This window comes from Zarconia sp. (genome assembly GCF_057467645.1).
Genome location: NZ_JBRJXU010000048.1, coordinates 1 through 57,671 on the forward strand (window position 1 = coordinate 1; position 57,671 = coordinate 57,671).

Here is a 57,671-nt window from a genome sequence, read left to right on the forward strand (position 1 = left end):
CACCCCACACCCCATTCCCCATTCCCCGTTCCCCGTTCCCCATTCCCCATGACTGAAAATCTGTAATGAAAAAGGGGGAAACTGCTATAAAACTGACGTTCATGAACGAATCTCAACCAGAAAATAACTGGCAGCGGTGGTACGAGGAACTGACGCAAACTCGACCCTCGGAATGCCGGAAAAATTGGTATGGCGATGTTGCCAGTGCTTACAACCGCACCCGTCCGCGCTATCCTCGAGAAATGGTCGATCGCGCCCTGGAAATTGCGCAATTACCTTCAGATGGGACAATTCTCGAACTCGGTTGCGGTCCGGGTACGGCGACGGTAGACTTTGCCAAATCCGGATTAGGGATGGTTGGCCTCGAACCGAGTGCCGATGCGTGCGAGTTGGCGCGGCAAAACTGCGATCGCTACCCCAATGTGGAAATTCTCAATACTACCTTTGAAGATTGGCCCCTGGAAGCCGGGAAATTTTCGGCGGTTCTGGCAGCGACCTCATTTCACTGGATGCCTCGGGAGATTGCCTGTCGCAAGGCTGCTGCGGCGTTGGGCGATCGCGGTTCTCTGATTTTGCTGTGGAATACGCCTCCTCAGGTCGATCGCGAACTGTTCCAAACTCTGCGCTGCGCCTACCAAACCCATGCTCCAAACCTCGATCGATATGAGGATAAAGCGACCTACGAGGAAAACTTTCGCAGCTTCGGACGCATGGTTCTCGACTCGGGGTATTTCCAAGATTTAGTCACCGAACAACTCACCCGCCACGTCACCTATCCCCTTGACGATTATTTCGGACTGTTGAGTACCTTATCTCCTTATATTGCTTTGGAAGCCGCGCAACGGGAAGCGCTATTTACTCAGTTAAGAGGGATTCTCGAACGACATTGCGGTTCTACCCTCGAACTATTTCATTTTTGTGCGTTGCAGGTGGTTCGGAAAAAATCTTAAGCGCGATCGTTTTTCGTCAATGGTGGAGATGGCTGTTGCAACGCCCAAACCTCCAACCAGAAAGGTCGAAGGCTGAGCGTATCGAGAAAACGAATTGAAGCTTTAGACCGAGATAAAGTCGATCTCGGTGATGGACAAGCTCCGGTTTTCCAAAATTGCCAGGGTTTCATCACCCACAGCAATCTCGGTGTTACCATTCACGACACTCACGGATAGGTTGGCAACGGTTAAGCCGTCCTTCAAACCAATGAAGTCATCCCCGACAGTAAAGTCAGCGATCGTATCTGTCCCGTGGTTGCGATCGAAAACAAACGTATCGCGTCCGGAACCCCCAGAAATTGAGTCGTTGCCTTGTCCGCCTAGGAGCCAGTCGTTGCCTTGTCCGCCTAGGAGCGTATCGTCTTCCCGCTGACCGGCTAAGCGATCGTCTCCAGCGTCCCCAATCAGCAAGTCATTTTGACGACCGCCTCTGAGAAAATCATCGTCATCGCCCCCTTCGAGGGTATCTTCTCCAAAACCGCCTTCAAGAGTGTCGCGTCCGGTTTCTCCAAGAAGCATGTCATTGTCACGACCGCCTCTGAGAAAATCGTCGTCATCACCGCCGTTTAGAGTGTCGTCTCCAAAATTCCCATTTAGAGTATCGCGTCCGGTTTCGCCTATTAGTTCGTCGTTACCGGCATTACCACGGATAAAATCGTTACCGGCATTGCCATTAAGAACATCATTACTATCAGAGCTATTGAAAAAACCAAGTTCGTTATTAGCATTGCCATAAAGAAAATCATCGTCATCACCGCCGTTTAGAATATCTTCTCCGCTATTCCCATATAGAGTATCACTTCCGCTTGAGCCTATTAGTTCATCGTTATCAGCATTACCACGGAGAAAGTCGTCACCGGCATTGCCATTAAGAATATCGTTGTCGCGATTGCCTTTAAGTAAATCGTTTCCATCGCCCCCTTCGAGAGTGTCTTCTCCGAAACCGCCGTTTAGAGTATCATTGTCTGCACCTCCCAAAAGTCGATCTTCTCCAAATTGGCCGTTTAGAGTATCTTCTCCGAAACCGCCATCAACGGTGTCATTTCCTGCCAGAGCGTCGATCGAATCGTTTCCAGAAGTTCCCGTAAGATTGTCGTCACCAGAAGTTGGAGAATCCACCATATCATTTGGAATCAGGACTTCATTAGCATTTTCGAGAAGCCATGCTCCACGTCCGAGAGTACCTGCAACCAAAACATTATCGGTGATGTCGTAGTCAAGATCCCAAACCGGGACATTCGGTAGGTCAGTTCCCACCTGAAACCAATCTGTGAAATCCGTGCTGCTCAGAGATGCAAAAATACCGCGATTGGTTCCGACTGCAATTGCATCATCAAAACTGGGAAGATCGATGAATTCAAGTGACCGAAAGTCTAAATCAAAGCCATCGCGAAAATCTGCGACTAGGTTACCTGTAATTTCGCGCCAGTCAATTTCATTGGCTTCATCAATCTCACCATCTCCGTCATTATCTGCGTTGTCGTTACTCACATCAATTGTGCGGAAGATTTGGTCATCGTCGATCGCAAAAGCACTCATCCAATCATCTCGATCGAGCGCTAGATCTCGGACGAATCCACCCGAATAGTTAGTATTTTCTAATGCCCCATCGGATGTGGTGCGGGCAAATATATCATATCCAGATCCGACGTAAAGTACGTCTGGATTATCTTCCCCATTCCGACGACCACCATAGACGATTGGATCGCCATCGGAGCTATTAACGCCGACACTAAAACCTGTGCCTGTGTTAATAACGGTTACGTTATCACCTTGGTCAAACGATTCGTAGACGTTACTCGCGCCGCCAATCGCGATCCGGTTGGGGTCAACTTCATTGACGACGACTGGTGTGACAAACTGCACATCATCCATGAAACCATTTAAGCCCACAATCGTAGAGCTAACTAGGTTGTTCGAGGCATCATAAACTCGACGAGTGAAAGACCCCAGATTTTGAAAGCTTGAGTAACGCACTGACTGCGAAGAGTTATTCGGATCGACCGATACGGCAACATCGCCTCCATCGGCAGTGGAAACACTATTCCAAGTGGTTGAGCCTTCACTGGTTTGTTGCGTGGTTCCAGTATCTTGATTGCCGCTGATAATAATGTTAGAAATCGTGTCATAGGCAATATCGTGCTGCTCTGTCACCTGTAAATTGCCGATAATCGAGAACCAATCACCATTCGCATTCTGTGGATTCGTACGCCGATAAATCCCACCATCATCAACTTCAATAATGTCACCATTGGCATCGAAAGTCATCTCGCGGGAATCGGCGTGCGGTGCGCTGTTACTAATCGTTCCGCCCCCATTAAATCCACCTTGGCTGTGAGTTAAAGGTTGCCACTGAGGAGAGTTAATATTTGTCGTACTGCCTGGGTTAGTAGCCGTTTGAGTTGTATCTCCCCGAAACAAACGCCCAGAGAAATCATTAGCTCCTATAGCATTTGGAAACGGGAAGTCTTGGCGATCGCCGCCAACATAAACTGTATTTGGATTATTCGGGTCGGCAATAATTGAAAAATGGATACCGCCTTGACCACCGGGTTTTTCCCTGGGATTGAGTCCTTCAAAACCACCATCACTTTCTTGGGTCACTGGCAAATCCATTTCAGTCCAAGTGGGATTGGCGACTGTTGGATTGTCTGTAAATCCGATATAAGAGGGTTGCCCATTTGTCAGAATGGCAGCGTACAACCGACCGTTACTGGCAACTGCCATCTCTGCATTGTTATTACCAAATCTGGTAATCGAGTCATTGAGGCTAGTGTCATTGTCAGATAAGTTGCTCCAACTCACTCCACCATCATCAGACCGAAAAATACCATCGCCTTGAACAGAGACGTAGAAGCGCTGGTTGTCAGTTGGATCGCTTACCAAATCAAAGGCGGCTCCAGAATCGAGTCCGTTGATGCCGGAAATGAAGTTCCAGGTAGCACCGCTGTCGGTACTGCGGTAGACACCGCTACCAATACCTCCACCAAAATTATTCGCGCTAACCAAGATTGTATTTCCGCGAGAAGCAACACCAGAAATGTTTCTTCCCGACAGCAGGGTTTCATCAGCTTCATCAACAAAACCGTCACTATCGTTGTCCGCATTGTCAGCAGTTCCGATCTGAGTCCAGGTCTGTCCTCCATCAGTGGTTTTTAACAGACCTGTTAAAGGACCGCCACGTCGGCCGAAAGAGCTGAAGTGACCAATACCCGCAACGATCGTTTGATGGGTAGGATCGGTCGGATCGAATTCCATTGCGCCAATGGAGTTCCCTGGCAAATCATCAGTAAGCGGTGTCCAGTTAGGGGTGCTGTTAGTTGCATTCGTTGTTTTCCAGATGCCGCCATTGACGGCTCCAGCATACAGGATATCGGCATTGTCCGGGTGAGCTAGTACCGTATGAATGGCTCCAATTACCTCGTCATTAGGCTGAACGTTTTCAACTTGCCCGTTCTGTGCCGGACTCGGTCCTTGGGCGATCCACTGTCCTTTGGGAGTTGCAAAAACTGAGCCATAAGCGGCTCGTACTTCTGCCTGAAATACCAATGGAACTTCAATATGACGGGTCATCATCTCCAGTGTCCAATCCCCACCTAGTGCAGCAGAACCCGTGCGGTTTGCAGAAGCAGCAATCTCAGCCCCTGTCAGGCGATGTAACTTCTCGATCAACTCAGCCCCGGCATCCCCAGCAGCAACGTTGCAACCGTAGAGAAGGAGGGAGGGAGACAACCAGGTTTGTAAGTCACTGGCGTAACCGTCGAGAGTATTCAAACTTAGTTGAGAGTTACCCAAGTACAAACAACCGGGGGAACCGTGGGAAACGATGTGAATGCTGGCAAAGTCCGGATAACTTCGCAAGCGTTCGGTTATTTGCGTCACCCCATCCCGCATTGAGTCCAGCAGTACCACTTCAACTCCCGAAACCACCCCAGCCATCAGACTGGAATAATCGTCTACAGAGGTGTCGACAAAAACGATCGCCCCATTTGCTCGAATGTCGTCAAGATCAGTTGAAACGCGGTCTGAGTTCAATTCCTGATGCTCTTGAATGTTCATGGTGATTCTCTCTTGAGATCATGTGTCTCGAAGCAGCGAAATCCGTCTATTTCCCCATCAAAAACCTACGAACCTATCTGGTGAGTTCGTTCAAACGTTTGCCATTCAAAGAGTTGAAATGTTCTGCCAACTCTCAGTGATTTAGACCAATACCTTAGACAAGTAATGTTGATGCCCTGAGAGCGCCTGTGCCTCTAAATCCGTGGATTTAGAATACCGCTAAGGGTTGGGATTGCAATCGTCTGGATATCTGTGCGCTAGAGATTTCAGTCCGACAATCCATCTATATATTTTCTCTGCAAAGCTATACGAAATTCTCCCTTTTCCGATCGAGAGTCGATCGCATAATTAGAATAAATTTTCCGAAGATCGGAACCCTCAAACTCTGGAAATTTTGTTCTCAATTATGGTACCCAATAGGCTACGTTTTTCGGGAATATTTTGGAGAGTAACAAACTAAACAATTTCAATTCAGGAGACTTACCCCGATCTGTTCATTGGTAGATAAAACGTGTAAGCTCCGATGCTAATAAAACTCGAAAGCCAGATATGCAATGCAGCTTAGAGGGGATTTTGCTGCCGGATATGAGAATGAATATTGACATAATCGATTACTAAGCACTAGAGAATTTAAGTTTTCTTGTCACAAATAATATACAAACAGAACCAGTATGAAGAAATAGAAAAATTTACGAAGATGGCTTCCACTTCGATTGGAGGTTAATCAGTATCTTTATCGACTCAGAAGCTAAAAATATCAAGAATAAATATAGTTCGATCGCTTTTTTCTGAATTCCCCTTAAACTTCCCAGTTTTTGTCCAAAGTTCTACAGGTCTTATTGATTCCATGCCCCGACACATTCCGTAAATTTACGCAAAACATGAGGGTTGACAAATTCACCACCAATCTATCTCAAGCTCGGGCTTCAACAAGGTGGGTCGAAACGCTGTAAGAGTAGGAGCAGATCGAAACGATCGGGGGGATTCTCAAACGACATTGCGCTTCCAGCCTCGAACTGTTTCATTTTTGTGCCTTGCAGGTGGTTCGCAAAATATAAGCTCGATCGAATCTCCCGCACAGAGGACCTGTCACTTGAGAATCATCTGGCAACATCGTACTGATGCCCTGAGGGCAAATATGAAAAATCGGGCAAGGAAAAATCTTCCTTTTGCCCGAAGTAGGGAACTCAATCTGACAGACTACTTCTAGTGTGCGGGTTTTGAAAACGTTTGACAGTGCCCGCAGGGGGTACTCTTTCTTCTAGGTCAAAATCGACCGATCTTCTCGTGCCATGACCCCAGCCATCGGAACTTGCGCCTGAGGTTAAAAAACAACAATAGGCGATCGCCAACTCCTGCCGCCATGTCACAATATTTGTTTGACGTAAGTCCCGTGCAAAATTATGACGATACATTCCCAGCTACAGCCCGCCTTCGATCGCGGAACTGCCCTCAAAGTCATTAGCGGTTTAACCAACTTCGATCGCGATCGGGTGGCGTTTACCGTCAAAGCTGCAGAAGCCGGAGGTGCGACCTTTGTCGATATTGCCGCCTCAGCCGACTTGGTCCGTCTGGCAAAGAGTTTGACCTCGCTTCCCATCTGCGTTTCAGCCGTGGAACCGGAAAAGTTTGTCAGTGCGGTGGAAGCCGGGGCCGATTTAATCGAAATTGGGAACTTTGATGCTTTCTACGCCCGAGGCATGCGTTTTGAAGCGCCCCAGGTGTTGCAACTGACCGAGCAGACCCGCGCCCTCTTGCCGGATATTACTCTCTCCGTCACCGTTCCCCATATCCTTGCCTTCGACGAGCAGGTACAGCTGGCAGAAGCTTTGGTGCGTGCTGGTGCGGACATCATCCAAACCGAAGGGGGAACCAGCAGCCAACCCACCCACGCTGGAACTCTGGGGCTGATTGAAAAAGCTGCCCCCACCCTCGCCGCCGCCCGCGAAATTTCCCAGACCGTGTCGGTTCCGGTGTTGTGTGCTTCGGGTATTTCCAGCGTCACCGCACCCATGGCGATCGCCGCTGGTGCTTCTGGGGTAGGCGTCGGTTCGGCTATCAATCGTCTCGATAGCGAAGTCGCTGCGATCGCCACCGTTCGCAGTCTGGTTGCCGCCCTCGATAGCGTTCGCCGCACGGCTGTCATTCGGTAAACGAAGAAGACTCAACCCATTTAGGGGCTAAGCATTTGGGCGATCCATTCCGGGTCGCACCTACGGTTTGATTTCCCAATGCTTCGTCCCGAACAACGAGGGAAAAAGAAATTTTCGAGCGAGGTTGACATGGGTGTATTTTTTTGTCAGTATAGAAAGGTACTCAAATTTCGCGGGTATAGCTCAGTGGTAGAGCGTCACCTTGCCAAGGTGAATGTCGCGCGTTCGAATCGCGTTACCCGCTTTAAAAGCTTAAAAATCTTTAAGTAAGTCTGTCGTTTTAAGATACAGGCGGGGGTAGGTAAATGTCGATCCCTGTTTTTGTCTTTGTAATGTATAGCCGTCGCCACTTTAGTGAGGATACTTCGATCGTCTTATAGCAGTCGCTATTCGAGTTCAGACAACACCAGTCAATTGTGTAATTCGCCCGAAGTCTTTCCCCTCGTACTCCCGAAGCCCACCTTCACAAGTGTCCTAATTGCTATGGCGACGGCTATACCAGCTCCCTGCGCTCCCCCCGCTCATCCTCACGATACCCTAACTGGTCTAGCAACTGGTATAACAGACTACTCCTCAACGAGATAAGAACACCAATCGCTCCAACTTCCGGCGTAGAGCTTCGTCTTCTCAATCCCAGCTAAATGTAGGGAAAGTAAGTTGACGCAAGCGGTAATTCCAGAACCGCAGTAGACAACAATCTCCTCAGCCGAAGCTGTTTCTTGCCAGCGATCGCGCTGTGCATCCATCGATTTTGCCAACCCGGTGTCATCGGTAACTCCTTGCCAGAAATAATTGACCGCACCGGGAATGCTACCCGCGATGGGATCGATGGGTTCTGTTTCTCCGCGATAGCGTTCGGGCGATCGCGAATCAACCAGCATCACCTCTGGCAAATCCTTCCTCGCTTTCACCGTATCGATATCCACCACCCACTCTGGGTGCAAATTCACCTCAAACTTCCCCGGTGTGGCGACCGATCGATCGCTACTGGTGGGATATCCTGCCTGCTGCCAACTTGAAAATCCCCCATCGAGGACGGCAACCTTCTCGTGTCCCAAATACCGCAGCAGCCACCACAAGCGGGAGGCAAAGGCAAAGCGGGAATCGTCGTAGGCGATGACTTGGGTTTGGGAGGAGGTAATGCCAATTTTTTCGAGTTTCTCGGCAAATTCCGAAGGATTTGGGAGGGGATGCCGTCCGCCATGCTTACCCACGGGACTGGAGAGATCGCGATTCAGGTGGAGGTAAAACGCACCGGGAATATGGCGGGTTTGATACTGCTCGTGTCCCAGTTCCGGTTCGGGGAGGGAAAATCGGCAATCGATAACGACAATATCGGGATCGTCGAGATGTTGGGAAAGCCATTGGGGAGATACGATTGAGTCGGTCATTTGAATTCGTGAGTCGATTGAGGGTCAGTGCGATCGACAGTCATGTTTCGTCCGCAACTCGACCATCGATTCTAAATTATTCTATGGCGATTGAGGGCGCGATCGCGCGATCGCAAATTGCTCGCAGTGCCTTCTACGCGAAAAAACAAGCAATAACTATAGCAATTGGATACTATTCCCAATCAACGATTGAAGGGATTGAGTGTGTGAGAGTCCGGGTGAAAATAGAACGAGACGATCGAACTGAGTTTGGTAGGTGCACGGATGCGAAAATATTCACACTATTGTTCTCTTCTAAAATTTTTTCTAAGATTTTTATCTTCTAGAGAATTAGTAGCCATGGGTTTAGACTTAAACCCATGGCTGCAGAAACTAAAACCCGTCCTTTGAATCCAGGGATAGAAAAGACAGAGGACGACTCATATTTTCCGCAAAACCGAGAATGCCCCGATCTCGATGTGAGTAGAGCAAATTTCCTTGACCATCAAACAAGAAAGTGCCACCTCGTTGGGTCATATACGCAGCATTGGGGACATACGTTTTCCAGTTTCCGAGCACTTCGGTCATGTTCCGCAGTCGCAAAGTGGCCAGTTCAAAGGGACGCTGAAACCCACTCCCTCCTGCCCTGTTGAACAATGAACCTTTAAAAGCCGGTAATGGTCCAGCCTTAATCGTTTCTCGATCGTCAATTAATTGGGGGGCTTGCCTGTCACCTCGATAACCGCGAAACACTTCGGCCAAAGTCCCCGGACTGCCTATTCCGGCACACATTAACATTAAGTTGAGCCAAGCATTTTGCCCCCTCGATAAACCGGGTAATTTTAACGATAACCCTCGATAAAGTTCTAATTGTTGGTGCAGTTGGGCCGTGGGATCTACAAATAGCCACTCTGGGGGAAATCCGGTGTAGTCGCAAAATTTTAATCCCGAATTGCGATCGCCAATTCCCACCGCCCGAATCGTAATGCCCTGGGATTGTAGTGTTTGCGCTTCTCGTTGCAGGCACCAAGCATATTCGAGACTATCGAAATCCCCCAATTGCGACCACACTAAGATCAGGAGGCGATCGGCCGATTCACAATTACTGAGGATAGGAACAGTGGCGCGATCGCTCGCTCTTTGGCGCTGGGTTTCTTTGAAAATCGTGTAAGGATTCATGGTAAAAGCGAAAATCGATCGTAAGAATTTTACCCTCATCACCGCTCTGGCGCGATGGATTAGTTCCCTAACCTGGATTATTATCGAACGAAACCGTGAAATTCCAGTGAGAAAAACTGTCCGCTCTACGTTTGACGACCTTGAAACTTCACGAGCGCCGCAAACTGACAAATAAATCGTTGGCGATCGCCGTTCCGAGCAATACGAACGCGCAACCGACGATGGTTGAGAGGGTGATGGCTTCCCCCAGAATAATTGCTCCCCAAAATATGGCAAACAGGGGAATCAGATACGCAACGGTCAGGGTTTTGGTCGAGCCAACGTTTTGCAGCAACCGCAAATAGAGAATATAGGCCAACACCGTTGAGAGAAGAGAGAGGGCAATGGTGGATGCAACAACCGTTACGGAGGGAATGACCTGAGGTACGGTAAACGGCAGCAGGGGTAGCAGAAGCAATGCTGCCCCCAGAAAACTGCCGCTGGTTACTACCAACGGTGGAATTTCGCCGAGTTTGTATTTGATAATAGGAGCGCCAATGGCATACATCAACGCTGCAAGTAATCCAGCGGCGACGGCCAGGAAAAAACTGGCTTCGGCAGAAACAGTCTTCCATCCGACCAAAACGACTACCCCTGTAAATCCCAAAACGAAGCCGAGGATACGGGCGATGGTTAACTTCTCCTTCAGCCATAGGGAAGCGACGACGATCCCAAATAGAGGCGTGGTGGCATTCAAAATTGAGGTAAATCCCGCCGGGAGAAAGCTCGCGGCAAATGCAAACAGGGAGTAAGGAACCGCAGCATTCAAACCGCCGATGAAGATGAGAGTGGGAAAATGTTGGCGAATTTGACCCAAAAGCTGCAATCGCGCCAAAATCGGCAGTAACACCAAACCGGCAAATAAGACTCGAAATTCAATTAACCAAACCGGTCCCAACACCGGGGCGGCAACACGCATAAATAGAAATGAAGCCCCCCAGAGTGCGGCTAGCAGTAATAATTGGATGAAATCTGAGACTCTCACGATGCACCTACTTCAATTTCCGATTCAATTTCTAAACCTGTAAATTCTGGTTTTGTCGGGCTTCCCAATCCAGAAGAACCGCCTTACGCTCGACTCCCCATCGATAGCCGCCCATTTCCCCAGATTCTCGAATCACTCGATGGCAGGGAATGATGTAACCCACGGGATTTTGACCCAAGGCGTTCCCCACAGCGCGCGCCGCAGTCGGTTTTCCTATGGATTGGGCCAAGCTACCATAGGTGGTGGTGTCGCCGAAGGAAACTCTCAAAAGTGCCCGCCACACTTGGATTTGAAAATTCGTACCTTTGACGTGAAGAACCAGAGTCGGGCAACGGTTTGCCACTCGATCGAAGATGCGATCGCAAATTTTTTGGGTGGCTTGGGGAGCGCGAAGGATTTCGGCTGCGGGCCATTCGAGTTGCAAGTCACCTGCGGCGGCTTCTTCGTCTCCGTCGAGGAAATGCAGGTTACAGATGCCGCGCGCTGTTGTCGCAATCAGGCAATTTCCAAATGGGGTTGGATGAACACCGTAGCGAATTTGTAACCCCACCCCTCCAGCTTTAAATTCACCGGGCGACATCGCTTCGAGGGAAACAAATAGATCGTGCAACCGTCCCGGACTCGATAATCCCACATCTTCTGTGAGATCTAAGAGGCTTTTCGCACTGGCTATTTTGGATTTTGCCCGTTCGACGGTGAGATTTTGCAAGAAACGCTTGGGACTGATACCTGCCCATTTGGTAAACAAGCGTTGAAAGTAAGATTCGCTCAAATGAACCTGTTCGGCAACCGTTTTTAGGTCGGGTCTATCTCGATAGTTTTGCCGCATAAACGCGATCGCTTTGGCAATTCGTTCGTGGGTTTCGCGATTTTCAGCGATCGTCTCGATCGAGGTTTTCATACCCTCAGCTCCCTCCTACCTCATCACATCGAGCGCCACGTCTGCAGATGAGAGCGAGCCGCGCAACCCCGATCGCAATTCTCAGATCGGATGCGATCGGTCTTGTCGTAACCGTTTCCCAATACCGGAGGCGAAGCGCCATCACCCTTCAATGTATCGGTCGCTGCGATCGGATGCCACCCATTTCTTGTCGTATCGGCATTCAGCCAAAAAAAGGGATTCGCACCGGCGAACCCCCTTGACGTCCTATTGAGTTTTCAATCTGGGGAAAGGGCGATCGCCAATCCCACTTCTATCAATCGAGCGATTACAGCTGAGGCACGTACTGTTCTTTATCGGGAACCTCAGTGTATTCGGCCACGATTTGGCGGAACTCTTCGCCATCGATGGTTTCTTTCTCGATGAGCAAGTCCACCAAGCGATCGACGGCCGAGCGGTTGTCCTGTACGATTTGCACGGTTTCTTTGTAGCAATGCTCGACAATTTCCCGAACTTGGGCGTCAATGCGAGAGGCAATTTTTTCCGAATACTCGGAGCGCGTCATCAAGTCGCGACCCAAGAATACCTCACCTTGCTGGCTTTCGAGAGACAGCGGTCCCAAATCTGACATTCCGAAGCGCGTCACCATCTGACGAGCCATTCCCGTCACCTGCTGCAAGTCGTTCCCCGCACCGGTGGTGACTTCCGAATCGCCGAAAATAGCTTCTTCCGCAGCGCGACCACCTAACGCACCCTTGATGCGGGCGAGAATTTGAGCGCGGGAAATCAGGGTTTGGTCTTCAGCCGGGGTAAACCAGGTTAGACCTTGGGCTTGTCCTCGGGGAATGAGGGTAACTTTCTGCACCGGATCGTGAGCTTTAAGCAGGGTCCCGACGATGGCGTGACCGACTTCGTGATAGGCAATCAAGCGCTTGCTCTTGCTATCGACGAGGGGCGTACCTTCCATCCCGGCAACGACTCGATCGACTGCATCGTCGATTTCGGCCATGGTGATGGCTTCTTTGCGACGGCGTGCGGTGAGAATGGCGGCTTCGTTGAGCAAGTTGGCCAAATCCGCACCGGTAAAGCCGGGGGTGCGACGGGCGATCGCTTCTAAAGCGATTTCATCGGACAGCTTCTTATTGCGAGCGTGAACTTCCAGAACCGAGAGACGACCCTTAATGTCGGGGGCATCTACTGTCACTTGGCGATCGAAACGTCCCGGACGCAGCAGCGCCGAATCGAGCACGTCGGGACGGTTGGTGGCGGCAATAATGATAATGCCGGTGTTGCCCTCGAAGCCGTCCATTTCCGTGAGGAGTTGGTTTAGGGTTTGTTCCCGTTCGTCGTTACCGCCACCGATACCGGCACCGCGCTGACGTCCAACGGCGTCGATTTCATCGATGAAGATGATGCAAGGTGCGTTTTCCTTGGCTTTCTTAAATAGGTCGCGAACGCGGGACGCACCTACCCCAACGAACATCTCCACAAATTCCGAACCGGAGATGCTGAAGAAAGGTACACCGGCTTCACCCGCAATGGCTTTAGCGAGGAGGGTTTTACCCGTTCCAGGAGGGCCAACCAGCAGCACGCCTTTAGGAATTCTGGCGCCAACGGCGGTGAAGCGTTCGGGCTTTTTGAGGAAGGTCACGACTTCTTGCAGTTCTTCCTTGGCTTCTTCGATTCCAGCGACGTCATCGAAGAGAACGCCGGTTTTGGCTTCCATCTGGAAACGCGCTTTCGATTTGCCGAAGTTCATCGCCTGGCCGGGACCGCCGGGAGCGTTACCCGAACGACGGAACAGGAAGAACAAACCGACGATTAAGAGGAAGGGAAACACCAAATTTCCCAACAATCCCCAAATCGCGCCATCGTTGCGGATGGGGTGGGTATCGAAGTTGATGTCGGATGCCCGAAGCTGAGCGATCAGTTCCGGGGAGTTGCTGGGAAGATCGACCCGCAGCCGTTGCAGGCGGTTGTCGAGTTGGGGATCGATCGCCTCGACGATCGCCGTGCGTCCCCCTTCATACAGGTCAACGCTGGTAATGCGTCCGGCATTCAGGTAGTCTAGGAACCGTCCGTAGCTCATGCGAGTGGCGGCGGCATTGTTACCAGCGGCAACTGTCGTCGAACCGAACGCACCCTGCCATAGGAAGAACCCGATAACCAGAACCGGTAGGGCCCACAATAATATAACTCTCCAAGAAGATTTCATCGGCGATCGCCTCTATATCACAATTAAAAACCGTTACTCGCTCTACGAGATGTAAAGCAAATTTTACTTAGCCTCTATTCTAATGAATGATGCTAAAGCCACAGCTTTGACTCTGGGAACCTTATAGGCTGTAAGCTCAATCGCAATTGAGTCAAGCGAATGTAGCAGCTTGCTAATATTCTTAACTAAATTTAACATAGTTTACCGATCGGGGGAACCGGGCGCTTGCAATGGACAATTGAGAATCAACAATTAACAATGGATTAAGGGCGACGCTTTCCCCCCTCACCCCATATCTCCATCCCCCCGAGAGACCCGAATTTTTTGAGACGGCGACAGAATTGTTCGGATAACGGGGTAAATTATTCATAGTCCAGCCCAATAGACGTCGCAAACCAGTCGTGTTGCTCGTCAGGTTGTCTCTTCCGAGAGCGAGCCAATGAGTGTTGCCGTGCCGAAGCTGTTTGCGCGAAACCCAAAATAATGAAGCATTTGCGGAATGTTCCTCATGGGACTGGATGCTAATAGTGGACTCGTCTTTTAGGTGGTCGTTGACTGCGAACTTGTGCGAAGATACCCCAAGCTCGAACGTTAAAACTCGATCGAGTCATCTCGTGCGGCTACCGCAGATTCACCCCAAGTCTGGTTAACAGATTGAGACATCTGTCACCCAACCCGATCTCGACATAGACCGATCTTTCTATGACATACCGAAACCGACCCCTCCGGCAGCGCCATCCTCTACGAAACCTTTTTCTCTTTACAGGTATCGCCAATCTCAGTGCTTTGCTATTGGCATTTCAACCCTTGCCTCAGAAGCTATTTGCTTTTAGCAAGCCGTCCGTACCGGATGAAGCTCCAACTTATCCCCTACCCTCAGACGTGCCGATGCTCAAAGGAGCAGTGGCAAGTCAACTCGAGACCATCGACGCTCAACTGGTTCTGTTGGAAGCTTCTTTGACTCCTGCCAATAGTTATGCGATTCCGGCTCAGTTCCAGGGACAAACCTTTGAAAAAGTTGAGTTGCTCAGCGGTGAGAAAGTCGTCGCGTTGACCTTTGACGACGGTCCGATGCCCGATACGCCCCGCGTGTTGGATATTTTGAAGAAGTACCAAATCCCCAGTACCTTTTTCGTCGTCGGCAGTCATATGGAAGCCTATCCCGACTTGATGAAGCGAATCGTGGAAGAAGGTCACGCCGTGGGCAATCATACCTGGCACCATGACTATCACGTCATCGATGATGCGACGGCTGCCGCAGAACTCGGACGCACGGCGGATCTTCTCAAGGAGTTAACAGGGGTACAAACTCGGCTGTTCCGTCCGCCGGGAGGCGTTCTGACTAATGGTTTAGTGGACTATGCAGCTCGAAATAATTACGCGGTGGCGATGTGGTCTTTGGATAGTCTCGACTATAGGTTAAATATCGGGGGAATTGCCGAGCGGGTGATTGGGGGCATCCATCCTGGGGCACTCGTCCTTTTACACGATGGAGGGGGTCCGCGAGAGGCGACGGTACAGGCGCTGCCGCAGATTATTGAGGCGCTGCAAAAACAAGGCTATCGGTTTGTTACCCTACCGCAATTGTTGCGGATGAAAGCAGAGGAAACCAAGAAAGCAGAAGCCGGAACCTTGTAGAATCCATTTGAGATCGGCGCTTGTATTCAACAGCCACTAGTCGTCAACCTGAGTTGGTGAGGGGATATCTGCCCCGGTGACCGTGGCAGCCAAAGTGGTATGGCTATAGCAGTTCGCGCCGGTTTCGTTACACATTTTCAATCATGGGGAATGGGGAATGGAAAAAACCTATTTCTTCGATTCGTATAGATGAACTGCGGGGAGAGAAAAGTGCATGTCAATGAGATGAGTCTCTGCCATCGCCGCTTAATTGTGGGTGTTTACCCCGACTTGATATCAGGCGGGGCTTTGGGTGGCGATCGTCAAATGTTATGAATCGTGTCGGTTAACTCGTTTTGTTCTTCACCAACCCAAGTACTCCAAAACCGAGAAAAGAGAATAACGCAGCAGTACTTCCCGGTTCGGGAACGGATGTATTGATTACTTCGCTATAGGTAACGATTCCCGAGCCATTGACTCGCATTGAATTTCCTAACCAAATCGTTTCACCATACATAAAGCGATCGTCAAATAAAGAGAAAGCATTATTTTCTCCGTTACCAATCGGACCGGGGGCATAAAATAGCGCTAAACTTTGCCGTGTTTCGTCCCAAACTGGAACGGCAAAAGTAAATACATTTTCAAAACCATTTTGAGGAAAACTATCAGGAAGAAACTCGGAGAATCCAGGAAAATTAAACGAAAAATCCGTTAATGCAAAACCTGTATTACCCCAAAATTGGTAAATTTGTTTGTCGTCGTAGCTAAAATATCCTTGAAATTCCTGTCCGGAATAGATTCCATCTCCCCATATTCCTCCCTGAATCTGAACGGAAAACGATCGAGTAAAGATTTCCGCTCGAACGGGGATTGGACTCAAGGCGATCGAACCAACAATAAAACTGGTGGCAACGGTTAGAAAATTAAAACGAATTTTCATAGGTCAAGGTGAACTTCTAAATCATTTTGGGATGAGTGTCGCACCAACCTAGCAACTTTTTTTTTAGTCCTCAAGAGCAAAATATAATCTTTAAATGAAGGCTAAAAATGAAAATAAAAACTTTTATGAGAAAATATTTTTTGATTTTAAAATTCAAAATTCATATGGTAATGAAATTGTAAAAATTTGCAATCATAAATATTTTCAAATTTTCTGAATCAAGATATTGTAAATCAGATTGACATATTGAAAGACTGAGATATATGCTTTTCAGACGCAAATCTAATACTCCGAGTTGTTTCTCTCGTCCTTGAAGTGTGCTATAAATCTTCGATCGAACTCAGAAAATATTCTTCTCTTCTTCGTCGAATCGAGAACGGAAAATAGAACGCTTTTAAACCGACCCCAAAATTCCCCATCGGGTAACAAAGAATCGGCAAATGTTTGCGCAACCATCGCCGGCTCGTTGCGAAATACACCACAACCCCAAGCTCCTAAAACTAAAGCATCGCAGCCATGATGAGCGGCAAGTGCGAGGACTTTTCTACCGCGATCGCGCAAAACTTCGGGAATATCGCAAACGAACTTCGGCTGATTCCGGGCAATCGCTCCGGCATTGGGTGCGGGACTGGTGATGAAATCGACAAAATAGGGCTGTTCTAATAAGGTTCCATTATCTGTTTTAAATACCGGGCAATGGGGAGAATAGATGATGCGATGGGAATATAAAAGCGATCGATTTGCCCGATGAAATTCGTAGTGGTGGGGGCATTGCATGAGACTGAAATAGAGAGCAGAACTGCGAGCGAGGCTTTCTTCTTGGGCTTGTGCGCCGCCGAGGAAACCACCGCCGGGATTCTTCGCTGATGCAAAATTGAGCACGGCAATTTTTTTGAATTCTCCCGATTCTGCCATCCATTTTGCCCCGGTTAACGTGGTTTCATTTTTGACGTCAAAGTTTGTCACGGAAAACTGCGGAGGATGGTAGAGAATTTCGCGTTCGATCGCGGATAATTTATCGGGATTGTAGGGTTGAGTTTGCTGCAAACAAGTGCGGATTTCGGACGATACATCGATGTGAGTTCCGCTGGGTGTTTGATAGCAACCCGATTCGAGAATTTTGAGGGTGTCTTTAGCGATCGCAACTCGTCTCATTTCGATCTGTCCATGATGATTTTACTGCCAATGAATTTTAGGGTGAGGTGAGCCGTTTTTTCGCGCGAGTTCTGAATTTTAGATTTGTGCCCCAACTGCAAACCCGAAAGCTACTCGCTAACCGACAACGACTAGAAAAGTGCCCACCCTGTATCTGACTCGTAGAGCTGTTTAAAGAGCCTGGCGGGTCGTCGATTGCAGATTTACGATCCTCTCGAATCAACTGCCGTTGTCACCTCGATTTATTTGTAGTTGCTTCAACTCGATCTCCTGCCCGATCGAAAACGATCGCTCTCTAAATTGTATAAGTAACTCAGTCGAATGAAAATATACACTTCGACGAACGGTAATTGCTCGGATAGCTCGTCATAATATACGGAGTTTATTCAATATTTTGGGAGGGAAAAGCGCCATCGAGAAAACCAATCGTTGTAACAACCTATTACAAAGCCTTTTTCACCCACTAATTTCATTGACACCTCGGTTTTATCTTGGTTATAATTACGGAAGAAGCAATAGGGTCGTACCTAAGCAAAACTTACCAGTATACGTTCGAGTTTGAGTTGTATATTTTGTCACGAACTCTCCTAGATTTAAATTTAGCCTCGGTGCAAAGAAAAACCCCCGACTGGCAAGAAGTCGGAGGTCAGAATCTAAGGATTATTGAAGTTCGCTCGACAGAGCAATCGAGTCAAAGTCGAATTGAAAAAAGTCCAACTGAAAAAATATAGAGAATTAGAGAATCAAGAAATCATCAGCACCGATCGAGGAGGCATTCACTCCAGACAAGACAATCGTCAAATCGCCGGCAGTAATTTGAGTATGCTCGTCAATTTGGATAATTTCCAATTGGTCGGGAGTCAAACCTCCCTTGAGTCCGATGCGATCGGTACCATCTTGGAAGTCGGTAATCAGGTTGATGCCGTGATTCGCTGCGAAGTCGAAGCGATCGACTCCCGCACCACCGGTCAACACATCATTTCCTTGCTCGCCGCTGAGGACGTCACTTCCGGAACCGCCGGTTAAGGTGTCATCTCCCTGACCGCCGAGTAGCACGTCATCTCCTGCATCGCCGGACATCAGATCGTTGCCTTCGTTCCCGAAGACGACATCGTTTCCAGCACCACCGCAGAGTTTGTCATCCCCGTCGTTGGTACTCATGGGGTTGCCGTTGCTGCCAATGAGGGTATCGTTTCCAACACCACCGCAAACCGTGTCATTTCCGAGGTCGCCGAATAGGAGGTCGTCTCCCGCTTCACCCCAGATGACATCATCCTGACGACCGCCACTGACGGTATCGTTTCCGGTTCCAGCGACCAGGCTGTCATTGCCCAGGTTACCGTCAATCAGGTCGTTTCCATCGCCGCCGAAGATGACATCGCCATCGGTCTCGCTTTCGATATTGTTAGAAACTCCCGTACCGCCGGAGATGGTGTCATCTCCCAGGTCGCCGGAAAGGGTGTCGCGGCCGCGGTCGCCGTAAATGACATCGTTATCCTTGCCGCCGTAAACGAGGTCGTCGTCTTTGCCAGCGTAGACCGTATCTTCGCCTTCACCACCTTTAATCAGATCGTTTCCGGTATTGCCCGAGAGCCAATCGCGATCGCCATTGCTGCCGATGCCGCTGCTGCTGCCCAGGCTACCGAGGATGGTGTCATTGCCCTGTTCCCCTTCGAGGGTGTCGTTTCCATCCTCCCCAGAAATCAGGTCGTCATCCTTGCCACCGAAAGCGATATCATCGCCGTAGCCACCGGAAATCGAGTCATTGCCCTGGTTTCCGTAAAGCTCGTCGTTCCCCAGACCGCCGTAAATCAGGTCGCGTCCGGTGTCGGGATTCTCCGCATCGCCGGTGCCGCCGAAGATGCGATCGTTGCCCCGTTCGCCAGCCAGGGTGTCATCGCCGATTTCCCCTTCGATTTCGTCGTTGTCCTTGCCGCCAAGGATGACATCATTATCCTTACCGCCGTACAGGAAATCTTCTCCTTCGCTACCGAGGATGACATCGTTTCCTTGGTTGCCGTAGAGGGTGTCGCGATCCATGTCCGAACCGACGGGTTCCGCACTGGAGAGACCGCCCACGAGAACGTCGTCACCCGCTTCTCCATCGGCGCGATCGTTTCCAGCTAGGCCGCGAATCGAGTCGTTGCCATCGCTACCGATAATTCCGTCGTTGCCTGCAGTACCGATGAGGATGTTCTCAATGTCCGGTGTCGTTTCCAGGGTGAATTCGGGAATGGGTGCAACGGTTGCGCCTTCGAGAGTGGGGGCATCTGGGCAATCATGTTCGTCGGGTTCTTGTCCCTTAAACCGATTGGTGAAGCTGGTTGCAGTAATTGAAGTGGCTGCGACTCCTTCGAGGGTGACGAGTATTTCAGCACCGAAACTGACTACTGTCCCCGCCGGACCTTGGGTAATGGTGAGTTGCTCGAAGGTCAGACCGTCTGCCAGACCCAACAAGTCGATACCCACCTCGAAGTCTGCAATGACATCGCTGCCATCGCCGACGCGGAGGACAAAGACATCGCTGCCGCTGCCGCCAATCAGCAGATCGTCGCCCCGATCGCCTTCTAGGAGGTCGTTTCCGTTGCCGCCTTTGAGGGTGTCATCTCCCTGGCCGCCGAACATGCAGTCGTCGCCATCTTCACCCACGAGGGTGTCGTTACCCTCATTTCCGAACAGGCTGTCGTTTCCGGCACCACCGCAGAGGCGATCGTCGCCATCTCCAGTGCTGTTGGGGTTGCCGTTGCTACCGACGAGGAAATCGTCGCCATCGCCACCGCAGAGGGTGTCGTTGCCGAGGTCGCCGAATAGGATGTCATTTCCGGCTTCACCCCAAATGATGTCATCTCCCCGACCCCCGAAAGCAATGTCGTTGCCGCTGCCAGAGACAATGGTGTCATCGCCCAGGTTGCCATCCATCAGATCCCGACCGTCGCCACCGAAAATCACGTCGTTGGCCGTGTCTTCCTCGGGATTGGACGAGTTACCGGTGCCGCCGATGATGGTGTCGTCTCCCAGGTCGCCGGATAGGGTGTCGCTACCTTGGTCGCCGAAAATCAGATCGCCATCCTTGCCGCCGTAAACAAGGTCTTCGTGCTTGCCCGCATAAACGGTGTCTTCACCCTGGCCGCCTTTAATCAGGTCGCTGCCCTGGTTGCCGTAAAGCAGGTCTCGCTCGTCGTCGGCACTAGCAGAGGCGGAACTTCCCAGGCTGCCGAGGATGGTGTCATCGCCATACTCCCCGTGGATGGTGTCGTTTCCACCGTCCCCGAACATCAAATCGTTGTTCTGACCGCCTCGCGCTAGGTCATTGCCATGTCCAGCGGTAATCGTGTCGTCCCCTTCATTTCCGTAAATCGCGTCATTTCCGGCACCACCGTAAATTAGGTCGCGGCCGTCGAGGTCCGGATTGGTGCTGTCTCCGGTGCCGCCTCGGATGGTGTCATCGCCCAGGTCGCCCGATAGGGTGTCGCTGCCGAGTTCCCCGAGAATCAGATCGTCATCCTTACCGCCGTAAACCAGGTCGTCTTGCTGTCCGGCGTAGAGTGAGTCGTCGCCCTGACCGCCTTTGAGCAGGTCGCGACCCTGGTTGCCGTAGAGCAAGTCTCGCTCTTCATCGCCACCGATGGGGGCGTTGCTGCCGAGGCTGCCGAGGAGGGTGTCATTTCCGTAGTCGCCGTAAAGGGAGTCGTTTCCGCCATCCCCGTAAACGAGATCGTCATCCTGACCGCCGCGAGCGAAATCGTCGCCATCGCCACCGGAGACGGTATCGTTTTTCTCGTTGCCGTTGAGGCGATCGTTTCCGGCACCGCCGTAGATTAGGTCTCGGCCGGAGAGTTCGCCGTCGTTCAGGTCTTGAGAGTCACCGGAGATGGTGTCATCGCCGAGTTCGCCTAGGAGGGTGTCGTCACCGCGATCGCCCCAGACGCGATCGTTATCCTTACCAGCGAGAACCACATCGGCATTTTCTCCGCCGTAAACGGTGTCGTTGCCTTCGCTGGCGGCAATGAAGTCCCGTCCTTGGTTACCGGCGAGGAAATCCCGATCGCGGGTGTCGCCGACGGGAGTGGGGCTGGAGATGCCGCCGACGATGAGGTCGTCGCCGTCACTGCCTTCAAGGCGATCGTCTCCTTCAAACCCTTGTAGTTCGTCGTTGGCGTTCGTTCCTTCGATCGAGTCGTTGCCATCCCCACCGTTGAAAATCGTTTCCGGTACGGGGATGAACGGCGTACTGTCGAATGCTGGAGGCGGAGGAACCGGTGCGCCGGGAAGCGCTTCGGGAGGAGCGACGTAGACCCCTTCGAGTTCCGGTGCATCGGGACAGCAGTCCGGGCAGTCGGGATCGACAGGATGGGCTTGGGGTTCCGGTTCCGTCGTGGTTTCGAGTTCTTCGGGTTCGGCGGGTTCCTCCCGATCTCCATTCGCAACGGTGGGTTCGTCAGATTGCGGTGTCGGTGCTGGTTCCGGAGTGGGTCCGCCAATGACGAACGGTGGTGGGCTGACTGGAATGACAGTCGAGCTGAGAGTGACCGTTGCCGGTGTCCCATCTTTGCCACCTTCGTTGTCGATGGCCGAGTAGGTGAAGCTCGAACCGCTAAACCCTCGCGGCGCCTGGAATACGAGCTGTTCGAGTTGGGTGGGGGTCAAGATTTGACCGGGGGTTACCGTTACGCCCAGAGAGGGGTTGCCGATATAGAGAGTTCCCTGACTCGGGAGGGTATTAATTTGGTACAGGGCAACGGTACCGTCGGAGTCGCTGCCGCCGAGGTCGGGAAGGTTGACGGAACCCCCAGGAGGTACGCTGGCACTGGAGTTGTCGGTATCCGGCGGGATGTTATCGGAGAGGGCCGCGATCGTGACGGTTCCCGGTGTGGGGTCAACTGCCCCGTCGTTATCGATCGCCGAGTAGGTAAAACTCGTATCTCCGGTGAAGTCCGTGGGGGCTTCGTAGAAGAGGTTTTCGATTTGTTCTGGCGTTAGAACATCGTCTACCTCGACTTCCGTCAGACCGTTTTCCGGGTCGTCCACATAGAGGATTCCTACAGTCGGCAGACTTTGGATTTCGTAGCCATGTACCGTACCGCCATCAACATCGTCACCGCCGAGTCCGGTGAGTTGGATGGTTTCTTCCGGTAAGGCTGTGGCAGAGGTATCCTCCGTATCCGGGGGTAAGTTGCCGCCAGGGGTGGGTAGGAAGACCGTTGCCGGAGTGGGATCTTCTTCGCCATCCTCGTCGGTGGCAATGTAGTTGAAGTTGCTATCGCCGGAGTATCCCGTCGGTGCGTCAAAGTAGAGGTTGGTAATTTCAAAGGGGGTCAGGGTTTGACCGACGCTGACGGGAGTACCGCCCGATGCTGGGTTACCCAGATAGAGGGTTCCTTCCGTGGGCAGGGTTTGAATCGTGTAGAAGTCGATCGTACCATCGGGATCGTCGCCGCCGAGTCCGGTCAGTAGAGTTGTCGTCTCTTCTTCCACCTCGTTGATGGCATCGTCGGTTTCTGGCGGCAAGTTACCCAGTCCCAGCGTCACCGTTCCCGGAGTGGGGTCGGATGCCCCATCGTCGTCCGCCGCCGCGTAGGTGAAGCTGGTGCCGGTGTAAGTCTCGGATGCTGTGAAATGAAGCTGTTCGATTTGCTCGGGGGTGAGCACATCGCCCACCTCGACAGGGACACCCTCGACATCCGGATCGCCGATATAGAGGATGCCATCTTCCCCAGGGGGTAGGGAGGTAATGGTGTAGTAGGCGATCGTCCCGTCGGTGTCATCGCCGCCAAGTCCGGTGAGATTAATCGTCTCTTCCGGGGCGACGTTGTCGGTGACATCATCGGTATCCGGCGGTTCGTTGGGGGGAACCAGGTCGAAGGTGGCCGGAGTGGGATCGACAATGCCGTCGTTATCGATCGCCGAGTAGGTGAAGCTAGCCCCATCGAAGTCGTTGGTGGCATCGAACACCAGTTGGCCGATTTGAGCGGGGGTCAACACCTGACCGGGGAAGATTTCGTTACCGGGGGCGATGCTGCCCAGGTAAAGCACCCCATCCACCAGCGGGGGCAAGCTATCGATGCGGTAGCCTTCTACCGTGCCATCGAGATCGTCGCCACCGAGTCCGACGAGGGTTGCTGCCGTTCCGGGGGTGACTTCCTGCGCCCCATCTTCGGTTTCTGGCGGGACGTTCAGAGTGACGGTGGCGGGTGTGGGGTCTTCATCCCCCTCATTATCCATCGCCGTATAGGTGAAGGTGGTTCCAGTGAAGTCGGGGTCAGCGATGAAGTGCAGGTCGTCGATATCGGCCACATCGACGAAGAAACCATCATCGATATCCTCTTGGGTAATCACCACTCCCGTCGTCGTCGGATCGCCCAGATACAGCGTTCCTCCAGTGGGTAAAAAGGTAATTTGGTATTCGTCTACCGTACCGTCGGGGTCGTCGCCACCCAGGTTGGGGATATTCAGGGTGTCGCCGGGGGCAACGGTCTCCTCAACATCGTCAGTGGTGGGGGGAACGTTTCCGCCATCGGGGATGAGGTTTACCGTTGCCGGGGTGGGGTCGTCCGCCCCGGTATCGTCCGTTGCCGAGTAGGAGAAACTGGTTCCGGTAAAGGTGCCGCTTGCCTCGAAGAATAGGTCGCCCAAATCCGCTGCTGGAATCACCTGCTCCGCTGTTACCGGGGTGCCACCCGCAGCTGGGTTGCCCAGGTACAAGATGCCATCAGCGGCTGGGGGCAAGGTATCGATGGTATAGCTGACCACCGAACCCGTTGAATCTGGGTCGCTGCCTCCTAGGCTGGTGAGGTTGAGGGTGTCGTTGGGATTGACATTTCCGGTGAAGTTGTCGGTTTGGGGCGGTGCGTTCAGGGTGAAAGTCGCCGGAGTCGGGTCGGTCAAACCATCGTTATCGATCGCCGAGTAAGTGAATTCTCCGCCATCAAAGCCCGGTTCGGCGACAAAGACCAACTGTTCGAGTTGTGTCGGGGTCAGGGTTTGACCGGCCGACACGGTGTTGCCCAAAGTGGGGTCGCCAATGTAGAGGATGCCATCTGCGGGGTCGGGCAGAGTATCGATTTGGTAGCCCGTCACTGTGCCATCATCATCAGTTCCGCCAGGGACATCTAAGAGGTTCGGCGAACCCGGTTGTACCGTTTGGATGCCATCTTCGGTTTCCGGCGGGGTATTGGTCGGATTGAGGGTGACGGTGGCAGGAGAGGGGTCGGTTTCGTCGAGGTTATCGATCGCCGAGTAGGTGAACGTCGTACCGTCGAACTCGGGCGTGGCTTCGAAGAACAGGTTGTCGATTTGGTCGGCTGGGATAATATCGCCTTCGTTGACTGGAGTTCCGCCCGCAGCGGGGTCGCCCAGATACAGGATGCCATCCTCGGGTTCGGGCAGGGTATCGATGCGGTACTCTTCCACCGTGCCATCGGGGTCGTCGCCGCCCAGATCGGGAATATTCAGGGTATCGCCGGGGTTAACCGTTTCTTCGACGTTCTCCGTTTGCGGGGCGAGGTTCACTCCATCGGGAGTCAACATCACCGTGGCGGGGGTGGCATCGGGAATGCCGTTATCGTCCGTGGCCGAGTAGGTGAAGTTAGTGCCGGTGAAGCTGCCGCTGGCGGTGAAGAACAGGTCGTCGATTTGGTCGGCCGGGATAACATCGCCCGCGTTAACCGGGGTTCCGCCAGCAGTCGGGTCGCCTAAGTACAATACGCCATCGGCTGCCGGGGGTAGGGTATCGATGGTGTAACTCGCGACTGTGCCATCGGGGTCGTTGCCGATTAAGGCGGTCAGCGGCAAGGTCTCATTGGGGTTGACCCGATCGTCCACATCCTCGGTGGTGGGCGGTGCGTTCAGGGTGTAGGTTGCCGGGGTGGGGTCGGCATCGCCGTCGTTGTCCACCGCCGAGTAGGTAAAGGCTCCACCATCGAAACCGGGGGTTGCCTCGAAGACGAGGTTGCCGATTTGGGCGATGGGGATAATTTGCCCGGCCGTGACGGGAGTGCCGTTGAGGGATAGTACGCCATCTGCGGGGTCGGGCAGGGTATCGATTTGGTAGCCCGTCACCGTACCGTCGAAGTCGGAACCGGGGGGTACGGGGAGAGGTACGGTGGTTCCCGGTTCGATGGTTTGCAGGTTATCGACGGTTTCCGGGGGAATGTTGCCATCGATCGAGGTAATGGTGACCGTTGCCGGAGTGGCATCGGGCAAACCGAGGTCGTCAGTGGCGTGGTAAGTAAAAGTGGTACCCCCAGTAAAGGTGGGCGATGCGGTGAAGAACAGTTGCTCCAGTTCCATCGGGGTGAGGTTGTCTCCCACCTGCACCTCGTTGCCGGGGGTGGCGCTGCCGAGGTATAAGGTGCCATCGGCGGCGGGAGGCAGGCTGTCGATGGTGTAGAACTGTACCATCGTATCCGGGTCGCTGCCGCCGAGGTTCTCGATTTGGATCGTACCGTTGGGGGGAACCGTTCCGCTCGAGTCGATCGTCTCGGGAGGTGCGTTCAGGGTCACCGTCGCCGGGGTCAAATCTTGGGCATCTTCATCATCGATCGCCGCGTACTCGAAGGTTGCGCCGTCGAAGGTTCCCGTGGACTGGAAGAATAAGTCGTTAATTTGACCGGCCGGAACCGTATCGTTCGCCGACAGTGGCGTACCGCCCGCATCGGGATCGCCCAGGTAGAGCACGCCATCCGCCGGATCGGGGACGGAAACGATGCGGTATTCGTCCACCGTACCGTTGGGGTCGCTGCCGCCCAAGGGATCGATTAGACCCGTGAGGGGAACGTTGGAACTCAGGGGAACGTTGTTGATGACATCGTTGGTTTCCGGACGGGGGTTGGAATCGATGGTTACCGTTGCCGGGGTCAGATCCGTTGCCCCTTCGTTATCCACAGAGAAATACTCGAAGGTGGTTCCCGTGAATCCTGGCGGTGCGGTGAAGTGCAGGTCATCGATGTCGCCTGCGGGAATGCGATCGCCCACTTGAACGGGAGTCCCGCCGGAAGCCGGGTTGCCCAAGAACAGGGTTCCGTCGCCCGGTAGAGAGGTGATTTCATACTCAACCACCGTCCCGTCGGGGTCGCTGCCACCCATGCCTTCAATGCTGATGGTGCCTTGGGGCGGAACGCGATCGACCGCATCATCAGTTTCCGGACGGATATTCGGCGTCAGGGTGACGGTATTCGGGGTGAGATCGATGCCCCCTTCGTTATCGATCGCCGAGTAGGTAAATTCTCCGCCATCGAAGCCGGGAGTTGCCTCGAAGTAGAGATTGCCAATTTGGGCGGCGGGGATGATGTCATTAACGTTAATCGGGGTTCCACCTGTCGCCGGATCGCCCAGATAGAGGATGCCATCGGCGGGATCGGGCAGCGTATCGATGCGGTATTCATTCACCGTACCGTCAACATCGTCTACATGGGTATCGTTGCCGCCCATATTCAGGACGTTGATGGTCTCGCTGGGGGCGACGAACTCTTGGGCATCTACCGTTTCCGGAGGTTGGTTGACAGTAATCGAAGCCGGATCGTCGTCGAAGTAGTCGTTGAGTCCGCCATCACCGGTGCGTTCGGTGGAAGCGGCATTATGGGTACTGATGACTCCAGGGTTGCCGGGGACGCTACTGTAGGTAATCTGGGCTGTATCGGTAATATCGCCAGCCGTCACCGTCCCGTCCAGGGTGACATCGAATTCGATAACCGATTCGCCGCCATCGGGGAACTCGTCGAAGACCGCACTCACCGTACCGCCGGCTTCCGCCAGCGTTCCTGGATTCGGTGCAACTCCCGACACGTAAGTGAGGTTGCCCGCAAAGGTGACGCCAGCCGGGAGTGCGTTCGAGAGTGCCACATCATAGGCATCAGAACTGAAGGCATCCGCATCGTCGCTAGAGAGAGTTAACCGCACCCGCACCGTATCGCCGATGTTGCGGCGGACGTTTTCTTCGGGTGTAGTGGGGTCTTCGAGGACTTGCGTTTGAATCGTCAGTTGCGGTTCGACAACAGAAATCTCGTCGGAAGGGGCGAGGGGATCGTCGATGGTACTCGCCCCACCATTCCAGCTAAAGGAGGGATCGTTGTTGAGGGCTGAAGGGGTTTCCCCTTGGTTGGCGGCATCGTTCAACACCACCGCCGTATACTGAATGGTGATGCTCTGGTTGCCATCTTGGTCTCCGGCATTCAGCAAGTCACCCAAGTTGATATTAAAGCCCGTGCCATCGGTTCCCACCGTGGTATTGGTATTCAGGCTTGCCAAGTTGCTGACGGTGGTGGAGGTAATGCCATTCAACTCGATATTGGTAAACTCCACAAACGCCAGACCCGAGTCGAGGGCATCGTTAAGAACGGAAGTTGCCGTCGTTCCTTCGGGAATGGTGAGAGTGAGTTCGTAGGTGACCAGTTCGCCAACAGCCGCTTCGGTATTGCCGTTGCCACCGCCATTGTTTATTTCCGTCTGAACCAACCGAGTCTCCAACATCGGCCCGTTGATAATCAGGGCTTCTGGATTGGAGTTGATATCCGGTTCGGCAATATCCCGTTCCACCCCAGATGTTGGAGTTTCATCAATGGTATTACCTTCGACGATGGTGGCAATGTTATTGAGGGTTTCCCCAGGACTGACCCCATCGTTCAATTCCACAGTGAACACGAACTGCTGGGTTTCCCCAACGGCCACGTCCACGCCGGTATAGCTGATGCCATTGCCATTCACGTTCCCAGTTCCGTCAGGGGTGCTGGTGAAGTTCACCGTACTCAGGTCGAACTTAGCCGGGTCGAGGAGGTCTTGAATTTCCACCTCAAACGCCCCACCGGTTCCCGTGTTGCTTACATCGAGGGTGATGGTGACCGCATCCCCAGCATCTCCGTTGGGAATCACATCATCGTTGTTGGTGGCGGTTTTCCCGTTGAGTTCGAGGGTTTGGGTAATAGTCAACTCGGGTGCGACCACCGTCACCGTCGGTTCCGTGGGGGCTTCGATGGGAGTGGTAATCGGAGTTCCCGTAGCATCGTTATGGACTAACTGGGCATCCCCAGTTAATTCTGTGGTATCGACGTTACCCGGTTCGTCCAAGACCACCGCTTGATATTCGATGATGAAGGTGTTGTTGCCGGTGTCGTTGTCTCCCGTGGCTGTAGCTGTATCGATGCTGAAAGTAATCGGGTCGCCGCTGTTGGTGCCGCCAGTGGTGGTTAAAGGTGTAACCGAACCTTCAAATCCCGTATCGATGATAGTGGGAGTTCCCGTCAGTTGCATTCCTGCGGGCAGGTCGTCGGTGACGACGATACCTGCTGTGGAACCTTCGGGAATGGTGACGGCAATTTTATAGGTGACCACTTCGCCAATGGCAACGTCAGTTCCGGAGGTGTCGCCATCGGGTTCGCTGGTGTCGGTAATGGTTTTGGCGATGCTGACTTCCCCAGTTACCGTCGCCGGGGCATCGTCGCTGTGGGCGTAGTTATTGAGACCCGCACCTTCCCCATCTGCACCGGTGCGTTCGGTATCGCCGGTGGTGGTACGATCGGAGAGGTCAGTGGCATCGCCGTCGATACTCGTCCAGGTAATTTCAGCAGGGCTGTTGATTTCCTCACCCGACTGAACGCTGTCGGCAAGGGTACCGCTGACTTGCAGAACCAGGACTTCACCTTGGGCAATGTCAATATTGCTGCCGGATGTCAGTTGCAGGGTGTTCCCCACGCCAATCTCGAAGTCCGTAGTATTGACGGTAGCGGTATTGCCTCCACCGATGCTGAAGGGGCTACTGTCGGGGATAAATCCCCCAGGCAAGACATCGGTAAGGTTGACGTCGAAGGCATCAGCTTCGCTATTACCAATGTGTTGAATGGTGATGGTATAGACGACGGGGTCGCCGGCATCACCCTCGGTTCCCAAACCGTTAACTACCACATCTTTGATAACTTCCAACTGCGGTTCCACCACCGAGACTTCCTCCGCTGAGGTCGCCGAAATCGGATTGGGGTCGGGATTGTTCGTCCAATCGAGGGTGGCGGTGTTGTTGAGGGTTGGACCGCTTTCGTTATCGGTGCTTTGGTTGAGCGCATCGTTGAGGACGACGGCGGTGTACTCGATGACGATCGTCTCGGCAGACCCATCGGAACTGGCGGAGTTGACCACATTCCCCAAGTTCAGGGTAAAGTCGCTGCCATTAGTTCCCACACTCGCCGCAGTATTCGCCGCTGCATCGTCGGTGAAGTCGAATCCACCGGTGACGTCGCCTTGTGGGGTATCGATGCTGGTGATTTCAACAAACGCCAGCCCTGCATCGAGGGTTTCTTGCAACACCACCCCGGAAGTGGTTCCTTCGGGAACGGTGATGGTGGTCCGGAAGGTGACCAGTTCGCCGGGAACTGCATCGGTGTTGCTGTTATCCACGCCGTTATCGAGTTGGCTACCGATGAGTTCTGTCGTAATTTCCGGTGCGCCGGTAATGGTAAATTCGGCATTGTCGCTGGCGGTGTAGTCGTTGTCTCCACCTGCACCGGTGCGTTCTTCGTCTCCCGTAGTGGTGTGGGTGGAGCGATCGCTCACTTCCCCATCTAAACTCGTCCAGGTGACCGTAGCGGTGCTCTCGGCAGTATCGCCGGTCTCGACGGTATCGGGAATGGTTCCGCGAATTTCGAGGACGAGAACTTCACCTAGACCCAAATCGACGTTGCCCGGAACGACTTGGAGGTTATTGCTACCGTCGATGCTGAAGTCTCCAGCGGTGGCACCGGAAGTGTTGCCCCCACCCATGGTGATGGGACTGCCATCGGGAACGAATTCCGGCGGCAGCGCATCGCTCAGGTTGAGGTCGAACGCATCGGCGGTGCTGTCGCCGGTGTGTTCGATGGTGATGGTGTACACCACGGAGTCGCCGCCATCCCCTGCGGTTCCAGAACCATCCACTTCGACGGTTTTCTCGATTTGTAAATCCGGTTCGATGACCGTCACGTTCGCTGAAGGCGCAGCTTCCTCGATGGTTTGAACCGTACCGTTGTCCCAGCTAAAGGAGGGGTCGTTGTTGAGAGTGGGACTGGTTTCGCTGCCGTCGCCTTGGTTGGCGGGAACGTTCTGCACCACCGCCTGGTACTGAATCGTAATGGTTTGGTCTCCGGCGTTGTCTCCGGTGTTGACCAGGTTCCCCAGGTCGATGGCAATATCCGAACCGTCGTTGGTGACGTTGGTATTGGTGTTCAGAGAGGCAACGTCGGTAACTGTAGAGGACGTTGCCCCATCCAGGTCGATGCTGGTGAACCCGACAAATGCCAAACCCGGATCGAGGGTATCGCTGAGAACGGAAGTGGCTGTCGTTCCTTCAGGAATCGTCAGGGTCAGTTCGTAGGTGACCAGTTCGCCAATGGCAGCTTCGGTATTGTCGTTGTTGGCATTGTTAATTTCCGTCTCCACTAACCGAGTTGCCAGAGTGGGACCGTTGATAATCAGGGCTTCTGGATTGGAGTCGATATCCGGGTCGGCAATATCCCGTTCCACCCCAGAGGTTGGGGTTTCATCGATGGTGTTGCCTTCAACGATGGTGGCAATGTTATTGAGAGTTTCCCCAGGACTGACCCCATCGGCGAGTTCCACGGTGAACACGAACTGCTGGGTTTCCCCGGCTGCAATATCCACGCCGGTGTAACTGATACCGTCGGCATTCTCATTCTCTGTTACACCGGCTGGGGTGGTGACGAAGTTCACCGTACTCAGGTCGAACTTAGCCGGGTCGAGGAGGTCTTGAATTTCCACCTCAAACGCCCCACCGGTGCCATTGTTGGTGACATCGAGGGTGATGGTGACGGTATCTCCGGCATCTCCATTGGGAACCACATCATCATTATTGGTCGCCGTTTCTGCGTTGAGTTCGAGAGTTTGAACGATTTCGAGGACAGGTTCGACCACCGTCACCGTCGGTTCGCTGGGGGGTTCGATGGGAGTGGCAATCCTATTGCCCTCGGCATCTTTGTGAACGAGTTGGGCATCGCCAGTCAAGGTAGTGGTATCAACATTGCCGGGTTCGTCCAACACCACCGCTTGGTATTCGATGATGAAGGTGTTGTTGCCGGTGTCGTTATCTCCCGTAGCTGTTGTGGTGTCGATGCTGAAGGTAATTGGGTTGCCGCTGTTGGTTCCTCCCGTGGTATTCAAAGCTGAGACCGAACCTTCCAATCCCGTATCGATAATGGTGGGGGTTCCCGTCAGGGCCAGACCCGGTGGCAGGTCGTCGGTGATGACGATACCTTCTGTGGAACCTTCGGGAATGGTGACGGCGATTTGGTAGGTGACGACTTCTCCGATGGCAACGTTGGTTCCGGAGGTGTCGCCATCGGGTTCGCTGGTGTCGGTGATGGTTTTGGCGATGCTGACTTCCCCAGTGACCGTTGCGGGGGCATCGTCGCTGTGGGCGTAATTGTTGAGATCCGCACCTTCCCCATCTGCACCGGTACGTTCTTCGTCTCCATTCCGGGTAGAAGTCGAGAGGTCGGTGGCATCGCCGTCGATACTCGTCCAGGTAATTTGGGCAGGACTGTTGATTTCCTCCCCCGACTGAACGCTGTCGGCGAGAGTACCGCTGACGGTGAGGGTAATCAGCGTGTTTTCGGGAATGTCGATGTTGCTGCCGTAACCGACTTGCAAGGTTCCGCCAGAAATCTCGAAATCACTGTCTTGAATGGTGTTACCGGTGGTGTTGTTGGTGACGCTGATGGCATCGGCATCGGGAACGAACCCGGCAGGTAGAACATCGGTGAGGTTGACGTCAAACGCATCGGCTTCGCTGTTGCCGGTGTGTTGGATGGTGATGGTGTAGACGACGATATCCCCCGCATCACCTTGGTTATCTGTATCCGAGGTATCACCTGGGGTCTGTACCACCACATCTTTGATAACTTCCAACTGCGGTTCCACCACCGAGACTTCCGTGGCAGACGTATCTGAAATTGGTGTACCGGGAGTGGGATTGTTCGTCCAGTCGAGGGTGGCGGTGTTGTTGAGGGTGGGACCGCTTTCGTTAGCGGTACTTTGATTCGTCCCATCGTTGAGAACAACTGCCGTGTACTCGATGACGATCGTCTCGGGGGAACCATCAGAACTGGCTGAGTTGACCACATTCCCCAAGTTCAGGGTGAAGTCGCTGCCGTTGGTTCCCACAGCCGCTGCTGTATTGGCTGCGGCTTCGTCGGTGAAGTCGAATCCACCGGTCACATCCCCTTGTGGAGTGAAAATGCGGGTGATTTCTACAAACGCCAGCCCCGGATCGAGGAGTTCTTGCAACACCACGCCGGAGGTGGTTCCTTCGGGAACGGTTATGGTGGTGCGGAAGGTGACCAGTTCGCCGGGAACCGCATCGGTGTTGCCGTTATCTACACCGTTATCGAGTTGGCTACTCAGCAACTCCGTGGTAATTTCCGGTGTGCCGGTAATGGTAAATTCGGCGTTGTCGCTGGCGGTGTAGTCGTTGTCGCCGGTTCCGTCTCCGGTGCGTTCTTCATCTCCCGTGGTGGTGTGGGTGGAGCGATCGCTCACTTCCCCATCTAAACTCGTCCAAGTGACCGTAGCGGTGCTCTCGGCAGTATCGCCGGTCTCGACGGTATCGGGAATCGTCCCGCTGATTTCGAGGACGAGCTTCTGACCCAGTGCGAGGTCGATATTGCCGGGGACGACTTGGAGGTTATTGCTCCCGTCGATGCTGAAGTCTCCAGCGGTGGCACCGGAAGTGTTACCCGCACCCATGGTAATGGGACTGCCATCAGGAACGAACTCGGCAGGCAACGCATCGGTCAGGTTGAGATCGAACGCATCGGCGGTGCTGTCCCCGGTGTGTTCGATGGCGATCGTATACACCACCGAGTCGCCGCCATCCCCTTCCGTTCCGGAGCTATCGACAACCACATCTTTAACGATTTGCAAATCCGGTTCGATGACGGTGATGTTATCCGAAGACGCATCTTCCTGAATAGTTTGAACCGCACCGTTATCCCAGCTAAAGGAGGGGTCGTTGTTGAGAGAGGGACTGGTTTCGTTGCCATCCCCTTGGTTCGCGGGGACGTTCTGTACCACCGCCTGGTATTGAATGGTGATGGTCTGAGTTCCGGCGTTGTCTCCGGTGTTGAGCAAGTTCCCAAGGTCGATGGCAATATCCGAACCGTCGTTAGTGATGTCGGTATTGGCGGTCAGAGACGCAACGTCGGTCACGGTGGTGGAAGTTGCTCCATCCAAATCGATACTGGTGAATCCGACAAATGCCAGACCCGGATCGAGAGTATCGCGGAGAACGGAAGCCGCTGTGGTTCCTTCGGGAATCGTCAGAGTCAGTTCGTAAGTAACCAGTTCGCCGATCGCCGCTTCGGTATTATCGTTGTTGGCATCATTAATTTCTGTCTCCACCAACCGAGTCGCCAGAGTCGGACTCTCGATGGTCAGAGACTGGTCGTTGGCTTCAATGTCCGGGTCGGCAATATCTCGTTCGATACCCGATGTCGGCGTATCTTCGATAGTCGTTGCTTCGGTAATGTTCGCTTCGCTGGTGAGAGTTTCTCCGGGTTCGACAGCATCGAGGAGAGGTACGGTGAACTCAAAAACCAATGGCGTACCGGTATTGACGGGAATATCGCCACCGGAAAATGTCACTTCGCCAGCGGTTCCAGTGCTGTTGTTGAAGCTAAACCCAGACGGGGTTTCTGTTGCAACTGCTGAATCCACATCGAACTTGGTGGAATCGAGTAAATCGTTGAGGGCAACCTCAAACGCGGTGGCATCTCCGGTATTTTCCACCTCTAACCGAATCGTAACAGTATCTCCCGCATCGCCAGACCCTGCTTGGGTTCCGTTAATCGTTAGGGTTTGGGTGATGTTCAAATCCGGAACCACCACATCCACTTCCGGTTCCCCGGTGACGGCTTGGTTGGTTACCGTAGACCCGTCGTTGGGATTGATGAATTGGAAGGTTGCCGGATCGCCGAGGGGAGCAGTATTGTTATCGTTACTTTCGACGTCCAGCACCACTGCTTGGTACTCAATGGTAAAGGTATTGCCCGCCGTTCCCGCAGTGGAGTCGGCAACGATTTGCCCCAGGGAAAAGGTGACATCTTCCCCGTTGCTGCTGCCACCACCGGGGGTGAGGGAACCGACAGTGCCGCTAAAGCCGGTTGTATCCAGAGTTGGCGTACCGACCAGTTGCAAGCCATCAGGGATTTGGTCGGTGATAACCAAACCATCGGTGGTTCCTTCGGGGACAGTGACGGTGAGTTGGTAGGTGACGATTTCTCCGATCGCCACATCTTCGTTCCCTGCAACATCAACCCCTGTTCCCGTGGCTGTCTCGCTGGTGGCGGTAATCGCTTTGGTAATGGTGGGGGTATCGAGGGGATCGGTGGAGACGCTGGCCGTATCGGCAAAATCATCTAACGCCCCTCCAGAACCTTCTGCACCGTCTCGTTCTGTGGCTGCCGATGTCGGATCGGAACCCGTTGCGTTACTCGCCGTACCATCCCCCGGCAAACTGGTGTAGGTGACATCAGCATCGTTGGTAATTACCTGACCGGGGCCGACATCCTCGGTGAGTTCCACCACCACATCGAAGGTGAGGGTTTGACCGACGGCCAGGGAGTCGATACCCAAGGTAATATCGGTATCTCCGGCAGTGTTCGTATCGGTAATCGCCGAACTCCCCGTACCTCCGACTGGGGTAATACTCACCAATTCCGTGAAGGTGTCGCTAACGGTATTCCCCAACGCATCCGTCAGCACCAAATCGAAGGCCTCGGCATCTCCGTTATTGGTGACGGTGAGGCGATAGGTGAATTGGTCTCCCGCATCGCTGGGTTGGTCTCCCTCGATCGCCGCACTCAGATCGACGACGGGTTCGACAACGCTGACGGTGACGGGATCGGAGGTCGAAATTGCTGTGGTGAAGGTGGAATCGTTGGCGAAGACGGAGAAAGTATTGTCGAGATCCGTCGCATCGGCCGTCCCGCCGCTGGTGTCGCTGTTATCGAGGGCTTGAACCCCGGCTTCGTTGACCACAAGGGCGTTAAATTCGAGAACGACAAACTCCGATCCGCTATTCTCTCCCGTGTTGGTGATATCCCCCAACTGGAAGATGACATCGGTGCCGGAGTTGTAGGTATCCTCGTTGGTGGTGTGGCTAGTGGAGATGCGATCGCCCGGCATATCGAACGTCGGCGTCACAGAAGTGGGATCGGATGCGCCCACGATCGCCCCCGTCAGACCGCTTTCAACGGTTAAGTTGGTGCCACTGACATCGAGGATGGCGATTTTGGTGGTGTTGTCGTTGATAAACTGCAACCCATCGGGCAGATTATCCCGCAGGTGGAAGTCGGTATCGGTTCCTTCGGAGAGTTGCACCACCAGGCGATAGCGGACGATTTCCCCAACGGCGACGTCATTTCCGGTCGTATGGTCTTCTGAGGTGGAAACGATCGACTTAATCGGTTCGGGTGCGAAAACCTCGATCGAGGTGGTACTGTCATCGGCGTAACTCGTCCGTTCTCCAGCCACATCCCCATCGAGACTCGTCCAGGTCACAAATGCTTGGGAATCGCTCGTTCCCCCAGAAGACACGGTATTTGCCAGGGTTCCGGTCACGGTTACCGTCACTGACTCCCCAACGGGGATATCGAAGGGATTCGTCGATTGCAGGAGTCCTGCAGCCGTAATCTCGAAATCCCCCGCATCGACACCGGCAATTCCCGTGGTCACGCTATCGATCGTCGCACTACCTAGATTGAGGGCATCGGGTAGCTGATTGCTTAAAGCCGCTTCAAAGGCATCGGAGCCGCCGGTGTGGGTGATGGTAACGGTGTAAGTGACATCGTCTCCAGCGTCACCTCGGTTATCGGTATCCGCCGGATTGCCGGGGGTTTGCACCACCACGGCGTTGGTAATTTCCAGGACGGGTTCGACGATCGTTACGTTCTGTGCCTCGTCGATAATGGGCGTTACCGGAGAACGATCCCAAATAATTTCTGCGGAGTTGTTGCGTTCGCGACCTGCACGGTTCCTGGTGATATCGGCGATCCGGACTGTATATTCCAGGGTAATGACTTCTGGAGTGGTATTGGTGGTATCCAGATTGGTCAGCGTCCCCAGGTCGATCGTCACCTGCTGACCGGCACGATTACTAAAATTACCCGAAGTCGAGGTGGAGAAGTTTGCCGTGTCAATGGCGTTGGTTCCCAAAGATGTCGTGACGCCACTGCCGGAGGTCAACGAGACGCTATCCAAGCTGATAAACTCGAGTCCTCGATCGAGGGTATCCACGATTTGGGCATTGTTCATCACCCCTTCGGGAACCGTCAGTTGAATCTGATAGGTAAGGGTTTCCCCGATGGTGGCTTCGTCGGCGAGGTTATTGTTGGTTCCGGTGACCTCGGTGCCGACAAGGGTTTTAGCGATCGCCGGCGTATCGATGGTAACGGTGGCCGGATCGACCCAATCATCGTTGGTAATATTGCTATTATCGTTGGGGTTTGTGGTGAAGTCGTGTCCGCCTTCGACTGCCGAATATTCCAGGACCTGCGCTTCGCTGGTTAACGGCTGGTTGGCCTCAACCGTACTCAGCACTTCCAAGTCGTAGGTAATAATTAGCAGGTTGCTGCCATCGCTGGTAACGGTGCTGCCATTCCGTCCTTTGTCAATAACGCCATCACCGTCATCGGGAATTTCAATACCGCCACTAAACAAATCCCCCGTTACACCAGAAATTGCCGTACCATCGCCGTTGAAAACTTGGAGGTTCAGTCCCGCACCCCCTGGGGGAATTTGGAATCCTGGCGGCAATGCATCTTCGATTTTCAGGTCGAACGCACCGGAACCGCCGGTATTTTCTACCACGATCGCAAATGTAACTAAATCCCCCGCATCTACGCCGGAGAGATTGCTATCGATGTTGGCCGAAGCGAGGTTGTTGCTGTTAATCCCACCAGTGTAAGAGGTGCCACTACCGGGTACGTTAAACGCTGTCGGTTCGCTGGGGTCAAAAGTACCATCATTGGGATTGTTCTCAGATACCACCCCTTTGGTCAGCTTCAGTTCCGGCTGGGTGAGTTCGATTTGAATGATTTCCGTGGCATCGGTAACCTTCACCTCTTCCGTATTACCGGTTTGAGATTGGGCTTGGTTGGTGAGGTACAACCCATCGGCAAATGGGGCATCCGTCGCCGTCACCGTTAACAGAAGGTCGATGGTGGCCGGTTGAGAGTTGGCATCGTCGAACGTCCCGAAATTAATGGCTAGGGTGTTCGCCGAATCCCCAGTACTATCAACCGTTGGCGCACTCAGAGAAGAATTGAGAGCGCTCAAATCGAGGGTGTGGTTGGGACCGAAAGAAATCGTCCCGGCAGCGGGAGGTGCGCCGGAGTAGGCGGCAACACCACCATCGGGAATTTCCAGGGCATCAAACACCGGCAACGGCAAGAAGTCGGTGATAATTAAGTTCTCCGCATCCGCAGCCGGTAGTTCCATCGTCAGCCGATAGGTAACGGTTTGACCGGGGGTTAATGTCGGATTCGCCGGTACGTTCGTGTCGCCGTCGATGGCATAGATTGTTTTTGATTTGGTGGGACTGGCAATGACGACTTGTGCGTTGCTACCATCGGCTTCATCTTGCAACGTAGCACCATCATCATCGACAATCGTGCCGCTGATGGTGACATCGTTTCTGAGGACGTCATCCAAGTCAACACTTTCGTCGCCGGGTAAACCGTTATGGCGATCGCTAAAATTCTCTTGGATGATGGTGCGATACACCAGCCGACCAGTGGTTCCCCCTTCTCCTAGAGTCCCGTTGCCAAATCCCGACTCATCTCCGACCAGAATGCCATCTGCATCGAGAACTCCGTCGCTATCGTTGGCTAAGAGTTCGGCGGAAACGTTGAAGTTGAGGGTTGTATCGCCAGTGGAGTTCCCATTTCCGGTATCTAGGGTTCCCGTCAGGTTTTCTGCGGAGAAGTTACCACTTGCAGAAGAATCGGCATTAACTAACCCAGAAAAATTCTCGAACTGGGTCGTCCCCACGACACCGTCGTTCCCGGAAATGGTTAGCGTCGGAGCAAAGCTGCTATCAAACCGCTGTCCGTCGGAGAAGATATCTTCGATCTTGATATCTTTAAACGAGAAGTAATCGGAAATCTGGAAGTCGAGGGTGTATTCGAGGACTTTACCCGGAACGGCATCGCCACCACCGACGATATTGACTCCTTTCTGAATGGCGATCGATTTTAGAGTCAGTTCGTAGTCTGCCGGGTCGTCTTCATCACCCACTGCATCCGTCGTTGCATCGCTGACAGGGGTGCCTCTGTAGTTTCCCGTCACCTGGGATTCGTTGAGTGCCGGTTCGTCGTCTCCGCTGTTGGCATCGATAACCTCGGCACTATTGGCATCGAATTCCGGTGCGTAGGCGCGATAGGTAATCACGATATCCTCTGCGGAAGTCGTCCCCGTTCTCGAACCGAGATCGATGGTAAAGCTATTGCCGTTCGCTGGCGCGCCGGTTGTCGGTGCTTGAGTCACCGTTCCCCCCGCCACATCGACGAACTCCAGGAACTCCATATTGTTGGGGAGGACATCGGAGATGGTCAGATTTTCCACCGTCTCCAAGTTGGCGATGTCTACCGTTAACGTATAAAGAACCGGGAAGTTTTCACCGGTCGATCTCTCTTTCTCCGGTGCATCGGACGTTTTGGTGAGTTCGATAACCTTGGGGGTAATTTCGCTGGTACGGGTGCTACCTTCCTGAATGGCATCGTCGGGAGTATCGAACTCATCATCCCCGTAACGGAATCCCCCCCGCGATTGAATTTCTAATGGGGTTCCAACTCTTGCGCCCTCATCATAGCTCAGGGTATTACCGGAGAAGGTAATCTCCGCTTCAGGCTGTTCGGGAACGAAGCTGCCGAAGGGGAGTTCGACTACATACCACTTATCTCCATCATTGGCTGCTGTGGGTAATGCCAAGTTGGTATCGTAGGGATGCGCGGTAACTGGGTTGCCATCCCGTACCCACTGCGTTCCATTCCACTCTGATTCGACTAAGGTAATCGGCGCACCCAGATAGTTGGCGCTGCCGAGGGTAATTTCATCCGGAACTACCAGATCGAAAAACGGTCCGTAACCAACATCCGTGGTGCTCGTATTGTCGAAAACAACTGAAAAGTCGAAATTCTCGTTGATAAACTCTTCAGCAGGCAGGTTGATGGTTGTCGTCGGAGTGGGCATTGTCAATTACCTAAAAAAATCAAGAATTAGTTGCAGTGGAACGAACGCACTCAATGCTGGGAAAGTCACCACGGTACTTTCTGCATCAAATTGGGTGCAGGATGTCGCAAAACTTGGTTACAAGTCCGCCAGAAAAAGTCGAGGGATAAAAATTCAGCCAGCGTTGAATGCCAACTGTTCGTACTTCTGAATGCCGGCTTGCAGCACAAACAGTTTGGGCAATTTCACATTCAAATCTTCTGGCAATGCAGCACTTGACGACATCGATGTCGATCGGTCATTGAGGAATCGATTTGTATCGCTAAGTGAATCGCGATTCAGACAAATTCTGAGGTGCGCGCGTATTCCCTCAAAAATGTCATCGATGAAATCCAAACGCAAAAGTTTTCTGTCAAAGCTCGATGCGATGACTCGTGCAGCGCCGCAGAAATAACAAGCTCGTTCTCAACCGATCGAAGCTATGGATAGCAGGCATTTTTAATTCTGCGAAAAGTGAGCGGTGTCGGTCCCCGTCCCGTTCAACTTTTCACATTTTTCATTCTGCGATCGCCGCGCTGCACTAGTGCGGCAGAAATAACTACCCAGCTCTCAACGGGTAAAAGCTATATACAGCAAGCATTTTTAATTTTGCGAAAAGTGAGCGGTGTCAGTTTCTGTCCCGTTCAACTTTTCAAGACGCATTTTTCATTCTGCGATCGCCGCACTAGTACGACCCAAGTGACTCCGGAGCCCATCTACGCCAGGACATTGGAGCTAGACATCACTCAAAATTTATGCGATCGAGTACTCAGTTAGATATCAGCACCCGATCGCCTCTAAATTTGCGATCGAGTACAGTTACACTCTCAATATCTAACCGAAAAAGCCTGTGACAAATTGCGGAAAATTAGTTTAGAGTAATCGTTTCACAAACGATATCGATAAAAGGAAGAAATGCTTTCGCTTTCTCAACACTCTGAGGAGGGAGTTTCCCGAGAGCGAGGTCATGGGATTCGAAAGAAAAACGGTCATGGTTAATTACCCTAATTGATGAAGAAGCGAGTATCCCGTTGAATCCAAAAATCTATAGTAGAGACGAGTCTGTCTCTTGGATAAATTTGAGTTAATTTACGAGTTCTGAGCTTCTATAAGAAGTAGATTACTGGCTCTTACACTCTCAATTTCAAGTGTGGATGACGAATGTTTGCGATCGTGTATATGTTGATGTTGTCGGCGAGCGAATACAAGACCGAATGCTGTCTATTACTAGGACTGAAGATGTTTTTTCGATCGCGCAAACATATTTTATGACCCTCTAACCGAACGCCAATTCGTATACCCGTATTTTCACTTAAATACGATGCTATTTTTCTAGAAAATAAATTTTTCCGAATGACTTCAAAAATTTATAACTCTTCAAAACAATGAGATTCAGGCTCCAATATTATTTGTTTGAAGTCATGAATACTTTGCTTTAGTTTTTGGGAAAGTGACCGTAGCCGTCCCACCCGCGTACACCAGTCAGGATTGCTCTGAATGCGGCAAGCGGGTCAAGAAGTCACTTTCGACTCGAGCCCATGTTTGCGGGTGCGGTTGTGTTCTCGTTCGCGTAGCGTCTCCTACGGAGAATCGAGATGAGAACGCAGCTCGAAACATCCTCGTCAAGGGATTACGTACCGTAGGGCATACGGGATCTAAAGCTTGGGGAGACTTAGACCTCTATTCGGTATCAGAGATGATATTGAGCAAGTCCGGGTCATAGAACCAAGAATCCCCCTCTATGCGCGAGCGGGGAGTGTCAATTAAGGCTTTCTACGGCGACTCGCAACTGTCCGCCACAATCTGCCAACACCTGCTTGCCGAGGTGGGCATCCACCCCCGTCCAGTGCATCAGCAATGCCAGCTTCACCTGTCGATCGCTTTTTTCGAGCAGTACGGCCGCCTCTTCCCGACTGACATCTGTCAAGTCGCAAATCATTCGCAAGGCGCGATCGTGCAGTTTCCGGTTCGTCACCGCCACATCCACCATCCGATTGCCGTATACTTTCCCCACCCGTACCATTGCCCCGGTGGAGAGGATATTCAGTGCCAGCTTCGTCACCGTTCCCGCTTTCAACCGCGTCGAACCCGCCAGGACTTCCGGTCCGGTTATCAAGCGAATATCCACATCCACATCGATTTGTACCTGTTCCTGGGGAACGCAGGCGATAAAAACCGTCGTTGCACCGCGCCCTCTTGCGGCTTGCAGGGCCCCATGCACGTAAGGTGTCGTTCCCCCAGCGGTGATACCCACCACCACATCCAAATCGCGAATTTGATGTTGGGCGATCGCTTCTACCCCATCTTCAGGCAGATCTTCCAACCCTTCAGAACTGCGCACCAGAGCACCCGCACCACCGGCGATGATGCCCTGAACCATGTCTGCCGGCGTACAAAATGTAGGAGGACATTCGGCCGCATCCAATACCCCCAACCGTCCGCTGGTTCCCGCACCGACGTAGAACAGCCGCCCTCCCTTGCTAAAGGCCGTGGCAATCCGTTCGATGGCTGTGGCGAGAGGTTCGCGCGCTGAAGCGATCGCCTCTAGGACTCGGGCATCTTCCCGATGGAACACATCGACCAACTCAAGGGCGCTCAGCCGATCTAAATTCTCGGTGTTGGGATTGCTTTGTTCGGTGAGCAGATGCCCGCGATTTTCTAAATTTTTCACGGTATTTTTTACAATAAACCTTCCAATCTCCGACGCATCGCATCGAGTTCGGGGTCGGACATTTCTGATTCTAAGGGGTCGGTGGTGTCCGCGGCGGGTTTGTCTGGCGACCACTCGGCATCATCGAGATTAGTTTCTGGCGGCGCGAGAAAAATCCTCTCTTCGGGAGACTGAGGCACGAAACCTTCAGGAATTAATTTGGTTTCGTAGCCAAAATTGCGGCAAAATGCTTCAACTTCTTCGGAATCGATCGCCTCAACGCTGGGAACGTGAAAATCTTGCGCTTCGAGAAGCATTCCATAGCGAGTGGCATCATCTTCGAGCTCGAACATCATCACGATATTGCGTTCGCCGCCGTCACCAGACGCGAGTCGAATCGTATGAATACCCTCGTTATCCGTACCGGGATTAAATAGTAGGACGAATACTCGCATAAATAGTCAATATATTTTCGTCGATCGTTCTTTCTACTATCTTATATGATGGACGTAAAATCCTAAATATCAATAACCGAACAAAATGACCGAACAATCACGTTTGACACTCACACCTCCCAAACCCCTGACTGGCTCTGAAGAAGGGTCATTTGCATTTTATACGATGACCGAGCGGTTGCCGAATATCTGTCACAGATCGATACAAGAAAATGAGTTTTCTGAAGAAGTAATCGATCGGTTAACTCGATTTTCCGAAGAAGTTCGATCGCATAAAGTAAGCCTACTCCACAATTTAGATGCACCGGACTTTCAGGATTGGGATCGTTATTTAAAGCCCTACTTAGGACAATCCTGGTTAGAGGTTCCCTGGTTTTTTGCCGAAACGTATTTTTATCGCAAAATACTCGATACAATCGGATACTTTAAAGAGGGTAAATTTCAGGATTTAGATCCCTATGCATCTCAAAAAAGAAAAGGTCTAGAAATGGCGATCGATTCGATTCGCGACTTAAGCGATCGCCTAGATGCTATCGATGGAGACTGGCAACCTTCGGGATGTCTGATGCTTCTCTATTTTTCCTTATGGGGAAATCGTGCCGATTTAAGTTTATGGTCGGTGGACGATTTATGGTCGTCCGAAGTGGACGAAAGTGAAAAAATTGAAATCGAAAAACAACGAGAACGTTTACTGGTTGACGAGACCGAAAACTTATTGAGTTATCTGGCCTTAAGATATCACAGACGGATGGATATTATCATTGACAATTCGGGTTTTGAACTCGTCTGCGATTTAGGTTTGGTCGACTTTTTACTGGGGAGTCAAATTGCCGATCGAGTTTACCTCCATCTCAAACACTATCCCACTTTCGTTTCCGATGCGACAAAAGACGATGTGGTTCAAACCATCGACTTTCTCGAAGCTGACCCTCACCCCGAACTCAATCGGTTCGGACTTCGCCTGAAAAACTATTTAAAATCCGATCGATTGTGGCTGTGCGACGATCCATTTTGGACATCTCCTCTAGCGGCCTGGGATATGCCAGACTCTTTGTATGAAGAACTCGGAAAATCAAATTTAGTTATTGTCAAAGGCGATGCCAATTATCGTCGACTACTCGGCGATCTTCAGTGGGAAGAAACAACGAGTTTTGGCGATATACTCAGCTACTTTCCCGCCCCCATTGCCGCACTGCGAAACCTCAAATCTGATATCATTGTCGGACTTGCTAACGAACAGATTGCGAGCTTAGATATCGCCGATTCAAACTGGAAAACAAATGGGACTCGCGGCATCGTTCAAACCGCATTTATTCCGAGTTAGTCCCGAATTCGTTAAACAATAGCTCCGACGATTCGCGAGACGTCAAGACTCCGTTCAATATCAGCCATTAGCCGTCAGCAATTCGTCATCAGATTTAGACTCTTACAATAAAAAAAATGCAGGAGTTTTAGCTTGAAAAAGGTAAAATTTTTCAGCACGATCGGCGTTTAATTCTGATGGTCGATCGCTGATGGCTGATGACCGATTACTAAATTATTACCGATCGATATCTAAACATCGACCGTTGCACCACAGCTTACCACTGAGATTGCAATCTTCTTGATTATTCAGTTCGGGAATCGCGGTTACATTTGAAAAACTCGAACTCGAACCGAAAATCCCATTAAACGCACCCTGAAGATAAGCAAATCCCAGTACCGCACTCACCACGATCGCTCCGATCGTAACCTGTAATCCCGTCGAGATGGCTTGAGCTTTTTGAACTTGTAAGTTGAGCTGCTTGACGTTTTTTTTAAGCTGGTCTTGTTTGGTGCGCATTTGCTCTGTCTGCAGAGCGAGTTTTTGGCGCAGTTGATGAACGTCTGATGCCGAATTCACGGTTTTCATTTGTTCGAGGGTCGCAAGCAAACTATCGTGTTCGTCGAGTAATTTAACGGTTTCATCCGTTAACAAATTCATTCGTTGACCCATCACCTTCGACAGCTGCATCGATATTTTGCTGCTGGCACTGTCGCCATTGGATAGCATTTGTTCGAAGGCTTCTCGATTGAGAGAAAACACTTGGGCAATTCGCGTGACTCGCACGCTGCAACTGCGCGGTTCGTTCAAGATAAAACCCAATTCTCCCAATGTTTCTCCCGGACCGATATTGCGAATGCAATAGGGTTTGTCGTTGAGTTTTCCCTTGAGGATTTCCGCTTCGCCATCGAGGATCGCTAAAATCGAATCGCTGGGTTCTCCCTCAACGATCGTGAAATTCCCCGGCGTGATTTCCGATACAGTTCCCGCACGGGCTAAACTCTCAACTTCAGCATCGGATAAGCTCGTTGAGAGAGAGTTTTTTTTGAGTAACTGACACAGTTTTTCTTGGGATAGCATAGAGCACTCCGATAGATTTTAATTGGGGTTTACAGATAAATACAAAGGTAAGCATTAGGGCGATCGGCTATCAGTTTTTGACTCTTCGGGACAGCCAAATTTTTCAGGTTTTTAGCGTAGAAAACGTTAAATTTATCAGCCGAGCGCAGTTTTTAGCTGAGGACTGATGGCTAATACCCGAATGCTGACAGAGAAAGCTTTTGGGTGAGGAGAGTCTGGTTCAATAAAAAATTGAAAACAATGGTTGTTTTTTGGCGTTTGATTCTATTTTATGGGCTGCTCCCCACAGTTGACAGCATGTACGCGCGCGAACCGAGCGAAAGCCATCTGAGAGTTTCTCTGCGGGGTTCGATCGAGCGTCAATCTCGCCATCTGGGTCATCACCATCATCGACCCATTCCACGAGTCACGTTCTCCCCCAGCAACACCTGCGTTCTCAGCTTCCCCTGGCGATCCGAATTCGATGGCGATCGGGTCCGAAGATTGCTTCCATGGGAAATCAACCCTTCGCGCAATACTCCAAAGAAGTCGCGCGCCCGTTTCATCTCCCGCAGCGAAACGGCTCCAGTTTCCGGTAAGGTAGATATAGTCTGACTCAATCGAGAGCGATGGGAAAAGTGCGATTTTCCCCAATGATTAAACGCCACCATCAAACTAACCCTAAATCTGGTGTTTAACCCCACAATATCGCTCTAAGTTGAGAATATTTGCCCGAACTGGACAGTCAACGAGCATCAATGAGCATCACGACTTCCGTCCTGGAAGATTTGCTGCAATCTCTGCCTCAACTGCGGTCTCACACCTACTTCAAGTCTTCCCTAACGGCACTCTCCCACGCGATGGAAGATATGGTTCTCGCTGGAGACGACGCACCCTTAGTGATTGCAAATTTCCAACGAGAGCGGTTCTATCGCCTCGAAACTCGTCGGTACTTGCGAATTGCCAAGGTTTCGCCTCAAGTTTACGTCCTCGCTGCCCCAGAAACCGACTTTTCCAATCGCTCCGGTGCGTACGAAACCATAGCCTTCGACCCCAATGACGGCCTCTCCCAAGAGTGGCACTTGGTGATTCTGTCTCGCAGGTACGGCACCTGTTTGGTGTGTCGGGAACGTCTGGCACCGACCCAGGAAAATCGCCGGTTGGGACGGTTGAGTCCGGATTTGGATTCGTCGCGCCGGTTTGAAGGGGTGTGGATGTTCGATCGCCAGGTGAGCGTGCGGGTGGCGAATTTGCTCTTCGATCGCATCTTAACCTACCGACCGGAACTGGCCGACAAAATCGATCGAGCGCGCACCACTTACGATATTCGCCTATCCGACAAGTCCGATCCGGCTTCGGAAACTTCCGTTGGCGTCGATCCGGGCCCCTTTGCCGAACGTTTGGTGACTTACTTACAAGCGGGTCAGTACAAACTCCTCAAAGCGTATCGCTCTCTCTCGGAACAAGAGCGTAAGGAACGGTTGGTGAATTCCATCGCCAGTGCCATCCGCGCCTCCCTCGATCCCGAGCAAGTTCTCGATGTGGCTACCGAAGAACTCGGCGGCGCCCTGGATGTTTGTCGCTGCTCCATCTATCGCTGTAAGGCGGGGGACGATACCGCAGACATCGCACGGGAATATTTAGCAGATGGGGTGAGTTCGATCGTCGGTCAAACCTGGCCCCTGAAAAACAATCCCCTGTTTCAAACCGCAGTTGCTGAAGGTAAACGGGTCGCGATCGATAATACCCAAAATCCCCAAACCCGCGAAGAGCGAGAGTACTCTGGCAACAAATGCTTTCAAATCCTAGTGGAACGCTGGCAAATCGGGGCGTGGCTGCTGGTTCCCGTCATCTATCGGGGCAAGTTGCTCGGTGCCATCGAACTCCATCAATGCCGCAGCCACTCCCACCCCTGGAAAAATGACGAACTGGCCCTGGTGGATGCGATCGCCGACCAAATTGGCGTGGCCCTGATTCAGGCGGAAACCCACGCCAACCTCGAAGAACTCAACCAACAACTCGAAGCCCTAGAACGCACCCGCAGCAATTTGATTGCCATTACCGGACACGAATTGCGCACCCCCCTATCGACGATTCAAGTGTGCCTCGAAAGCCTCGCCAGCGAACCGGATATGCCCATCGAGGTGCAACAGGTGATGCTCGATACGGCCTTGGCAGATACCGAACGGCTGCGGGAACTGGTGCGAGACTTCCTCACCCTTTCCAACCTCGAAAGCGGTCGGGTGGAGTGGCATTCCGAACCGCTGATGCTCCAAGAATGCGTGGATTTGGCCCTCAGCAGCATTCGCGCCCGCGGTGTCGAGAAAAACGTTCCCCAAATCCTAACGGAGGTGCCATCGGATTTACCCCTGGTTCAAGCGGATGGGGAATGGCTGGTGCAGGTGCTGGGGAAACTCCTCGATAACGCCTGCAAGTTCACCCCCGCTCAAGGAGAGGCGATTGTCAAAGCACGGCGTAACGGCGGTCGAATGCTGGAAGTGACGGTTGCAGACACCGGACGGGGCATCGAACCCGATCGCCTCGAAGCGATATTCGAGCGATTTTATCAAGAAGAAGGAGCCTTGCGTCGCACCGCCGGCGGCACGGGTTTGGGGTTGGCCATCTGCCGTCAGATTATCCAACGCTGGGGCGGTCGGGTTTGGGCGAATTCCGACGGTAAGGATAAGGGCAGTGAATTTCATTTCACCGTTCCCATTTTTGACAGCGAAGAGTGAGATCGAATCCGGTTGAATCACCGCGCATTCCGGTGGATGTGAGCAGGGGGAGCAGGGCTTTCAAGGGAATGTTTTTTAGATTTAACGCGGTGCGCGCTCTTTTTGCACTCGCGATATGGTGAGCGAGTAGACTTATCCCCCTTTTCCCCTTCCCCGATATAGCGTTACGCAAGTCTGTTAGGACATTCAGCAAATTTGAACAATATCCAGTAGAGGATACAGAGATTGTGGTGTCCGAATACATTTGCGTAGTGCTATAAACACCAGACACCAGCTTAGGAAAACAGAACATTGGATCGAATTTGGTTAATTGGCGGGACGAGTGAGAGTGGGGAAATTGCGCGGGAACTGGCATCGCGGGGGATTCCCTGTACGATTTCCGTGACGACGGAGGCGGCAAAATCCCTTTACCCGGAATCTCCCCATCTGAAAATTTGGGTGGGAAAACTCGATCGCGTCAGTATCGAAGGGTTTATACGACGAGAGCGGATTGTTGCGATTTTGGATGCCTCTCACCCCTACGCTGCTGCGGTTTCGGAACTGGCAATAGCGGCTGCGCAACAGTACCATTTGCCCTACCTACGATTCGAGCGTCCAGTACTTGAGAATGAGGATAGGAACGCTAGCCACGTCCTTCATCTTCCCAGTTTCGAGGCGTTACTAACCGGGGATTACCTAAGTGGCAAGCGGGTGCTACTCATTGTCGGCTACCAAATATTACCGCGCTTTCAACCCTGGCAAGGGCGATCGACTCTGTTTGCACGCCTCCTTCCCTCCCAAATTGCTCTGGAAACTGCTTTGGCTGCTGGATTCACTCCCGATCGCCTGATTGCCTTGCGTCCCCCCATATCTGCTGAGTTGGAAGCGGCATTGTGGCGGCAGTGGCAGATTACGACGGTGGTGACGAAAGCATCGGGAAAGGCGGGGGGAGAAGATGTGAAGCGTCGAGTGGCGGCGGAGTTGGGGGTGAGGCTGGTTATTATCGATCGTCCGGTTTTAAGCTATCCCCAGGAAACGAGGGAGGTTGCAGAAGCTGTTAGATTTTGCCGGCAGAATATTTCAACTGACAACGCCGGGTTAAAGGAAAAGGGGGAAGGGGAAAGGGGGATATAGTCTGCTCGCTCACCCCATGGCTGAGCTTAACGTTGCACATCCGATGAAGGTAAACTAAAAAAATAAAACATTCCTTTACAAACCCCGATGACAACTCAACAAAAACCCCTTTGGGATCGGTTTCTCTCGCCGATCGTCCGATCGCTGATTAATGAAGATGAGATGCGCCAGTTCGATCGCAGTGTGGATTGGCCAACCGAATGCGATCGCCTCGCAGACTCCACCCTTAGCTATCCCGAATACTACCGCAACGGTGACTTTCACGGTATTAAAGGCGGCTACCTCACCTCCGGTGCGGCCGTCTCCTACGATCCCATCACCCAATACGTTCTGCCTCCCGGTGAAAACTGGGTGCGTCAAAGCTTAATCGATGCCATTGGCGGGAAACCCCGGCGAATTCTCGATCTCGGTTGCGGCACCGGTTCGACGACGCTAACTCTCAAACGCACCTTTCCCCAGGCAGAAGTCATCGGCTTGGATTTGTCTCCCTATATGCTATTCATGGGAGAGTACAAGGCGCGTCAAGCGGGGTTGGAGATTCAATGGCGGCACGGCAATGCCGAACGTACTGGATTTGCCGATGCGTCTTTCGACGTCGTCACCATGGCGCTGTTGTTCCACGAAACGCCGCCAGCAGTATCCCAAGCCATCCTCCGGGAATGCTACCGATTGTTGGTTCCGGGGGGAGAGGTGCTGATGCTCGACGGCAACCAGCGCACCCTCAACAGCACCGATTGGCTGACAGAAGTGTTTCAGGAGCCGTATATTAAAGAGTATTCAGCCGGTAGCGTGGAAGCCTGGATGGGACGTGCGGGATTTGAAGCCGTGCGCACTCAAGAGTTTTGGTGGATGCATCAAGTGACGCGAGGTATCAAGCCTCTACCGACGAGCACTCCAACTTCTCAGGTACAAACCACTACCCCTGACGTTTCCGAGCCGGATTTAGCGGGAATCCCGGCCCCCGCATTCTCGACGGCACATGGTTCTTAAAGCAGTTTTATTTGATTTCAACGGCGTTATTATTAACGACGAGCAGATTCACGAGCAGTTAATCGAGCAGGTTCTGCTGGAGGAAAATTTGCGGCCCAAACCGGGTGAGTTCAATCAATTTTGTTTGGGTCGCAGCGATCGCGCTTGTTTGCTATCGTTGTTGGAGAATCGGGGTCGGTATATTTCCGAGGAGTATCTGGGCAAAATTCTCCAACGTAAAACGGAGGCCTACCAGCAACAACTCGATACGTTGGAAGTCCTCCCCATTTATCCCGATGCAGAGAGTTTGCTGTTTAAGTTGCAAGTTGCCGAGTTGAAGATAGCGGTGGTGAGTGGTGCGCTGCGATCGGAAATTGAGTTGATTCTCGATCGATCGGGGTTGGCGCGCTACTTCTCTCTGGTGGTGGCCGGGGACGACATCACCACCAGCAAGCCGGAACCGGATGGGTATTTGCTGGCGATGGAACGGTTGAAACAGGCGCATCCCGAGTTAAACCTGCAGCCATCGGAATGTTTGGTGATTGAGGATACTTTTGCGGGTATCGAAGCGGCAAAGCGAGCGGGAATGAAGGTGGTGGGGGTGGCACATACTTACCCGTTCCATATGCTCCAACGCCTGTGTAACTGGACGGTGGACTATCTGACGGAGTTGGAAGTCGAGAGAGTGCGGCGGGTGTTTGAAGGACGGGAACGGGATGTGGCGTTAGAGGAAATTTCCTCGTAATTTATCCAAATTCGATCGCCCCCAGATGGTACAATAGGGACTGCGATTGACGGGGAATTAGCTCAGTTGGTAGAGCGCTGCGATCGCACCGCAGAGGTCAGCGGTTCGAATCCGCTATTCTCCATTTCCCAAAATGTTGATTTTGATAGCCTGACGTTAGTTCCTCGAAACCTGATTCTGCGTAGGTTATGATGGCATCGGTTTGCGAGCGAACGATTCATGCGTGTAAAGGGGCTAGACATTCCTAGATGTGATTGCTATTGAAGAAAACGTTCTGCTTGTGAAGATTGAAGGTCTAGAAAATATTAGAGACTTATTTTCTAAGTTTCATGATGGTTGGATCGTCAACTGCTATTTGGAGCGAGATATCCTGTATATGGATGTCGAGATACAATATTTAGCAGAACGAATCGATCCGAGTTTTCACAAGTTTTCAATCGAATTAATTCAAGTTGACAACATTAGTTTTTCAACTTGGCCTAATAATACACAATCTCAGCCAGAGATTTTAACGGAAATAAGTACTATCTTTACGCCAGATCTGGAAATTCTGCAAGGGAAGTTAAGAGATGATTTGATTGAGGTTACGTGCAATCAGCCTTCATCGGATTTTGGTTATTGCGGTGGTGAAATCTATTTTACAGCATTGTCTGCGAAGGTGACTGATGGAGCGGGTAAAAGCTATTCGCTAGATGAACTCGATGGTTTATGTAAAGGATATTGGCATGATTCTCGCTCGAGTTAAGCAATAACCGCTCTAATTTTCGCCAGCACATCATTCAAAATAGAACTTGGAACTTTCTCCTTAAAAGAGAATCTACGAGCGTTAAAATCCAACGTTTTAATTTGGTCTGCTCGTATCGCCCCAGTGGTTTGTAAACCGGTACCATCTAAAGACGTTTCAAAAGCCCAACCCCGCTGTGTATTGGTAATCGGGCAAGCCCATAACGTGCCAGTTTGAGCGTTGAAGCTGGCAGGACTAACCACTAATGCCGGTCGATATCCTGCCTGTTCGTGACCTTTAGTTGGGTTGAAACTAATAGCAATAATATCTCCTTGTTCTGGAACCATTACCAAATTTCCTTACCCTGCGGTGCTTCTTCGATCCATTCTCTTTCTTCTGTGGAGAGTGTTGGCGTTTGAGGCATCCCGGCAAGGAGTTCGTCTAAAGTATAGGATGGCGTTTGAGGTTCGATCCGCAAAGCCATACCATCTAAGGTGATTTTTACGGATTCCCCCGCTTTGAGTTGCAATCGATCGAGAAACGCTTTCGGGATCGTAATACAGGTGGAACCGCCAATTTGTCTGAGTTTTGCGATCGTCATGGCTTGATGAAGCAAAAAATATAATTAAATTATACCGTCGGAATTTCGATCGAGTCGTGTTTTGACAGTTGAAAATTCGATCGGGGTTAGTGGGCAGTTTGTCTGGCGGAGATTGAATTTTGATACGAGCGATCGAGCTGCCCACCCTACAAATTTCTACTTGTTTCATGAAAATAATTTTTCTAGTCATCATTTTAATCCTATTTTCGGGGTGTTCTTCCAAGCCATATGTCGTTCAATACTCCGAGGGAATCTCGACAACAGAAGGGCATGAAATCTATGTTGTCAGTCACGGCTGGCATACGGGTTTCGTTGTGCCTGCTGGTGACATTCAAGCCAGACTTCCTCAATTGAAAGAAAGATTCGGCGATATTCCCTATCTAGAGTTTGGCTGGGGCGATCGAAGTTTCTATCAAGCTAAGAAGATAACCACCGGATTAGTGCTGAGGGCGATACTGTGGCCGACAGATACCGTCATCCATGCAGTAGCAGTCCCAAAGAACCCCAACGAGCATTTTCAGAATAGCGAAGTCGAGAAATTATGTCTGAGCGACGGTAACTTTTTTTCTTTGATAAGCTTCATTTCAAATAGTTTTTATAAAGACAAAAAAGGCAAAATATTAGAACTCAGAAATGGATCGGACGATCGTAGTCAGTTTTACCAAAGTGTCGGAGATTATTATTTTATGAATACTTGTAACAAGTGGACGGCAAAGGGATTAAAAAGTGCAGGAATAGATACCTCACCGATATTCAAATTAACAGCCAGCAGCGTCATGAACGATTTACGATCGTACGATCGAACGGCGATAACCACTTTGGAGTGCGATCGCGCATCGCTTTAGGCTAGATTGACGCAAGGAAACCCAGCATTGCCTGTTGCTGGGAATTGTGGCTGTTTCTCCACATCTGCGATCGCGCGCGATCGCATCTCCCTCACCTCACTACCGCGATCTCGTAGATTGTATTCAATAAGCCCTTATCATGAGAAAGCTCCCTTTAAAGACCCGGATATGTCGGCTAAGGATATTTTCCACGAAGCAGTAAAAAAGGCGCTTGAAAAAGAGCGGTGGGTTATTACCGACGATCCACTAAAGTTTAAGTTTGGTAACGTTAACTTTCGCGTCGATCTAGGTGCAGAGCAGTTACTTGGAGCCGAACGAGCCGGTGAGCAAATCGCCGTTGAAATTAAAAGTTTTCTGAATCCTTCAGCCGTTACGGATTTCTACACGGCATTAGGGCAATTTCTCAGCTACCGACTGGCTTTGGAGTCTGTTGAACCGACTCGAAAACTGTATTTGGCAGTTCCTCTTGAAGCATACCGGACATTTTTCCAATTAGAATTTACTCGAAGTGCGGTACAACGGTATCAAGTCTTAATCATCGTGTATGACCCTGTAGATGAGGCGATCTCGCAATGGATAAATTAGCCCAATATCGTGAGTGCGTACAGACGCTATTAAGCCGTTATGCCAGTGCAGATGCTGGAGATGACGATCTTGATGTTCAACTGAGCTTCGATACAGAACGCGACCATTATCAATGGTTGAATGTAGGTTGGCATCAGTTGACCCGTATTTATCGATGTATCGTTCATATTGATATTAAGGATGGAAAAATCTGGCTTCAGCAAAATTTGACGGATTGGAATCCTGCTGAGGAATTAGTTGAAATGGGAGTATTGAAAGAAGACATTGTGCTGGGCATACACCCACCTTACAAAAGACCGTACACTGAGTATGGCGTAGCTTGATAGAGTTGTGCGCGATCTCGTACCTTCATCTCAACTCCACATTGCGCTTGAGTCATTTCAACCCTAGCAAGTGTTCTTGCTTAAAATATTGAACTCCAGATGTGACTACCTCCGAACGCTGGGTTCAATTGTGCGTGTTGGCTTACGCCCAACTTTGGAGTCCAAGACGTTCACTACCACGGACTTCCCACTAACGTGAAACTCGCCCAATAATAGGGGTGGGATAAGTTGAGCTCGCCCCGACCCGACAACTCCCGTGGTAGCAGAATTTCCAAGCCATTGCCAATCAGTCGATGGTTTTCAAAGCGAACCTCTCCTCGCAACAGTGCCAGTTGCGCTTGCCGCAAAGCTTCAGCTTTAATCGGAGCGTCCCCGAGAGCGCGATAAAACTGGAGCATGAGTGGTAAAGTTCCCGCATCATTAATATCCCACAGGCTCGCGAGAACCGATTTCACCCCAGCTTGCACGGCAAATCCAGCAAATCCCATTTCCATCGATCCGTTGCCCCCCCTCGCCGTTTCGCAAGCACTCAGGGTGAGCAGCTCTACCACAGGCGGTGCGTACCATTGAGCCTGTCGGAGTTCGTCGGGAGAGAGACGTTCCCCGTCCCAAAACTGAATATAGCTTCGATCGGGGTGAGTTGGATCGAAGTTTGCGTGAGTTGCCAGATGAACGATCGAGAAGAATTGTTGTCGGCGTTGCTCGATGAGATTCTCGAGGGTAAATTTTTCGTTGAGAAGAGCTTCTCCCGGCCACAATGGCGATCGTTGCGTTAGGGGATCTTTTTTGCTGGCGAGATCGGGTCCGCCGACGATCGCCTCGATCTCCAAGGCTACGGCGGGCAAATTTTCCTGTGAGGGAAACTCGGAGATTCCCATTGCCAGGATGCGAGAGTCTTTTTCTTTTAAGGATTGGTAGCGAGTTTCTGTGAGGCTGAGGCTGGGGATGAGGGAGAGACCGTACTGTTCGATGAGAAACTGTTCGCCGTCATGTAAAGCGGCGAGGGGAATGGTTTCGCCATCGCTTAATGTTGGGTCGATCGAAAAGACGATCGTCTCGATATCGAGCGCATCGAGTTCTCGTTCGAGGGGTTGAACCAACCACCGATACAGTTGTTGGGAGAAGGGACGGTAGCTGGAGTTGTGGCTTGCTTGAATAAATCCGAGAAATCCTGAAATTGTTTCGCGCAGGCTGGTGTCTTCACGATCGAGAATAACGGTTTGGGAAATCGGGGAACCGTTCGCGCGTACCAATACCAGCGCTAATTTTTCCCGATCTCGATCGAGGGAGTCGGGGAGTTGGCTAGGGGGAAGGCTGACGGCATAGATGATGGCAGATTTGTTTCCCGTTTCGGCTTCGATGGTTTGCAGCATACTCCGCATATCCTCCACCCATAGTTGGGAACTGTCGTCGTCGAGGTTTTCGCCGATTCGTTCTTCAAAATACTCTTCAAATAATTGGTCGATCCGCGCGACGGCATCCTCGATCGCATCGGGGGTTCCTTTGGCTAAGCGATTGGCGATAATTTGGCGCGGATCGGAGGGGAGAATGGATGGGGAGAGATCGTCGATGGGATCGAACCGATCTTGAGTGAGGAGACTGGCAATCTCTTGGCGCGGACGATCCTCGGTTGGGAGTGCTTCGAGTATTGGGATTTGGGAAGGTTCTTCTCCTTGCAAATCTCGCAGGATGGCATCCGCTTCGAGTTGTTCTATCTCTAAGAACGATTCGCGATCGTCAGTGAATAAATCTGCGTCGGGAAATCCATTGGTGTCATTGCTGGGAAGGAGGTTGGGATCGATTTCGGGGATGGGTGGGTTATCGGGATTGATTGGCGGTGCTATCGGGGTTTCATCTACGGATGGTGGATCGGGATTGATTGGCGGTTCGATCGGGGTTTCTGGGGGAAGTTCATCGGTGTCGAGGGTAATATTGCCTTCGATGTCACCGGGATAAGTGCCTCGGCGTAGACTCGATTCCCCCGTTGTAATTACCCCGTGAGTTCCATTGAGGCTGGCATCACCCACAACAAACGGTTGAATCGGTAGGGTTTCCTCACCTCCCTCGTGGCGAATTGTAATATCACCTCCTGCTGTCGAAATGCTGGCATTGACTCCGTTGTCGAGAAAACTCTCGGTGGCGCGGAAAAAGCGATCTGTTTCGATCTCGACATTACCGCCTGTACCGTTATTTCCCCGCGTGTCGATCGATATGACTTCGATGTTGTTCGCGGCATTGTTGTTCGCGGCGTTGCGGTTGTTGAGGGTGATGTTTCCTCCAGAGAGTCCCGAACTATCGAGGGTTCCCGCCATAATCGCACCTGTGTCGCTAGATAGCGAAATATTGCCGCCAATCCCAGAAACCGATGCCGTACTCAGATTGCCGACAGTCACATTCTCCATTGCACTCACTGTTATGCCTCCCGGCGCGATCGCATTGCCAAGGGTAATGCTATTCCGTGCGTTGAAGTTGAGATTTCCCGAGGTGACAATATCTCCCGGAAGTTCGAGAGTTCCCGCATCCAGAACGGTGAAATCCCCGATCGGATTTTCGACGGTTCCAAAGATTCCATTACCCCCCACCATTCCACTGCCAGCATCAATGGTTAAATTTCCCGATCCGTTGCCAGAACTGGAGATCGAACCATTCAAAAGAATATTGCCATTCCCCAGATTGCTATCGAGGGTGGCATCGGATATCTGCAACGTTGCCGCCTCATAGGTTTGATTTCCCCGCGTGGTAACGCTATCGGTGACGATCGTCGTTCCGACACTGTCGATGGTGAGGGTGTTGAGGGGAGTTTGACTGCCGACGGTATCGTTAAAAACGATCCGACTCCCTCGAATCGTCAGGTTTTGGGGTCGTGCCGGACGGCTGTCGAGGCTACGATTAAACGAGATCGGACCGTTACTCGGACGGCTATTTAGGGTAATGTTACTCAGAATGCGAACGGGGTCGTTGTAGGTTTGCTCGATATTGGCGGTGATGTTGCCGTTGAGTTCGGTGGTTCCCGGCGCATCGGTAATCAAGCGGTGGCTGGTGACGCTGCGATCGAAGCGGGTAATGCCGCCACTGTTAACGGTGAGGGTATCGAGTTCCGCTATTTGACCGATCGCGCCGTTGAAGGTGATGTTTCCGGTATCTGCGGTGAGGGTGAGGCTTTGTCTGCCGGGGGTGGAGGCATCGACAGTATGGCGGAAGAGGATGTTACCGGATTCTGCGGTGAGTTGCGTATTGGCAGGTAGGGTGAAAGCTGTATTAAAGGTGATATTTCCGGTGGCGGTGGCTTGCAGGCTTTGAGCGGCGTTGAGGGTATCGCTGCCAATGCTGAGATTGCCGCCGTTGAGTCCGTTGAGTTCGATCGCCAAATTGCGGGCGAAAAAGGTAGAATCGAGGGTGAGATCGCCGCTATTGCGGTTGGTTCCCGAACCCGTATCCACGCGCAGGGTAATATCCCCGGTTCCGGCATCGAGGGTGACATCATCGGCGATCGCGATCGTGGCATTTCCCGGTTCCCGCGCGGTATCGACGACATCGTTGCTGGCATCGTTGGCAATCAGAGTCAGGTTGCCGTTGTCGGTGGTAATATCGGCATTGAGTGCAATGCTGCGTCCTGCTTGTAGGGTGAGGGAACCGCCGTTGCCGTTGGGATTTTCGGTGACGATCGCACTGTTGGCGCGTTGGATAATGTCGTTATTGGCTTGCAATGTGACGGCCGTTCCCGTATCGGTAACTCGGGTA

Annotated in this window: 29 protein-coding genes, 2 tRNA genes and 1 pseudogene (1 of these 32 running past the window's edge); 17 read left to right on the forward strand and 15 right to left on the reverse strand. The window is 52.1% G+C overall.

Going from position 1 to position 57,671, the window contains the following annotated elements; genetic code table 11:
• The first annotated feature begins 101 nt into the window (after positions 1 to 101).
• A complete protein-coding gene (locus AC2215_RS06705; protein ID WP_486809195.1) occupies positions 102 to 950 on the forward strand; it encodes a class I SAM-dependent methyltransferase in 849 nt (282 codons plus the stop codon).
• Between the two features lie 102 nt (positions 951 to 1,052).
• On the opposite strand, the gene AC2215_RS06710 is transcribed toward AC2215_RS06705, so the two are convergent.
• Positions 1,053 to 5,048, reverse strand: coding sequence for a DUF4347 domain-containing protein (locus AC2215_RS06710; protein WP_486809196.1), 3,996 nt, complete (start codon positions 5,046 to 5,048; stop codon positions 1,053 to 1,055).
• A gap of 1,403 nt (positions 5,049 to 6,451) precedes the next feature.
• Between AC2215_RS06710 and AC2215_RS06715 the strand changes: the two genes are divergently transcribed.
• Together AC2215_RS06715 and AC2215_RS06720 are read left to right on the forward strand one after the other, a co-directional pair.
• Positions 6,452 to 7,201 (forward strand): DUF561 domain-containing protein, encoded by a 750-nt coding sequence (locus tag AC2215_RS06715; protein ID WP_486809197.1) that lies wholly within the window; start codon positions 6,452 to 6,454, stop codon positions 7,199 to 7,201.
• 172 nt (positions 7,202 to 7,373) lie between these two features.
• A tRNA-Gly gene (locus AC2215_RS06720) sits at positions 7,374 to 7,445 on the forward strand.
• Positions 7,446 to 7,767: 322 nt separating this feature from the next.
• Here the strand turns inward: AC2215_RS06720 and AC2215_RS06725 are convergent.
• The 4 genes from AC2215_RS06725 to AC2215_RS06740 form a co-directional block, all read right to left on the reverse strand.
• The gene (locus AC2215_RS06725) at positions 7,768 to 8,592 is read right to left on the reverse strand and encodes a sulfurtransferase (protein WP_486809198.1); all 825 of its coding nucleotides are present in this window, start codon (positions 8,590 to 8,592) and stop codon (positions 7,768 to 7,770) included.
• A gap of 372 nt (positions 8,593 to 8,964) precedes the next feature.
• Positions 8,965 to 9,750 (reverse strand): peroxiredoxin-like family protein, encoded by a 786-nt coding sequence (locus tag AC2215_RS06730; RefSeq protein ID WP_486809199.1) that lies wholly within the window; start codon positions 9,748 to 9,750, stop codon positions 8,965 to 8,967.
• A gap of 148 nt (positions 9,751 to 9,898) precedes the next feature.
• The gene (locus AC2215_RS06735; protein ID WP_486809200.1) at positions 9,899 to 10,774 is read right to left on the reverse strand and encodes a DMT family transporter; all 876 of its coding nucleotides are present in this window, start codon (positions 10,772 to 10,774) and stop codon (positions 9,899 to 9,901) included.
• A gap of 31 nt (positions 10,775 to 10,805) precedes the next feature.
• Positions 10,806 to 11,675, reverse strand: coding sequence for a methylated-DNA--[protein]-cysteine S-methyltransferase (locus AC2215_RS06740; protein WP_486809201.1), 870 nt, complete (start codon positions 11,673 to 11,675; stop codon positions 10,806 to 10,808).
• Between the two features lie 47 nt (positions 11,676 to 11,722).
• On the opposite strand from AC2215_RS06740, the gene AC2215_RS06745 reads away from it, so the two are divergent.
• Positions 11,723 to 11,917: a hypothetical protein gene (locus AC2215_RS06745; protein WP_486809202.1), complete on the forward strand. Its 195-nt coding sequence runs from the start codon at positions 11,723 to 11,725 to the stop codon at positions 11,915 to 11,917.
• Between the two features lie 65 nt (positions 11,918 to 11,982).
• On the opposite strand, the gene ftsH2 is transcribed toward AC2215_RS06745, so the two are convergent.
• A complete protein-coding gene (gene ftsH2, locus AC2215_RS06750) occupies positions 11,983 to 13,869 on the reverse strand; it encodes an ATP-dependent zinc metalloprotease FtsH2 (RefSeq protein WP_486809203.1) in 1,887 nt (628 codons plus the stop codon).
• A 702-nt stretch (positions 13,870 to 14,571) separates the two neighbouring features.
• Between ftsH2 and AC2215_RS06755 the strand changes: the two genes are divergently transcribed.
• A complete protein-coding gene (locus AC2215_RS06755; RefSeq protein ID WP_486809204.1) occupies positions 14,572 to 15,507 on the forward strand; it encodes a polysaccharide deacetylase family protein in 936 nt (311 codons plus the stop codon).
• A 325-nt stretch (positions 15,508 to 15,832) separates the two neighbouring features.
• Here AC2215_RS06755 and AC2215_RS06760 read toward each other — a convergent pair whose 3' ends face one another.
• From AC2215_RS06760 to AC2215_RS06770, 3 genes are all read right to left on the reverse strand, one after another.
• The gene (locus AC2215_RS06760; RefSeq protein WP_486809205.1) at positions 15,833 to 16,426 is read right to left on the reverse strand and encodes a hypothetical protein; all 594 of its coding nucleotides are present in this window, start codon (positions 16,424 to 16,426) and stop codon (positions 15,833 to 15,835) included.
• A gap of 282 nt (positions 16,427 to 16,708) precedes the next feature.
• Positions 16,709 to 17,581 (reverse strand): TIGR02452 family protein, encoded by an 873-nt coding sequence (locus tag AC2215_RS06765; RefSeq protein ID WP_486809206.1) that lies wholly within the window; start codon positions 17,579 to 17,581, stop codon positions 16,709 to 16,711.
• Positions 17,582 to 18,316: 735 nt separating this feature from the next.
• Positions 18,317 to 39,805, reverse strand: a complete 21,489-nt coding sequence (locus AC2215_RS06770) for an isopeptide-forming domain-containing fimbrial protein (RefSeq protein WP_486809207.1) — start codon at positions 39,803 to 39,805, stop codon at positions 18,317 to 18,319.
• Positions 39,806 to 41,246: 1,441 nt separating this feature from the next.
• Between AC2215_RS06770 and AC2215_RS06775 the strand changes: the two are divergent.
• Positions 41,247 to 41,546: pseudogene (locus AC2215_RS06775) on the forward strand (zinc ribbon domain-containing protein); the annotation flags it as partial.
• 36 nt (positions 41,547 to 41,582) lie between these two features.
• On the opposite strand, the gene murQ reads toward AC2215_RS06775, so the two are convergent.
• Together murQ and AC2215_RS06785 are read right to left on the reverse strand one after the other, a co-directional pair.
• The gene (gene murQ, locus AC2215_RS06780; protein ID WP_486809208.1) at positions 41,583 to 42,494 is read right to left on the reverse strand and encodes an N-acetylmuramic acid 6-phosphate etherase; all 912 of its coding nucleotides are present in this window, start codon (positions 42,492 to 42,494) and stop codon (positions 41,583 to 41,585) included.
• An 8-nt stretch (positions 42,495 to 42,502) separates the two neighbouring features.
• A complete protein-coding gene (locus AC2215_RS06785) occupies positions 42,503 to 42,928 on the reverse strand; it encodes a DUF3110 domain-containing protein (protein ID WP_486809209.1) in 426 nt (141 codons plus the stop codon).
• An 85-nt stretch (positions 42,929 to 43,013) separates the two neighbouring features.
• Here AC2215_RS06785 and AC2215_RS06790 point away from each other — a divergent pair, with 85 nt between their 5' ends.
• On the forward strand, positions 43,014 to 44,252 hold the full coding sequence (locus AC2215_RS06790; protein WP_486809210.1) for a damage-control phosphatase ARMT1 family protein: 1,239 nt from the start codon (positions 43,014 to 43,016) through the stop codon (positions 44,250 to 44,252).
• Positions 44,253 to 44,468: 216 nt separating this feature from the next.
• Here the strand turns inward: AC2215_RS06790 and AC2215_RS06795 are convergent, their stop codons facing one another.
• Entirely contained in the window at positions 44,469 to 45,311 is an 843-nt protein-coding gene (locus AC2215_RS06795) for a cyclic nucleotide-binding domain-containing protein (protein WP_486809211.1), read from the reverse strand.
• Between the two features lie 240 nt (positions 45,312 to 45,551).
• Between AC2215_RS06795 and AC2215_RS06800 the strand changes: the two genes are divergently transcribed.
• From AC2215_RS06800 to AC2215_RS06830, 7 genes are all read left to right on the forward strand, one after another.
• Entirely contained in the window at positions 45,552 to 45,905 is a 354-nt protein-coding gene (locus tag AC2215_RS06800) for a hypothetical protein (RefSeq protein ID WP_486809212.1), read from the forward strand.
• 143 nt (positions 45,906 to 46,048) lie between these two features.
• Positions 46,049 to 48,025 carry a DICT sensory domain-containing protein gene (locus AC2215_RS06805; RefSeq protein ID WP_486809213.1) on the forward strand — a complete coding sequence of 659 codons (1,977 nt, stop codon included), beginning with the start codon at positions 46,049 to 46,051 and terminating at the stop codon, positions 48,023 to 48,025.
• A 291-nt stretch (positions 48,026 to 48,316) separates the two neighbouring features.
• Positions 48,317 to 49,138 (forward strand): cobalt-precorrin-6A reductase, encoded by an 822-nt coding sequence (locus AC2215_RS06810; protein WP_486809214.1) that lies wholly within the window; start codon positions 48,317 to 48,319, stop codon positions 49,136 to 49,138.
• A gap of 87 nt (positions 49,139 to 49,225) precedes the next feature.
• On the forward strand, positions 49,226 to 50,128 hold the full coding sequence (locus tag AC2215_RS06815) for a class I SAM-dependent methyltransferase (protein ID WP_486809215.1): 903 nt from the start codon (positions 49,226 to 49,228) through the stop codon (positions 50,126 to 50,128).
• On the forward strand, positions 50,118 to 50,852 hold the full coding sequence (locus AC2215_RS06820) for an HAD family hydrolase (protein WP_486809216.1): 735 nt from the start codon (positions 50,118 to 50,120) through the stop codon (positions 50,850 to 50,852). The genes AC2215_RS06815 and AC2215_RS06820 overlap by 11 nt, the downstream gene beginning before the upstream one ends.
• Before the next feature lie 51 nt (positions 50,853 to 50,903).
• Positions 50,904 to 50,976: transfer RNA gene (locus tag AC2215_RS06825), tRNA-Ala, on the forward strand.
• 126 nt (positions 50,977 to 51,102) lie between these two features.
• Positions 51,103 to 51,597 (forward strand): hypothetical protein, encoded by a 495-nt coding sequence (locus AC2215_RS06830; RefSeq protein ID WP_486809217.1) that lies wholly within the window; start codon positions 51,103 to 51,105, stop codon positions 51,595 to 51,597.
• Here AC2215_RS06830 and AC2215_RS06835 read toward each other — a convergent pair.
• Both AC2215_RS06835 and AC2215_RS06840 read right to left on the reverse strand, forming a co-directional pair.
• Positions 51,594 to 51,923 carry a type II toxin-antitoxin system PemK/MazF family toxin gene (locus AC2215_RS06835; RefSeq protein WP_486809218.1) on the reverse strand — a complete coding sequence of 110 codons (330 nt, stop codon included), beginning with the start codon at positions 51,921 to 51,923 and terminating at the stop codon, positions 51,594 to 51,596. The two genes, AC2215_RS06830 and AC2215_RS06835, sit on opposite strands and share 4 nt — an antisense overlap.
• Positions 51,923 to 52,177 (reverse strand): AbrB/MazE/SpoVT family DNA-binding domain-containing protein, encoded by a 255-nt coding sequence (locus AC2215_RS06840; RefSeq protein ID WP_486809219.1) that lies wholly within the window; start codon positions 52,175 to 52,177, stop codon positions 51,923 to 51,925. The genes AC2215_RS06835 and AC2215_RS06840 overlap by 1 nt, the downstream gene beginning before the upstream one ends.
• 167 nt (positions 52,178 to 52,344) lie before the next feature.
• On the opposite strand from AC2215_RS06840, the gene AC2215_RS06845 reads away from it, so the two are divergent.
• From AC2215_RS06845 to AC2215_RS06855, 3 genes are all read left to right on the forward strand, one after another.
• Positions 52,345 to 53,022, forward strand: a complete 678-nt coding sequence (locus AC2215_RS06845; RefSeq protein ID WP_486809220.1) for a TIGR02117 family protein — start codon at positions 52,345 to 52,347, stop codon at positions 53,020 to 53,022.
• Between the two features lie 168 nt (positions 53,023 to 53,190).
• Positions 53,191 to 53,607 carry a XisH family protein gene (locus AC2215_RS06850; RefSeq protein ID WP_486809223.1) on the forward strand — a complete coding sequence of 139 codons (417 nt, stop codon included), beginning with the start codon at positions 53,191 to 53,193 and terminating at the stop codon, positions 53,605 to 53,607.
• Positions 53,595 to 53,930: an element excision factor XisI family protein gene (locus AC2215_RS06855; protein ID WP_486809221.1), complete on the forward strand. Its 336-nt coding sequence runs from the start codon at positions 53,595 to 53,597 to the stop codon at positions 53,928 to 53,930. Before AC2215_RS06850 ends, AC2215_RS06855 begins: the two co-directional genes overlap by 13 nt.
• A gap of 173 nt (positions 53,931 to 54,103) precedes the next feature.
• Here AC2215_RS06855 and AC2215_RS06860 read toward each other — a convergent pair whose 3' ends face one another.
• Positions 54,104 to 57,671 carry the 3' portion of a CHAT domain-containing protein gene (locus AC2215_RS06860; protein ID WP_486809222.1) on the reverse strand. Its footprint extends 3,299 nt past the window's final position, so the window shows 3,568 of its 6,867 coding nt (coding positions 3,300-6,867); its start codon lies beyond the right edge, outside the window; the stop codon is at positions 54,104 to 54,106.

What these genes read in the sequence shown, in the direction of transcription:
- ftsH2 (WP_486809203.1), bottom strand. Translation starts at nt 13,869, where the DNA reads ATGAAATCTTCTTGGAGAGTTATATTATTGTGGGCCCTACCGGTTCTG.
- AC2215_RS06855 (WP_486809221.1), top strand. Translation starts at nt 53,595, where the DNA reads ATGGATAAATTAGCCCAATATCGTGAGTGCGTACAGACGCTATTAAGC.
- AC2215_RS06745 (WP_486809202.1), top strand. Translation starts at nt 11,723, where the DNA reads ATGAGAGCGAGCCGCGCAACCCCGATCGCAATTCTCAGATCGGATGCG.
- AC2215_RS06800 (WP_486809212.1), top strand. Translation starts at nt 45,552, where the DNA reads ATGGTTGTTTTTTGGCGTTTGATTCTATTTTATGGGCTGCTCCCCACA.
- AC2215_RS06755 (WP_486809204.1), top strand. Translation starts at nt 14,572, where the DNA reads ATGACATACCGAAACCGACCCCTCCGGCAGCGCCATCCTCTACGAAAC.
- AC2215_RS06705 (WP_486809195.1), top strand. Translation starts at nt 102, where the DNA reads ATGAACGAATCTCAACCAGAAAATAACTGGCAGCGGTGGTACGAGGAA.
- AC2215_RS06795 (WP_486809211.1), bottom strand. Translation starts at nt 45,311, where the DNA reads ATGCTATCCCAAGAAAAACTGTGTCAGTTACTCAAAAAAAACTCTCTC.
- AC2215_RS06710 (WP_486809196.1), bottom strand. Translation starts at nt 5,048, where the DNA reads ATGAACATTCAAGAGCATCAGGAATTGAACTCAGACCGCGTTTCAACT.
- AC2215_RS06805 (WP_486809213.1), top strand. Translation starts at nt 46,049, where the DNA reads ATGAGCATCACGACTTCCGTCCTGGAAGATTTGCTGCAATCTCTGCCT.
- AC2215_RS06725 (WP_486809198.1), bottom strand. Translation starts at nt 8,592, where the DNA reads ATGACCGACTCAATCGTATCTCCCCAATGGCTTTCCCAACATCTCGAC.
- AC2215_RS06785 (WP_486809209.1), bottom strand. Translation starts at nt 42,928, where the DNA reads ATGCGAGTATTCGTCCTACTATTTAATCCCGGTACGGATAACGAGGGT.
- AC2215_RS06815 (WP_486809215.1), top strand. Translation starts at nt 49,226, where the DNA reads ATGACAACTCAACAAAAACCCCTTTGGGATCGGTTTCTCTCGCCGATC.
- AC2215_RS06765 (WP_486809206.1), bottom strand. Translation starts at nt 17,581, where the DNA reads ATGAGACGAGTTGCGATCGCTAAAGACACCCTCAAAATTCTCGAATCG.
- AC2215_RS06850 (WP_486809223.1), top strand. Translation starts at nt 53,191, where the DNA reads ATGTCGGCTAAGGATATTTTCCACGAAGCAGTAAAAAAGGCGCTTGAA.
- AC2215_RS06715 (WP_486809197.1), top strand. Translation starts at nt 6,452, where the DNA reads ATGACGATACATTCCCAGCTACAGCCCGCCTTCGATCGCGGAACTGCC.
- AC2215_RS06845 (WP_486809220.1), top strand. Translation starts at nt 52,345, where the DNA reads ATGAAAATAATTTTTCTAGTCATCATTTTAATCCTATTTTCGGGGTGT.
- AC2215_RS06770 (WP_486809207.1), bottom strand. Translation starts at nt 39,805, where the DNA reads ATGCCCACTCCGACGACAACCATCAACCTGCCTGCTGAAGAGTTTATC.
- AC2215_RS06835 (WP_486809218.1), bottom strand. Translation starts at nt 51,923, where the DNA reads ATGGTTCCAGAACAAGGAGATATTATTGCTATTAGTTTCAACCCAACT.
- AC2215_RS06840 (WP_486809219.1), bottom strand. Translation starts at nt 52,177, where the DNA reads ATGACGATCGCAAAACTCAGACAAATTGGCGGTTCCACCTGTATTACG.
- AC2215_RS06730 (WP_486809199.1), bottom strand. Translation starts at nt 9,750, where the DNA reads ATGAATCCTTACACGATTTTCAAAGAAACCCAGCGCCAAAGAGCGAGC.
- AC2215_RS06740 (WP_486809201.1), bottom strand. Translation starts at nt 11,675, where the DNA reads ATGAAAACCTCGATCGAGACGATCGCTGAAAATCGCGAAACCCACGAA.
- AC2215_RS06760 (WP_486809205.1), bottom strand. Translation starts at nt 16,426, where the DNA reads ATGAAAATTCGTTTTAATTTTCTAACCGTTGCCACCAGTTTTATTGTT.
- AC2215_RS06820 (WP_486809216.1), top strand. Translation starts at nt 50,118, where the DNA reads ATGGTTCTTAAAGCAGTTTTATTTGATTTCAACGGCGTTATTATTAAC.
- AC2215_RS06790 (WP_486809210.1), top strand. Translation starts at nt 43,014, where the DNA reads ATGACCGAACAATCACGTTTGACACTCACACCTCCCAAACCCCTGACT.